The organism is Cognatilysobacter bugurensis, from assembly GCF_014652095.1.
Lineage (GTDB): Bacteria > Pseudomonadota > Gammaproteobacteria > Xanthomonadales > Xanthomonadaceae > Cognatilysobacter > Cognatilysobacter bugurensis.
Genome location: NZ_BMYD01000001.1, coordinates 635,639 through 693,309, shown reverse-complemented (window position 1 = coordinate 693,309; position 57,671 = coordinate 635,639). Strand labels below are relative to the sequence as shown.

General features: G+C 68.1%; 49 protein-coding genes and 1 pseudogene (2 of these 50 running past the window's edge). 27 read left to right on the top strand and 23 right to left on the bottom strand.

Annotated features, from left to right (window positions below; translation table 11 throughout):
• The 5 genes from IE075_RS03270 to IE075_RS03250 form a co-directional block, all read left to right on the top strand.
• Positions 1-89 carry the 3' end of a DUF4331 family protein gene (locus IE075_RS03270; protein ID WP_189453252.1) on the top strand. 1,318 nt of this gene lie to the left of the window's left edge, so only the last 89 of its 1,407 coding nucleotides appear in the window; the start codon falls outside the window, past its left edge; the stop codon is at positions 87-89.
• Positions 90-292: 203 nt separating this feature from the next.
• Entirely contained in the window at positions 293-1,354 is a 1,062-nt protein-coding gene (locus IE075_RS03265; RefSeq protein ID WP_189453250.1) for a tetratricopeptide repeat protein, read from the top strand.
• Positions 1,354-2,460, top strand: coding sequence for a HupE/UreJ family protein (locus tag IE075_RS03260; protein ID WP_189453248.1), 1,107 nt, complete (start codon positions 1,354-1,356; stop codon positions 2,458-2,460). The genes IE075_RS03265 and IE075_RS03260 overlap by 1 nt, the downstream gene beginning before the upstream one ends.
• A 172-nt stretch (positions 2,461-2,632) precedes the next feature.
• Complete coding sequence (locus tag IE075_RS03255; RefSeq protein WP_189453246.1) at positions 2,633-3,787, top strand: serine hydrolase domain-containing protein; 1,155 nt, start codon at positions 2,633-2,635, stop codon at positions 3,785-3,787.
• Between the two features lie 439 nt (positions 3,788-4,226).
• On the top strand, positions 4,227-4,463 hold the full coding sequence (locus IE075_RS03250) for a hypothetical protein (protein ID WP_189453243.1): 237 nt from the start codon (positions 4,227-4,229) through the stop codon (positions 4,461-4,463).
• Positions 4,464-4,623: 160 nt separating this feature from the next.
• Here IE075_RS03250 and IE075_RS03245 read toward each other — a convergent pair whose 3' ends face one another.
• Entirely contained in the window at positions 4,624-5,031 is a 408-nt protein-coding gene (locus IE075_RS03245) for a hypothetical protein (RefSeq protein ID WP_189453241.1), read from the bottom strand.
• Positions 5,032-5,723: 692 nt separating this feature from the next.
• On the opposite strand from IE075_RS03245, the gene IE075_RS03240 reads away from it, so the two are divergent.
• Entirely contained in the window at positions 5,724-6,416 is a 693-nt protein-coding gene (locus IE075_RS03240; RefSeq protein WP_189453239.1) for an alpha/beta hydrolase, read from the top strand.
• Positions 6,417-6,434: 18 nt separating this feature from the next.
• Here IE075_RS03240 and IE075_RS03235 read toward each other — a convergent pair whose 3' ends face one another.
• Positions 6,435-7,028 carry a glutathione S-transferase family protein gene (locus tag IE075_RS03235; RefSeq protein WP_189453237.1) on the bottom strand — a complete coding sequence of 198 codons (594 nt, stop codon included), beginning with the start codon at positions 7,026-7,028 and terminating at the stop codon, positions 6,435-6,437.
• A 95-nt stretch (positions 7,029-7,123) separates the two neighbouring features.
• Here IE075_RS03235 and IE075_RS03230 point away from each other — a divergent pair, with 95 nt between their 5' ends.
• Positions 7,124-7,321 (top strand): hypothetical protein, encoded by a 198-nt coding sequence (locus IE075_RS03230; protein WP_189453236.1) that lies wholly within the window; start codon positions 7,124-7,126, stop codon positions 7,319-7,321.
• Between the two features lie 20 nt (positions 7,322-7,341).
• On the opposite strand, the gene IE075_RS03225 is transcribed toward IE075_RS03230, so the two are convergent.
• The 3 genes from IE075_RS03225 to IE075_RS03215 are packed head-to-tail and all read right to left on the bottom strand — an operon-like array spanning position 7,342 to position 10,666.
• Positions 7,342-8,259: a 2-hydroxyacid dehydrogenase gene (locus tag IE075_RS03225; protein WP_189453234.1), complete on the bottom strand. Its 918-nt coding sequence runs from the start codon at positions 8,257-8,259 to the stop codon at positions 7,342-7,344.
• 18 nt (positions 8,260-8,277) lie between these two features.
• Complete coding sequence (locus IE075_RS03220) at positions 8,278-9,171, bottom strand: universal stress protein (protein ID WP_229792288.1); 894 nt, start codon at positions 9,169-9,171, stop codon at positions 8,278-8,280.
• Between the two features lie 10 nt (positions 9,172-9,181).
• Positions 9,182-10,666, bottom strand: a complete 1,485-nt coding sequence (locus tag IE075_RS03215) for a SulP family inorganic anion transporter (protein ID WP_189453232.1) — start codon at positions 10,664-10,666, stop codon at positions 9,182-9,184.
• A 328-nt stretch (positions 10,667-10,994) separates the two neighbouring features.
• Between IE075_RS03215 and IE075_RS03210 the strand changes: the two genes are divergently transcribed.
• Positions 10,995-11,183, top strand: coding sequence for a CsbD family protein (locus IE075_RS03210; RefSeq protein WP_189453230.1), 189 nt, complete (start codon positions 10,995-10,997; stop codon positions 11,181-11,183).
• 162 nt (positions 11,184-11,345) lie between these two features.
• Here the strand turns inward: IE075_RS03210 and IE075_RS03205 are convergent, their stop codons facing one another.
• From IE075_RS03205 to IE075_RS03180, 6 genes are all read right to left on the bottom strand, one after another.
• On the bottom strand, positions 11,346-11,690 hold the full coding sequence (locus tag IE075_RS03205) for a hypothetical protein (protein WP_189453227.1): 345 nt from the start codon (positions 11,688-11,690) through the stop codon (positions 11,346-11,348).
• A 152-nt stretch (positions 11,691-11,842) separates the two neighbouring features.
• The gene (locus IE075_RS03200; RefSeq protein WP_229792287.1) at positions 11,843-13,285 is read right to left on the bottom strand and encodes a tyrosinase family protein; all 1,443 of its coding nucleotides are present in this window, start codon (positions 13,283-13,285) and stop codon (positions 11,843-11,845) included.
• A gap of 790 nt (positions 13,286-14,075) precedes the next feature.
• On the bottom strand, positions 14,076-14,861 hold the full coding sequence (locus IE075_RS03195) for a hypothetical protein (protein WP_189453223.1): 786 nt from the start codon (positions 14,859-14,861) through the stop codon (positions 14,076-14,078).
• A 199-nt stretch (positions 14,862-15,060) separates the two neighbouring features.
• Positions 15,061-15,984, bottom strand: a complete 924-nt coding sequence (locus IE075_RS03190) for a M14 family metallopeptidase (RefSeq protein ID WP_189453221.1) — start codon at positions 15,982-15,984, stop codon at positions 15,061-15,063.
• Between the two features lie 165 nt (positions 15,985-16,149).
• Positions 16,150-16,494: a hypothetical protein gene (locus tag IE075_RS03185; protein ID WP_189454887.1), complete on the bottom strand. Its 345-nt coding sequence runs from the start codon at positions 16,492-16,494 to the stop codon at positions 16,150-16,152.
• Positions 16,495-16,710: 216 nt separating this feature from the next.
• Positions 16,711-17,952 (bottom strand): tyrosinase family protein, encoded by a 1,242-nt coding sequence (locus tag IE075_RS03180; protein WP_229792286.1) that lies wholly within the window; start codon positions 17,950-17,952, stop codon positions 16,711-16,713.
• Positions 17,953-18,544: 592 nt separating this feature from the next.
• Here IE075_RS03180 and IE075_RS03175 point away from each other — a divergent pair.
• From IE075_RS03175 to IE075_RS03165, 3 genes are all read left to right on the top strand, one after another.
• A complete protein-coding gene (locus IE075_RS03175) occupies positions 18,545-19,387 on the top strand; it encodes a class I SAM-dependent methyltransferase (RefSeq protein WP_189453217.1) in 843 nt (280 codons plus the stop codon).
• Between the two features lie 134 nt (positions 19,388-19,521).
• On the top strand, positions 19,522-20,622 hold the full coding sequence (locus tag IE075_RS03170; protein WP_189453216.1) for an NAD(P)/FAD-dependent oxidoreductase: 1,101 nt from the start codon (positions 19,522-19,524) through the stop codon (positions 20,620-20,622).
• Between the two features lie 58 nt (positions 20,623-20,680).
• Positions 20,681-21,226: a DUF6630 family protein gene (locus tag IE075_RS03165; RefSeq protein WP_229792285.1), complete on the top strand. Its 546-nt coding sequence runs from the start codon at positions 20,681-20,683 to the stop codon at positions 21,224-21,226.
• Positions 21,227-21,336: 110 nt separating this feature from the next.
• Here IE075_RS03165 and IE075_RS03160 read toward each other — a convergent pair whose 3' ends face one another.
• On the bottom strand, positions 21,337-21,702 hold the full coding sequence (locus IE075_RS03160) for a hypothetical protein (RefSeq protein WP_229792284.1): 366 nt from the start codon (positions 21,700-21,702) through the stop codon (positions 21,337-21,339).
• A 226-nt stretch (positions 21,703-21,928) separates the two neighbouring features.
• Positions 21,929-24,046 carry an ATP-dependent DNA helicase DinG gene (dinG, locus tag IE075_RS03155; RefSeq protein ID WP_189453212.1) on the bottom strand — a complete coding sequence of 706 codons (2,118 nt, stop codon included), beginning with the start codon at positions 24,044-24,046 and terminating at the stop codon, positions 21,929-21,931.
• 184 nt (positions 24,047-24,230) lie between these two features.
• Here dinG and IE075_RS03150 point away from each other — a divergent pair, with 184 nt between their 5' ends.
• Positions 24,231-24,986 carry a hypothetical protein gene (locus IE075_RS03150; RefSeq protein ID WP_189453210.1) on the top strand — a complete coding sequence of 252 codons (756 nt, stop codon included), beginning with the start codon at positions 24,231-24,233 and terminating at the stop codon, positions 24,984-24,986.
• Between the two features lie 114 nt (positions 24,987-25,100).
• On the opposite strand, the gene IE075_RS03145 is transcribed toward IE075_RS03150, so the two are convergent.
• Positions 25,101-28,175, bottom strand: coding sequence for a putative bifunctional diguanylate cyclase/phosphodiesterase (locus IE075_RS03145; protein WP_189453208.1), 3,075 nt, complete (start codon positions 28,173-28,175; stop codon positions 25,101-25,103).
• 273 nt (positions 28,176-28,448) lie between these two features.
• Here IE075_RS03145 and IE075_RS03140 point away from each other — a divergent pair, with 273 nt between their 5' ends.
• On the top strand, positions 28,449-30,290 hold the full coding sequence (locus tag IE075_RS03140) for a DUF885 domain-containing protein (RefSeq protein WP_189453205.1): 1,842 nt from the start codon (positions 28,449-28,451) through the stop codon (positions 30,288-30,290).
• Positions 30,291-30,619: 329 nt separating this feature from the next.
• The gene (locus IE075_RS03135) at positions 30,620-31,498 is read left to right on the top strand and encodes a DUF4142 domain-containing protein (protein ID WP_189453203.1); all 879 of its coding nucleotides are present in this window, start codon (positions 30,620-30,622) and stop codon (positions 31,496-31,498) included.
• Positions 31,499-31,751: 253 nt separating this feature from the next.
• On the opposite strand, the gene IE075_RS03130 is transcribed toward IE075_RS03135, so the two are convergent.
• Together IE075_RS03130 and IE075_RS03125 are read right to left on the bottom strand one after the other, a co-directional pair.
• Entirely contained in the window at positions 31,752-32,309 is a 558-nt protein-coding gene (locus IE075_RS03130; RefSeq protein ID WP_189453201.1) for a DUF3228 family protein, read from the bottom strand.
• Positions 32,310-32,507: 198 nt separating this feature from the next.
• Positions 32,508-33,410 carry a TolB-like translocation protein gene (locus IE075_RS03125; RefSeq protein WP_189453199.1) on the bottom strand — a complete coding sequence of 301 codons (903 nt, stop codon included), beginning with the start codon at positions 33,408-33,410 and terminating at the stop codon, positions 32,508-32,510.
• Between the two features lie 160 nt (positions 33,411-33,570).
• Here IE075_RS03125 and IE075_RS03120 point away from each other — a divergent pair, with 160 nt between their 5' ends.
• Together IE075_RS03120 and IE075_RS03115 are read left to right on the top strand one after the other, a co-directional pair.
• Positions 33,571-34,617: a sensor histidine kinase gene (locus IE075_RS03120; RefSeq protein ID WP_189453196.1), complete on the top strand. Its 1,047-nt coding sequence runs from the start codon at positions 33,571-33,573 to the stop codon at positions 34,615-34,617.
• Positions 34,617-35,357, top strand: coding sequence for a LytR/AlgR family response regulator transcription factor (locus IE075_RS03115; RefSeq protein ID WP_189453194.1), 741 nt, complete (start codon positions 34,617-34,619; stop codon positions 35,355-35,357). Before IE075_RS03120 ends, IE075_RS03115 begins: the two co-directional genes overlap by 1 nt.
• A gap of 141 nt (positions 35,358-35,498) precedes the next feature.
• On the opposite strand, the gene IE075_RS03110 is transcribed toward IE075_RS03115, so the two are convergent.
• Complete coding sequence (locus IE075_RS03110) at positions 35,499-35,876, bottom strand: response regulator (RefSeq protein WP_189453192.1); 378 nt, start codon at positions 35,874-35,876, stop codon at positions 35,499-35,501.
• A gap of 47 nt (positions 35,877-35,923) precedes the next feature.
• Here IE075_RS03110 and IE075_RS03105 point away from each other — a divergent pair, with 47 nt between their 5' ends.
• Complete coding sequence (locus IE075_RS03105; RefSeq protein WP_189453189.1) at positions 35,924-36,076, top strand: hypothetical protein; 153 nt, start codon at positions 35,924-35,926, stop codon at positions 36,074-36,076.
• 66 nt (positions 36,077-36,142) lie between these two features.
• Here the strand turns inward: IE075_RS03105 and IE075_RS03100 are convergent, their stop codons facing one another.
• Positions 36,143-37,501: a Gfo/Idh/MocA family protein gene (locus IE075_RS03100; protein WP_229792283.1), complete on the bottom strand. Its 1,359-nt coding sequence runs from the start codon at positions 37,499-37,501 to the stop codon at positions 36,143-36,145.
• Positions 37,502-37,593: 92 nt separating this feature from the next.
• On the opposite strand from IE075_RS03100, the gene IE075_RS03095 reads away from it, so the two are divergent.
• On the top strand, positions 37,594-38,235 hold the full coding sequence (locus IE075_RS03095) for an outer membrane beta-barrel protein (protein WP_189453187.1): 642 nt from the start codon (positions 37,594-37,596) through the stop codon (positions 38,233-38,235).
• A 111-nt stretch (positions 38,236-38,346) separates the two neighbouring features.
• Here IE075_RS03095 and IE075_RS03090 read toward each other — a convergent pair whose 3' ends face one another.
• Complete coding sequence (locus IE075_RS03090) at positions 38,347-39,243, bottom strand: hypothetical protein (RefSeq protein WP_189453185.1); 897 nt, start codon at positions 39,241-39,243, stop codon at positions 38,347-38,349.
• Between the two features lie 312 nt (positions 39,244-39,555).
• On the opposite strand from IE075_RS03090, the gene IE075_RS03085 reads away from it, so the two are divergent.
• Complete coding sequence (locus IE075_RS03085) at positions 39,556-40,701, top strand: PQQ-dependent sugar dehydrogenase (RefSeq protein WP_189453183.1); 1,146 nt, start codon at positions 39,556-39,558, stop codon at positions 40,699-40,701.
• A gap of 81 nt (positions 40,702-40,782) precedes the next feature.
• Here IE075_RS03085 and IE075_RS03080 read toward each other — a convergent pair whose 3' ends face one another.
• Complete coding sequence (locus tag IE075_RS03080) at positions 40,783-41,637, bottom strand: PA4780 family RIO1-like protein kinase (protein ID WP_189453181.1); 855 nt, start codon at positions 41,635-41,637, stop codon at positions 40,783-40,785.
• A gap of 121 nt (positions 41,638-41,758) precedes the next feature.
• Here IE075_RS03080 and IE075_RS03075 point away from each other — a divergent pair, with 121 nt between their 5' ends.
• From IE075_RS03075 to IE075_RS03045, 7 genes are all read left to right on the top strand, one after another.
• Positions 41,759-42,496 carry an rRNA pseudouridine synthase gene (locus IE075_RS03075; RefSeq protein ID WP_189453179.1) on the top strand — a complete coding sequence of 246 codons (738 nt, stop codon included), beginning with the start codon at positions 41,759-41,761 and terminating at the stop codon, positions 42,494-42,496.
• A gap of 110 nt (positions 42,497-42,606) precedes the next feature.
• Positions 42,607-44,667: a TonB-dependent receptor plug domain-containing protein gene (locus tag IE075_RS03070; protein WP_229792282.1), complete on the top strand. Its 2,061-nt coding sequence runs from the start codon at positions 42,607-42,609 to the stop codon at positions 44,665-44,667.
• 115 nt (positions 44,668-44,782) lie between these two features.
• A complete protein-coding gene (locus IE075_RS03065) occupies positions 44,783-45,676 on the top strand; it encodes an ABC transporter ATP-binding protein (protein ID WP_189453177.1) in 894 nt (297 codons plus the stop codon).
• Between the two features lie 12 nt (positions 45,677-45,688).
• On the top strand, positions 45,689-49,276 hold the full coding sequence (locus tag IE075_RS03060; RefSeq protein WP_189453176.1) for an ABC transporter permease/M1 family aminopeptidase: 3,588 nt from the start codon (positions 45,689-45,691) through the stop codon (positions 49,274-49,276).
• Between the two features lie 202 nt (positions 49,277-49,478).
• Positions 49,479-50,186 carry a GAF domain-containing protein gene (locus IE075_RS03055; RefSeq protein WP_189453174.1) on the top strand — a complete coding sequence of 236 codons (708 nt, stop codon included), beginning with the start codon at positions 49,479-49,481 and terminating at the stop codon, positions 50,184-50,186.
• Positions 50,187-51,470: 1,284 nt separating this feature from the next.
• Positions 51,471-52,583 carry an extracellular catalytic domain type 1 short-chain-length polyhydroxyalkanoate depolymerase gene (locus IE075_RS03050; protein WP_189453172.1) on the top strand — a complete coding sequence of 371 codons (1,113 nt, stop codon included), beginning with the start codon at positions 51,471-51,473 and terminating at the stop codon, positions 52,581-52,583.
• 243 nt (positions 52,584-52,826) lie between these two features.
• Entirely contained in the window at positions 52,827-54,161 is a 1,335-nt protein-coding gene (locus IE075_RS03045; protein ID WP_189453170.1) for an NAD(P)/FAD-dependent oxidoreductase, read from the top strand.
• 18 nt (positions 54,162-54,179) lie between these two features.
• Here the strand turns inward: IE075_RS03045 and IE075_RS03040 are convergent, their stop codons facing one another.
• From IE075_RS03040 to IE075_RS03030, 3 genes are all read right to left on the bottom strand, one after another.
• On the bottom strand, positions 54,180-54,545 hold the full coding sequence (locus IE075_RS03040; RefSeq protein ID WP_189453168.1) for a DUF6164 family protein: 366 nt from the start codon (positions 54,543-54,545) through the stop codon (positions 54,180-54,182).
• 199 nt (positions 54,546-54,744) lie between these two features.
• Positions 54,745-55,755 carry a hypothetical protein gene (locus IE075_RS03035; RefSeq protein WP_189453166.1) on the bottom strand — a complete coding sequence of 337 codons (1,011 nt, stop codon included), beginning with the start codon at positions 55,753-55,755 and terminating at the stop codon, positions 54,745-54,747.
• 658 nt (positions 55,756-56,413) lie between these two features.
• Complete coding sequence (locus IE075_RS03030; protein WP_189453164.1) at positions 56,414-57,292, bottom strand: acyltransferase; 879 nt, start codon at positions 57,290-57,292, stop codon at positions 56,414-56,416.
• A gap of 220 nt (positions 57,293-57,512) precedes the next feature.
• On the opposite strand from IE075_RS03030, the pseudogene IE075_RS15910 reads away from it, so the two are divergent.
• Positions 57,513-57,671: pseudogene (locus tag IE075_RS15910) on the top strand (ATP-binding protein); its annotated part runs 1,920 nt beyond the window's last position; the annotation flags it as partial.

The following is a 57,671-nucleotide window of genomic DNA, read 5'->3' as shown; positions in this document are numbered from 1 at the left end:
GCTTCAAGACATCGTTCCCGTACCTCAACACGCCGTTGCCGGGTTCGCCGTTTGGAGTTGCTCCGCCGGATGACGGCGGCGCCCCGTAATCCATCAAGTGCGAGACCACGCCGTGCGCCTTCGGGCGCACGGCTTTCGCGTGGCCGTTGGCCGTGCAGCACGTGACAATTCGTTCGATTACAACCTGCTCGCCAACTGCACTCTGCCGGAGGCACCGATGCATGCCGTAGGGCGATTCCTCTTCTTTCTCATGCTCTTAGGCCCTGCCTGTGCGTGGGCACAACGCCCGCCCGTGAGCGAGCCGCTGCGACGCGATGCCGTCATCGACGTGCTCCCCAGCGGATATGCCGACGTGATGCCCCGCGCGCAGGCCAACGCCAAGGCGGCGGTGGGTACGGTGGCCGACGCGAATGCGCTTATCGCGATTGCCGCCCGCTCCGGCGACGCCCGGCTGATCGCTCGCGCCGAAAAGATCCTCGAACGCTACCGTGGCCGGCGCGAGACGCCGGACTCACTGCGCGCACAAGCGTACGTGGCGCAATACCGGCACGATTTCGACACCGCGCTCAAGCTCTTGGACCGCGCGATCGAGCGCGACCCGCGCGACGCCGACGCGAGATTGTCGCGCGCGCAGATTCTCCTCGTAGGCGGCGATGTCGAACGCGCACGCAGCGAGTGCGCGAGCCTCGCCGTCGGCCTCGACGCGGACCGCGGGCTCCTGTGCATCGCCGCGGTCGAACTGCGCCGCGGTCGCTATGATGAAACGAAGAAACTTCTCGATCACTGGATCGGACGTGCGTCGCCCAAAGGCGAGAGCGCACGCCACGCCCTGCTGATGCGCGCGGAAACCGCGTCGCGCAGCGGCGATGCCGACGCGGATGCATGGTTCCGCAAGGCCCTGGCCGTGGGTCCGCGCGATGTCCGCACGCTCGCGGCGTTCTCACGCCACCTGCGGGAGACCGGGCGGCCCGCCGACGCGCTGCAGGCGCTCGCCGACGCGCCTGCCAGCGACCACATCCTGCTCGAGCGCGCGCTCGCCGCGCACCAGGCTGGACGCACGGACGCACGCGACCTCGGTCAGATGCTCGCAAGCCGCTTCGAGTTGGCCCGCCAACTGGGCCTCGAGCCTGACCTTCGCGACGAGGCAGAGTATTGGCTGACGCTGCGCAACGATCCGAAGCGCGCGCTGCCGCTCGCGCAGCGCAACTTCGAGCACCAGCGTGATCGCGAAGATGTGGACCTGCTGCGCCGCGCCTCCACGGCGGCTGAGTCGCCGCAGGCCTGGGCGCCCGTGGCTGCGTGGGCGGCGTCGCAAAATGTCGAGCTGCCGTCGCCGCAGCGGGGAGCGCGCTGATGCGAATGTCGCTCCGCGTGCTTACGTGCGTGCTGCTCGCGGCATCGGGCTTCGCCAACGCGCACACCGTGTCGATGTCCCACGTCGACATCGCGGTTGAAGGTGAAGACGCGCCGGTTCGGATGGAACTCGATGTCGCGGTCCGCGACCTCGCGCTCAGCATTCCGCTCGACGCCGACCGCGACGAGCGCGTGACCTGGGGTGAATTGCAGGACGCGCAGCCTGCGATCCAGCGTCTCGTCGAACAAGGCGTCGTCGTGTCCTCCGGCGGCAGGGCCTGCACGCTGGAGCCGTCCGGCCTCGGGGTGCGGCGCTACGAGGATGGGGTCTACGCGCACCTGCCCTACACCGCTGATTGCCCGGGCGGCGGCGCGCTGCAGCTCGACTACAGCCTCATGCGCGAACGCGACCCACAGCACCGTGCACTCGTAAACCTTCGACGCGGCGGCAAAACGAGCGTCGCGATCGCGCGGGACGAACCGCTGGTGTTCGATGTGGCGCTCGCACGTCGCTCGGGCTGGGTCGACTATCTGCGCGAAGGCGTGCACCACATCCTGATCGGCTACGACCACCTCGCGTTCCTGTTGTCGCTCCTGCTGCCCGCGGCATTGCTGCGCGAGCGCGGTGCATGGCGGCCGGTTGCGGGGTGGCGCGAGAGCATTGGCCCGGTGGTCGGCATCGTTACCGCCTTCACCGTTGCGCATTCGATCACGCTGACCTTGGCAGCACTCGGCTGGGTGACGCCCTCATCGCGCTGGGTCGAAGCGGCCATCGCGGGCAGCGTGCTGCTGGCCGCGCTGAACAACGTGCGGCCGATCGTGACGCGACGGCTCTGGGTGGTCGGTTTCATGTTCGGGCTGATCCACGGCTTCGGGTTTGCCGGCGCGCTCGGCGAGCTCGGCCTGCCCACGCGGGAGCGCTTGGCGGCGCTGGTGAGCTTCAACGTCGGCGTGGAGCTCGGACAGATCGCAGTGGTGGCCGCGGCATTGCCGTTGCTCATCGCGGTGCGCGACCGACGCTGGTACGCACGATGGGCAATGCCTGCGCTTTCGATCGCGATCGCGGCGCTGGCCGGGTATTGGCTCTGGGAGCGGCTGGCCGGCTGAGCGAGGTCAGATCGAGGCGGGGTCTTCGTGACCTGGACGACGCGTTCAGACCGAAGCGCGGTGCAAGTGCCGCGTCGGCGCGGACGCTTCCCCACTGAGCTGACAGCAGCCGCAAGGCGCGACCTTGTCGCCCAGGCCTATGCTGCACCGTCCTCCCGCACGGGCCGCTGCCATGCGCCGATTCATCCGCTCTGTCCTGCTCACCGCTGCGCTGCTGGTCGGCGCCGCACATGCATCGGACTACGTCCCCCCGCGCCACGAATGGGAGCGAAGATCCCCCACGGCCGCCGGCTTTGACCCCGCGCGGCTCGAAGCGGCCGTGTCCTACGCAAAGCAAAAGGCCGAAGTAGAGCCAGCCGACCTGCGCCCTGTGCTGATGGCCGCGTACGGCGCCAAGGAACCGAACTACCGCATCCTCGGCCCACTCACGCCGCGAAGCGAGGCAAGCGGCCTCATCGTGCGCGGCGGCCGCATCGTGGCCGAATGGGGTGACATCCACCGCGTCGACATGACCTTCAGCGTGGTGAAGAGCTACCTGTCGACGGTCGCCGGACTTGCCGTCGACGACGGCCTCATCGCATCGGTTGATGACCGCGTCGCATCCTACGTTCCGGGCCCGTGGTACGACCGGCCGCATAACGGGGCGATCACCTGGCGGCACCTGCTCCATCAAACGTCTGACTGGAGCGGCGCCCTGTGGGACGTACACGACTGGGCCGACCGCCCCGTCGGCGACGATCCATCGAAACGGGCGCTGCATGCGCCCGGAACGCACTACAAGTACAACGACGTGCGGATCAACCTGCTTGCGCTGTCCTTGCTGCACGTCATGCGGGAGCCGCTGCCGCGCGTGCTGAAAGCCCGGATCATGGACCCGATCGGCGCCAGCCCCACGTGGCGGTGGCACGGTTACGAGAACTCCTGGATCGAGCTCGACGGTCTGCGCATGCAGTCGGTGTCGGGCGGCGGCCACTTCGGCGGCGGCATGTTCGTGAGCGCGGCGGACCATGCGCGCTTCGGGCTCCTGATGCTGCGCCACGGACAGTGGGGCGGGCGCCAGCTGGTGTCGCGCAACTGGATCGACCGGGCGACCCGGCCCTCCCCTGTGAAGCTGGACTACGGCTTCCTGTGGTGGCTCAACACAGGGCGCGAGGCGATTCCGGCAGCGCCCGAATCGGCGTTCTGGGGCGCCGGCTTCGGTGGCCACTACGTTTACGTCGACCGCGAGCACGACCTCGTCGTCGTGTTGCGTTGGACCCCTGACCTCCCCGGGGTCGTCACGCGGGTGCTCGCAGCACTGGAGCCGCCCGGCGGCTCCGCGCGCTGACGGAGGTTTGGCCCGGCGCCGTCGGCACGACCTCGTCGCGACGAGCTTCTGCCGTACCGCATGCGCGCCAGCCGGCGTATGCCGGGTTTCGACGGCAGTGCGCTCCGCGTGTCGCTGCACCGACGCAGCCGACAGACGCACTGCTCACCGACCTCCTCGACGGCGAAGCCTGCTACCGCATGTACTAGACCGCGCCCTCGGCGCCAGATTGCTGCGACGCACCCGCACCCGGCTTCGCTCGGGTGTCCGGCGCGAACGCATCCAGCAGCACCTACCGCCGCGAGGGCTTTACGGAACGCCGGCCGAACCCGGCCTCCTTGGACGCCGCAAGCTCTCGCGTCTGCCCATAGCTCTTTAGCGCGTACTGCAGCAACTGCTGCCACGCGACGTTCGCCTCAATCGCCGCGCAAGCTCGTGGCCTGACAGGTCGGGGAGACCGATGTCGAGCACGGAAGCGGAGGCGGCGTCCGGCAACGGAACCGACTCGGTCGCGGTGAGTAGCGTGGGCGCGGTGCCCCTCGAGCTCCAGCAGAGCCGCCAACGTCGTCGCGGCATCGGCGTTTTCGTTGACGATCACGATGTCGAGCAAGCCGTATCCGCGCGGCGCCGTGAGGCGCGCATCGAGTTCGAATGGAAGACCAGGCATGGCACCTTCAGCGGCGCTGATCGGGCCTAGAGGTCTTGCCTCGTCTGTATGCGCTGCAGAGACATGCTCGGCTTCTGGTGCGCGCGCGCCGACCAACACCGCCGTTCAGTCAGAACGAAACCGAGCCGGCATGCGCGGATGCCGACTCGTTCCCGGCTGCCATCAAACCTCAATGGGCCGCACAGCAGGCTCAGTCGAACCAGCCCTCGCCTGCTGCGAACTCGCTGTCGTCGAGCATGCTGTCGCGGTTGCGGTCCCAGGTCGAAAACGCGCCCGTACCGAACTCGCCGTCATCCAGCACGCCGTCGCGGTTCGTATCCCAGGTGGCAAACGCGTTGCCGTCTAGACCCCAGCCGGTCGACGCCATCCCGAATTCTTCGTTCGTTACCCGGCCATCGCGATCACGGTCGAGCTCATTGAACCAGCCGTTCTGCGTAAAACCCGCGCGGAATTCGGCATCCGCGATCATGCCATTGCGGTCCGCATCCCAGTCCGCGAAGCCCACGTCGGCCGAGGTGTCTTCCGCGTACTGCGTACTTGCACAGCCCGTCGCGAGCAGGATCGAAAGCCCAAGCGTTGTAAACAGTGTCCGTTTCATGTCGGTTCTCCTAACGATGAAGGGAGCGTGGCTGCCCATCGTTCCAGGCCGCGCACATTTCCCATCATCCACATGCACCTGTACAGCGAACGTAGAAATTTATAATCCAAGCCAAACACAAGCGGCCGATAGCGCGGACACTGGGTTGTCTCGACCGCGTCGATGCGTGGCCGTCGCGTTGATGACGGCGGCAATCTCCAAGCGACGATTCCCATTAAATGGCGCAGCTAGGCAGCTGCATTGTTTTGCTATTCGCGGATACCGCCCCAAATTTTCGGAGCCGACGCGCGCATCGCGGAAGAAACTACGTATCCACTGTTTAGTGTTTGCACAATTTGATAAGTGATCACCAACGCACTCGGCGCGCCTGTTCTCGGAGTGAGCTTGATAAAACTCATCCTTGGCCAGGGTCCTCGCCCATTAGAGGTCCCGCGCTAACGCGGCCGCTCGCGCGCAGCCGGAGCTAGCGGCATCGGATGGGCGCGGTGGTGCCATCTACCCGCATATCCGCCCCTCGCCACGCCCACGTCGGCTCGCACCGTAGACACTCGGTGTCTCAGGTTGACTGCGGCGAACGCCTACCGGGACGCAGTGTCGACCGCACGCCGGCCCGGCTGTCGACATTGCGCGCACCGTTCGACCCGCAGCATGGCGACAACGCGACCGCTCGCTTACTCCCGTACTCACACCTGATGAAGACGCCCGGCGACCTGCTCCACGACGCGCACTATGCGTTCGCGTTCCGCACGCTCGAGCCTGTGCCTGAAACACCCAGCGCCTTGCTCGTGCTCCTGCACGGAGTCGGTGGCGATGAGCTTCAGCTGGCGGATGCCGGCGCGCGCGTGGGTCACGACGTCCTCGTCGTCCTCCCGCGCGGTCAACAGACCATCAGCGGCGAGCGCCTCGGCTGGTTCCGCGAATCGCTCGGCGAGGACGAACCGCGCGTCGTCGAGGACGAGGCAGAGGATGCGCGCCTCAAGCTGATCGAGTTCGTGGCCCAGCTGCAAGGCCGGCACGACATCGCGCCTGCTAGGACTGTGTTCGCGGGCTTCAGCCAAGGGGGCATGCTCGCGGCGGCGGCGGCGCTTACATCGCCCGCATCGGTTGCCGGCTTCGCAATGCTGTGCGGCCGTGTCATGCCCGAGCTCGAGCCCTTCCTCGCCGACGGGGAGAATGCAAGACATCTGCACGCACTGATCGTCCACGGTCGAGAGGACGACGTGCTGCCCGCTGAGTGGGCCACGCGGGCCGCCGCACAGCTGGAGACGCTCGGCGTGGCGCACGAGTTGAGGCTGCACGACGCGGGCCATACGCTCGAGCCGGCGATGCAGAGCGACTTTCTGAGTTGGTTCGCAGCGTCCGCGCGCCCGTGGCGCACGGGTTGAGACGCCGGCTGCTGGCCGTCACACCGGTTTCGAGCTCTCGGTAAACGGCAACCGGGCAATGCCGTCGGCACACGCCTGCAGACGCGGATAGTCCAGCGGCACCAGGTCGTACAGGGCCACGTGATCCCGCATCGAAAGCACATGGAAGCCGAGGTACGACACGGGCCCCTCGAACACCGAGGCGTTCGACTCGAGCCAAGCCAGGCTGCGTTCGATCGCCTCGCGCATCTTTGCGAAGCGCGGTTGCGCGGTATCGAGCCCGCTGCGTGCGCCGAGGATGAGCTCGACCTCGAGCGCCATGACGCCGTTGAGCACTGCCCGGGCGTTCAGCACGTCGACGTCAGCGGTGAGCACGTCAAAGCGATCATCGGGGTCGCGTGTGCGCACGAGGTGCATCGCGATGTGGTCCGACTCGAAGACCGGTCGACCGTGATCGATCAGTGTCGGCACCTTGAGCAGCGGATTCGGGCCAAAGCGTGCGGGATCGGGGTCCGCGGCGTTGACCGCATCGATCAGTTCGGCCTCGATTCCAAGTCCATCGAGGAGCAGTCGCACCTTGCGCGCGAAGTGGGATCGAGGCGTGTGGATGAGTTGCAGAGCGGGGTCGGTCATCGTGGCGGCATCCGTCGGGTTTGATCGGCGCTTAATCATGGCTGCGGTTTGATCGGGATGCGCGCCGTCGTGGCGCGCACCACCAAGGAGTTGAAATGAGCAACCAGAAAGACAAATCGCAGAACCAGGAACAGCCCCGCGGCATGAACAACACGGACCCGCAGGCCAAGCACAAGCAGACGTTCAACGATTGGGTCGACGCCAAGCAGTCGCAGGATCCGGACGCGCCCGGCGGGAAGCGCCGTTTCATGCATGGCGAGGAAGACGTCAACAACAGCAACAACAACGATTGACGTAAGCCGTATCGCCGTCGTCAGTAGCCGCGGTCGCGCTCGACTACGCCGCTGATCGGCAGGCCGGCTTCGAGGCAGCGGATCTTGTCGGCGACCTGATCGCAGGCCGCATGCACGTCGGTCAGTGCCGCGATGTGTGGCGTGACGATCACGCGCGGGTGGCGCCAGTACGGGTGCGACGGCGGCAAAGGCTCGTCGCGGAACACATCGAGGTAGGCCGCCCCGATGTGCCCCGCGTCGAGCGCGGTGAGCAGTGCCGCGTCGTCGATCAGTTCACCGCGCGCGATGTTCACGATGGCGGCGCCCGCCGGCAGACGCGCAAGGCGCGTCGCGTCGAGGAGTGTGTCAGTGTCTGGCGTCAGCGGCAGGCACATCACGAGCAGGCGGCTGCGCCCCAGTACCGCGTCGAGACCGTCGTTGCCGTGCAGGCAGTCGACGCCTTCGAGCGTGCGTGGCGTCCGGCTCCAGCCGACGACGTCGAATCCGAAATCTGCGAGCGCGCATGCCACCGCGCCGCCGAGCACGCCGAGGCCGAGCACGCCTACAGTCAGGTCGCGCCGCGCGCGTGCGTGGCCGGGGTTCCAGCAGGCGGCCGCTTGGGCGTCCGCATACCCACCGAATCCGCGCAGCTCCCGAAGGGCCGCGTGCAGCGCGTACTCGACCATCTGCGGCCCCATGCCCGCCCCTTCCATGCGCACGAGCGGCACGTCACGCGGGAGCTCCTGCATCGCCAGCAGCCCGTTCACGCCTGCCCCCAGCGAGAACATCGCCTTGAGCCGCGGCTGGTGGGCAAAGAGATCGCCGGGCGGCTTCCACAGGACGGCGTAGTCGCAGGGCGGCGCGTCCGGGCCGGCGTGCACGCGAGCCGCGGGTAAACGCGCGGCGAGAGCGTCACGCCACGCGGTCTGGTCCTTCGATGTGCAGACGAGGACGTCCATCACACGCATTCGCCGCGGTCAGCGCAGCAACAGCACCGGCACGCGACACTGCCGAAGCAGCTGCGTGGTGGTGCTGCCGACGATGAACTGCCGGATGCGCGAATGCCCGTACGCGCCGGCGACGAGCAGGTCCGCCTGCAGCGACTCGACGTGCCGAGCCACCACCTCGTCGGCGTCGCCAACCGCGAGGTGCAGCTGCACCGCAAAACCCGCGGTCTCGAGCTCGCCGCGCGCCCAGTCCTGCTGCGCCTGTGTCGAGTCGGACGGCTGCGCCGCAGTGACGACATGGCACGCGAGGCCCTTCAGCAGCGGGCTCGCACACACCATCTCAACGCACCGTCGCGTCGTTGCGCTGCCGTCGAACGCGATGACGAACCGACTAGGCGCCGTGAACCCACGCGCGGCAACGAGCACGGGCCGATGGACGGCGCGCACCACGCGCTCGAGGTTGCTGCCGAGGTGTCCCTCCAACGTCACGGCATGCTCACCCCGCTTGCCAATCACGAACAGCCGCACGGCGGGCTCGAGGTCGATCAGGGAGTCGGGCAGCGCACCGTGGCGCAAGTGGGTTTTCGTTTCTATGCCCGAGCGGACGCCCAGACGGGCCTGCAGTCCGTCGAGCAGCGAGCGCCCGCGTGCCTGCTCGAGCGTCATGCCGCGCGCATCGAGATCGGCCAACTGCTCGAGCAGCGCCTCCTGCGCACCGAGCGCGATGGCGCCGCTGAGGTCGGTGGACGATGCCGCGGCGCGTCGGTCCAAGGTGTGCAGCAGTTCCAGCGGGGCATCCATGCGTGCAGCGGCCCAGCCGGCTAGGTCGGCCACGCTCAGCGCGTAGGCCGACGGATCGACCGCGGCCAGGACGCAGCCACTGGCGTGAATCAGCGGCTGCGGACCGGAACGTTGGTTGTCCATGTGGGCCTCCTCAATGTCCGCCCATCAGCCGTTCGGCATCCGGCTTGTCGTGCACGCCGAGTCGATCGACGATCGTCGCGCTCGCGTCGTTGAGCCCCACGATATCGACTCGCGCACCCTCGCGCCGAAACTTCAACACGACCTTGTCGAGTGCGCCCACGGCGCTCAGGTCCCAGAAATGCGCGCCGCGGACGTCGATAGTGACGTGCTCCAGCGCCTCCTTGAAGTCGAATGCCGACACGAATGCATCGGCCGACGCGAAAAACACCTGTCCCGTGACCACGTACTCGCGCGACCGACCGCCCTCGCCCGGCGTCGAACCCACGTGCAGCACGCGCCCGACCTTGCGCGCAAAGAACAGCGCCGACAACAGGACGCCCGTCAGCACGCCCTTGGCGAGGTCGTGCGTGACGACGGTGACTGCCACAGTGCCGATCATCACGATGCTCGATGTGCGCGGATGCGTATGCAGGTTTCGGATCGAGCTCCAACTGAAGGTGCCAATGGACACCATGATCATCACGGCCACGAGCGCCGCCATCGGGATCTGCTTGACCCACGGGCCCGCGAACACGACCAGGATCAACAGAACGACACCTGCAACGAGCGTCGACAGCCGCCCTCGCCCGCCCGACTTCACGTTGATCACCGACTGCCCAATCATCGCGCAGCCCGCCATGCCGCCAATAAAGCCGGTCGCGATGTTCGCGATGCCCTGCCCGGCCGATTCGCGATGCTTGTTGCTCGGCGTGTCGGTGAGGTCGTCGACGATCTGCGCCGTCAGCAGCGACTCGAGCAGGCCGACGATCGCCAGCGTGATCGACACGGGAAGAACGATGCGCAGCGTCTCCAGGTTGAGCGGCACGTCCGGCAGCAGGAAGACCGGCAGGCTGTCGGGCAGCTCGCCCATGTCGCCCACGGTGCGCACATCGATGTCGAAGCCGACCGCAACGGCCGTGAGGACGACGATGGCCACGAGCGGTGACGGGATCGAGCGCGTCAGGTAGGGAAACAGGTAGATGATCGCCAGCCCTGCCGCCGTCATGACGTAGACCATCGACGACACGCCGATGAGCTCGGGAAGCTGCGCCATGAAGATCAGGATCGCGAGCGCATTCACGAAGCCCGTAATCACCGACCGCGACACGAACCGCATCAGCGTGCCGAGTTTGAGCACGCCGGCCATGATCTGAAGCACGCCCGTGAGGATCGTCGCAGCGAGCAGGTACTGCAGGCCGTGGTCCCGCACGAGGTCGACCATCACCAGCGCCATTGCCCCGGTTGCAGCGGAGATCATGCCCGGTCGACCACCGGCGAACGCGATGACGGTCGCGATCGAGAACGACGCGTACAGACCCACCTTCGGGTCGACGCCCGCAATGATGGAAAACGCGATTGCCTCAGGGATGAGTGCGAGTGCCACGACAAGACCGGCCAGCAGATCGCCGCGGACGTTGCCGAACCATTCCTGGCCCGGTCGGTAAGCAGAATTCAAGACAAAGCCCTCGGCCGGCGACGATGCCGGCGCGTTGATCGAAAGAAGACGCGATGCCGCGACCCGCCTGTGCGGGCGCCCGTCGGTTGGGCTATTAGGGCGGCGTGGTCACGATGCGTCCGATCGGCTGTAAAACGGCGCGCATTGTACTCGACCGCGTCCCGGGGCCCGGGACACCGAGGGACATTCCGTGGCCCCCGACCGCAAACGCTGGGGGGCGAGCAGAGACTTGGTTAACGGAAACCAGCCCTGGCGGTCACGACAGCCGAATTCGCGCAGCGCTATACACGAAGCACGGCCGCGTGTTGCGGCCACCGGGAGGAACACCATGGACAAGCATCGCAAAGAAGGCGCCAAGACCGAGATCAAGGGCAAGGTCAACGAGATCGTCGGTGACATGACCGACGACCATTCGCAGGAAACGCGCGGCCGCGTGCAGCAGAAGCTCGGTGAAGCGCAGCGCGAATATGGCGAAGCGCGCGACGACGCGCGCGACATCGACGCGACGCGGCACTGATTCCGCAGCGTGTCCGCGCGGGCGGACACGCGATTGGAGTGGCACCGGCCGCATGCGTGGCCCGCTCGGGTAGCGCGGCGGCTGGTGCCTTCTGTCTTGGGCGTCTCAGGCGCCGGTCGACCCGAGGGGCTAGAAGCGAGTCGTAGGGGGCCGCAGAGGCGCTTAAAACGCTGCGAACAACAACAGCGCGAAAGCCACGATCGCGACGGCCCCGTGCGCAAGAACGGTGCGCTTCGACAGCGGGGTATCCGCCTCGTGGTACCGCAGGTTGAGCCAGACGCCGACCGCGGCCGCCAAGAGGAACAGCAACGCCGACAACAGCGCAGAGCCCGGCGCGCCCGCGACGAGCGAGGCGTACAACTGCAGCGTGAGACCGGCCGATGCGAGCAGGCCGTGCGCCATCGCGAGCCAGGATGGCGGGTTGCGATGGCGTACGAATCGAATGCCGGCCATCGCCAACCCGCCAAGCGCCGCCAGCGCGTACAGCGCGACTGCGACTTGCAACATCAGTATTGGATCCATCGTCTGACGTATCCCCGATCGGTGACTATCGCGGTAGCAGCGAAGCAGGCTTATACACGGCCGCTGTTGATTTGCTTAAGACCGGGTGCACTCCTTACCCGCGTGCGCGCCTTAGCGGCGGCACGCGGTGCGGATCATTACTGCCAGACCAGCTGTACGGTTCCGATCAGCGGCTTCGCGCCCGGCGTCGGGCGGCCACCGGCGGCCACGACGAGTTCGAGCGGCACGCCCGGCTTAATCGCTTTGCGGGCGACGAGGCGCTTCAGCACCTCCGTGATATCGAAGCTGTTGAAGTTTTCGCCGAGCGCTTCGTCGAGCGGGCTGCTGCCGTGGTCGTGGAACTCCGCATCGAAGAAGTGGATATCGCCCACGTGGTAATCGCGCACCGGGCCGCCTCCGCGCGCCGTGACGTAGAGGTGGAACAACGCCTCCGGCTGCTGCCATGTGTGCAGGTCCTTGACCACGAGGTAGGTCCGCTTCTGCCCCGTCGGGTCCAGCGCAGTCTCGGGACGGCCGTCGTCGATCGTGAGCGTCGTGCGTGCCGGCTGTGCCCCGAGCTCCATCGGCTTGCCCGAGCCGATCCGCTCCGGGTTCCGCCCTACGCTGTTACGACGCGCTGACGACGCCGCTGCGAACGTGCTCACGCCATCCTCGCTGCCGTCTGGACCGATGAGCCGGTCGTACGAATAGCCCAGCGACGAGGCATCGAGAAAGTCACGCAGACGGCCCGAGACTCGCTGGCCGCCTCCGTCGACGAATACGAACTCGCGATCGAGCCACGTGCCCGAGGTCGGATTGACCCCGCCGTTCGCGTTCCAGCTTGCCCACATGCGGTCAATGTTCGCGTGATGCACCCAGAACAGTGGGTCCAGCGCCGCGTACGAGATCTTGCCCATGTTGGTGCTGTTGCCCGTCAACACGTGAATTCGACCGTGGATGCTCGAGTCGACCCCACGGCAGAAGCCGTTGACGCTTCCGATGTTGCTGTAGCTCTCGCTGGCCATGAGCCCGCGGACGTCCATGACATCGGTCGGCTCGTTCTGGTGAATCGGCTGGCCCGAGTTCGCCAGCGTCGAGCGGTTGGAGCGGTACAGCGGCGCCCAGGTCGAGTCGTAGCGCAAGCGGAACTGCGCGGGCACGACGCCACGCTTGGCCGGGTCGGCGGACGTGTAGTTCCAGTACGGCAGCGTGAAGTCAGCCCTGCCCGTGACTTCGCGCACGATCTGCTCGAAATAGAGCACATACATGCGATGCCACGGCAGGAAATGATTGTAGTTCTGCCCCGCATGGGACTGGCAGGTGTTCCACATTTCCTCAGCGAGTACACGCCGCCAGCTGGTTGCGCTGAACAGGCGGTCGATTTCGGCCTGCTTCGTGGTCGATCCGCTTACGAAATGCGTGTACCACTGCCAACGCCAGCTGCGGGGATTTGCGTCGCTCAGCGATTTCATCTGCTTCACCGCGGTCGAGAGCGTGGCAAGCATGCTCTGCCCTTCAGGCGACGCAATGTCGTAACGGATAAACGGTGTGTTCGCGTGAGCTTTGCTCGCCAGCCACAGGCCAATCGGGACCGTGGACATTCCGCGGAGAAAACTGCGACGGGAGATGGGCGGCATGATGGTGTCTCGCTGGCTATGGCGTCCGGCCTGGCTGCGGGGCCCGCGTAGGTCCTTGGCACTGCACTGAACGCTTTGGCGGTTGACGGACGGACATGCGTGCCTGAACGGCTATAACGTGTCTCATCCGCTGGGTTACTGCGAGATCGATACTGTCGCGCTCGCCGTGACAACCGGGTTTAAATCCGGCTAATTTTTGTGGCGATGTTTTGATTGCACGACGTTGCGGTCCGTAGGACGCCGATCAGCGGCATCAGGTAAAGCGCGTTTCCGGCGCGCTGGGTCAATTAATACGTCATAGACGCGTCGAACACGCGAACGAATGTACGCGCTCGAGATTCGAAATGTTTCGGAAATGGAGTGGCGTGCCTCTGCGCAGCGCGCAGGACCGGCTCGACCAATACGAGTGCCAAACGTGCCTTCGCTGCTGTGAATTGCGTTCGCGCTGCGGCTTGGCGGCGCGCATCACGTACGTGTGTCCGACCGAAGGCAGAGGTGCACAGCCGATTCGGTAAACCGGAGCCAACCGGCGCGAGTGGCAGCGGATCGGTTGAGCCGCTGCAGCCCAATCGCCGATCGACAACACACTCAATCTCGCGGACTGTTCCGTGAGGCGAGGCATGCGAAACGCCACGCGAATTCGCACCGACATACGCGGTCCGCGGTGCGAACCACCCGGCGGTCCCATTGCGGGCCCGTCAGATCTATCAGTGTATCGACCGAAATGCGGCAGCTCGAGGCTGCCGCAGTGGAGTCAGGAGCTGCGCAGGCGCTGCACGAGCGGCCGCGCGACGGACTTCAGCGAGCCGATGGTCAGCCGGTGCATCGCACCCAGCACGCGCCGGTCGCGCGGAATGCGCCAGCCTAGACCCGCCGAAATCACGTTGAGGCACGGGTGGCAGCGCGAGCACGGGCGGCCGCGGACCGGCCGATGGCAAAACCATGTCTCAAGCATGAGCGGCCGCCAGCGCCGGTCATCCACTTCGCGCGCCATCTGCTGCTTGGTGACGTCGAACAGCGGAAACACGTAGGACCCGAAGACCGTATCGACGTCGTCATCGCCGTGGCCGGGGGGCAGCCGATGCACGCGATATCCACCTCCCTCGGAAACGCCGGGAACGGTGAGGTCGAGTAACAGACCGCCGGCGCCGTAGCGCTCGCGTTCGAAGCCGATCTCGACGTCGCTGAGCCCGCGCTGGCGGCAGAAGCGCGCCAACCATTCGTACTGCGTTCCGATACGACAGCGCGCATCGAGACGTGCGTAAGCCGCCGACACCTCGGGATCCGGGGCAATGTCCGCCACCGGCGCGAAGTCGGTCGGCCGCATGAGCTCGCGGGTGTGAGGATGCAGTTCCGCGAGGCGCTCGCGGATGCGCGTCATCGTGCGCTGCTCGATCTTAAGCGAGGGCCGGCGTTCGTCGACGAGGTAGATCGGGACTACCGGGCGGCGGTGTACGAGCAGGAGGCGCAGCAGCTGGAACGTGGAGTCCCATCCGCCGGTCCAGAGGAGGTGCGCAGGGCTGACGTTATGAGAGTCCACGTTCGGCGCTTTGGTTGGCTGATGGACAACACGTAGCAACCCGGAGCATGCGGCCGCGAACGGCCAAATTCGGATATACCTCGTTCAGCGATGTGCGCGGCGCCGCCTACGGGCGCTGGGCTTCGGCACCTCAACCCCAGCCCGACCTCTTTGCCCCTGTCGGCCGACAGGCTGACGGCCCGCCCTTCCCCCGCTGCCCTCAGCCGTGAGGGATCGCGTAGTCGAGCGCAGCGCACACAGCGGCCGCCTGCGCCGCGTTGCACTGCTCGGACGATGCGCGCGGGCTGTCGGGGTACACCTCGGTCGTCGTCGTGTAGCGCGCACCGGTGATCCCGGCGCAAAGGCTGAGTTCGCGCACGGGATAGCGGATGACGCCCGGGGCGACAACCGCCGAGCCGATGATCTCGCCGCGCTCGTCGGCCGGCGCAATGTGGGTCACGCGCGCGACTGCGTCGATGATCGCCTGCTGGAACGCGGGCTGCGGATTCTCGCTGTCGTCGACCAGGTAAAAGCCATCGGGGACGTGCCCGGGCTCGAATGCCTCGCCGTCCCGCGCCGCTTTTGCCGGACGGAACTCGCTCTCGTCGCTGTCGGTGGTTTCGTGCAGGTCAATGTGTACGAGCACGCGGGACCGAAGCGGTTGGACGAGCCGCAGCAGTGCCTCGGCTTCGCCGCAGCCGCTCCCCTCGCGGAACGACCGGTTTGGGTCAAGCGCGTCGAAATTCCACCGATGGATGCGCTCGTAACCCCACGGACTTACGCACGGCACGACGAGCAGGTTGACTCGGCCGACGTACTGCGTCGCGTAGCGCTCGAGAAACTCGAGCGCCCCGTGCACGCCGCTGGTTTCGTAGCCGTGCACACCGCCCGTCACGAGACCGACCGGCCGAGCGTCGTCCCAGTCGCGGCTTCGAACAGCCAGCAGCGGAAAACGCACGCCCTCATAGGTGACATCGCCGTATTCCCGGACGTCAAAGCCGCGCCGCAGCTGCTCGATCCGCGCCATCACGTCGTCAGCGTAGCTGCGGTGCCGAGTCTGGCCCGTGCGCCATTGCAGGCGCTCCGCGTCAGTCCAGGCGATGCCTGGGGTCCCAATCGGATAGAAAGGCGCTGGGCTGTGCATACGTCGATTACCGCGCTGGCGAAGGGCCGGGACTGTAGCACCGGCGCTGGGACGGCCCGGGTGGGGCTGCGCCTGCATTGCACAAAAACGCCGACCCGCTTCCGCGGGCCGGCGATGGAACAACCAGCACTGGCCAGCCCCTGCCAGGGGCCGCAACCAACGCGCTTACTCAACCGGTAACTCGGCCTCTGCGTCAACCTCGGCGTTGCCTTCGAGGACGGGCTCAGTGGTCATCGGATCCGCGACCGTGGGGGCGTTCGGATCGACGACAGGCTCACCAAGTGCGCCCGCATCGGCAGTCGTCGCGCCGACATTGGCATCAGTGCCGATCACGTTCTCTTCGGGCGAACCCGTAACGATCCCTTCTGCACCCGCCTGCGGGATTTCACCGGCAGCCGGCGCCTCGATGGCCGCAGGGGCTTCCACGGCCGCCGTTTCAGCCTGCTCACCTGCGCAAGCTGCGAGAACAAGGCCGAGCGAGGCGGCAAGGAACAACTTATTCATGGTCATCGTGAGCTTCCGCTTGGGCATGACGCTGAGTGCGTCGGGCGCAGGATGCGACCCCCGGCGCCGGGAAGTGCAAGCAAGTCGTTAAGTGTTGCGGGCGATTCATTGCTGTCGGCAACGTGTGTACAAGCTCATCCTTTGAACGAAGTGCGGCGTAGGCGACGGCGTCGGCTCTCACTGCTGTCTTCCATCACTGCCAGACCAGCTGGATCGTCCCGATCATAGGCCGCGCGTCACGGGTGGGCCTGCCACCGGGGACGACGACGAGTTCGATCGGCCGGTCCGTCCGGACAGCGCCCGAGCGTGGAGGTTCTTGACGACGAGGTGGCTTGCGCGTTGCCCGCCCGGGTCGAGTCCGGTGAGCGGATAACCCTCCTTCATGCGAAGGCCGGCCCGTGTACCCCCGCCGGCCAGCTCGAGCGGCCTCGCAGAGGCAACATGCTCCGGTACACGTGACGTCGCGTCGCCACGCGCTGCCAGGTTGCTCAGCGTGGAGCCCGTTTCAGCGGCAAGTGACGTCGACGCGGCGCGCTCGCGGCCGTCCACTCCGACATATCGGTCGTACGCATAACCGAGTGCCCGGGCATCGAACACGTCGCGCAGGCGCGCCGTCACGCGCATTCCCAGGCGGTCGGCAAACACGAATCTGCGGTCGCGCCAGCTGCCGGAGGTCGGATTGATGCGGCCGTTCTCGTTCCAACTCGCCCACAGGCGATCGATGTTCGCGTGATGCACCCAGAACAGCGGGTCCTGGGCCGCGTAGGAGATCTGCCCCATGTTCATTCGCGTGCCCACTAACACGTGGATGCGCCCGTGGATGCCGGCGTCCACTTCCCTGCAGAAGCCGTTGACGGATCCGACGGTCACGTAACTCTGCCGGCTCATGGCCGTGCGCACATCCATGGGATCGCCGGGCTGATCTCGATGGATCGGCAGTCCCGCGTTTGCGAGGCCGGTGCGGTCGGCACGGTGCAGTGACGACAGCAGGGAATCGTTCGGGAGCCGGAACTCGCGCGGGACGACGCCACGCTTGGCGGGATCGAGCGAGGTGTAGTTCCAGTACGGGAGAGCGAAATCCGGCCGACCGCTCACCTCCCTGACGATGTGCTCGAAATGGTGAACGTAGATCCGATGCCACGGAAGAAAATGGTTGGGGTTCTGTCCGGCATGGGACTGGCAGGTGTTCCACACCTCATTTGCGAAGGCGCGCTGCGCGCTCCATGCCGTGCCGAAAATGCGGCTCAGCTCGGATGCCTTTGTCGTCGATCCACTGACGAAGTGCGTGTACCACTGCCATCGCCAGCTTCGTGCATCGCGATCACTGCGCGAGCGCATCCGGCGCACGGCATCGGCGAGAATGCGCACCATCTCCCGCCCGCGTGTGCTCGCGATATCCGGCCTGACGTACGTCGCGACCGGCTGCGCGTGCGTCACGCGCGCGGCCCACAAACCTATTGGCACGGTCGCGATTCCGTGGACAAATGCGCGACGAGACATCGTAGCCATTGTGCTTGCCCCCGCAAGGCGCCGCGTCCGCAGCTGCGGCATCACGCCAGAACATCCGTGGCATTGCGTGACAACGCCCGTACCCCGCGCGGACGGACAGACCTTTATAAGATTTGTTCTTGATTAATTTCGTCCTCATCCATATCGCAGGCACGGCCTTTGTTGGATTGATGGATGCCTTTACCAGCGGCGCCCACCCAGCGGCGCAAGCTTTATAAGAGAGCGTGGATGGGCGTCTTTACGGACCGCGCGCGCCTACTACAAGCGCATCTGACTTGCCGCACGACACCAAGCTGGCCTGTGACTTGCACGCCGTGTCGGACATACGACTAACAGCGAGATACGAAGCCGCTGCAGTCATGTCGTTCGACCCTGTTTAAGCGCGGGTTGCGCTCGCAGGTGCGCGCGTAGGATCCCGACCGTATAGTTCGCGCCCTGTCATCCTTGGCTGGCGGCTCGGATGCTTGCCAAACGGCTCAACACTGCGCGGTCGACGCGCTTGGCGGCACACACCTTGGGTCCCCAGCCCCTGATCGGAGTTCGTTACTTGCCGCACTACACCGGTCCCTTACTGACCCGCGAAACGCTCGACGCGATCCTCGCTGCGCGCGGCGCCGGGCACGGCCGGTGGCCCGGCACGCTCGACCTCGGTCGCACGCAGGAGGAAGTGCTGCTGGACGCGACGCAATGGCGGTGGCGGGACGGGTCCTACCCCTATCCCGCCAAGCTCAAGGACCGCACGATCTACTTCTGGGATGGCGAGGAGTTTGCGCCCGTATCGCGATTCTCAGGCTCGTTGATCAAGCTGGTGCCCACGGAATGGCAGGTGCCTACCTTCGAGATCGACGGCATCAAGATGCTGCCGACATCGAAAGAGTCTCCGCTCGACGATGCCCAACGAAAGGTCGCGCTGGTCGAGCCGCGCGGCAAGCCCGTGCTCGACACCTGCGGCGGGCTGGGCTATTTCGCGCGCCGTTGCCTGGAGGCGGGGGCGGCGAGCATTCGCTCGTTCGAGAAAAATGCCGACGTCCTGTGGCTGCGCACACTCAACCCCTGGTCGCCTGACCCCGATGCGGCGGCGGCCGGAGGCCGGCTTCAGCTGTCGCATGCGGACGTGTCGCAGGCCATCACGACCCTGCCCGACGCCGCGTTCGACGCCTTGTTGCATGACCCGCCGCGGTTCGGCATCGCAGGCGAGCTGTACTCGCAGGCGTTCTATGGGGAGCTCGCACGCGTGGCCCGGCGCGGCGCGCGGCTGTTCCACTACACCGGCAGTCCGAACAAGCTGACCAGCGGGCGGGACGTACCGCGCGAGGTGGCAAAGCGCCTCGAGGCCGCGGGATTCAAGACTCGACTCGCGCTCGACGGCGTGCTGGGCGTCCGCAGGTAGTGCCCCACTCCAAAGGCGACGCAGGCCGGTAAGCAGAGGCCGCGACCGCCGGACTTCAGATTCGCCTCACACCCGCGCCATTCCGGCTTCTCCGCGCATCGCCATCGTGTCCGCACCTTTCCGGAAGCGGCTCCATGGCGAACTCCCCATCCTCCTTCACGGCCGACGTCGTGATCGTCGGCGCCAGCTTTGCCGGCGCCGCGTGCGCGATCGCTGCCGCGGAGCGCGGTCTGCGCGTGGTCGTGCTCGAGCGCAAAAGCGATCCCGGCGACAAGCTGCACACGACCGGCATCATCGTCAAGGAAGCCGCCGAACAGACGTTGCTGGGGCAAGTGCCGGCGGCATTCACGCGTCGTATCGACGAGGTGCGCCTGTACGCGCCGAACCTGCGGCAGGTCGCGTTGGCCGCGCCCGGCTACTACTTCCTGTCCACCGACACGCCCGAGCTGATGCGATGGCTCGCCGCTCGCATGCGCGCGTCCGGTGTCGACCTGAGGTTGCGCTGCTCGTTCAAGCATGCGCGGCGCATCGATGGCGGCTGGGATGTGGACGGGGTCGGTCGCGTCCAATACCTCGTAGGCGCCGACGGGGCGCGTTCGCGGGTCGCCGAGCGGTGCGGCCTCGGTGGCGTGCGCGAGTTCCTCTACGGCATCGAATACGAGTTTCCAGGCGCGATGCTCGCCGAGCCGGGTGCACTGCACTGCTTCATCAGCAAACGCTATGCGCCCGGTTACATCGGCTGGATCGCGCAGAACCCGACCGGGGTCCAGGCGGGCCTCGCGTTGCGGCACGACCCGCACCGCGCGCGGGTACCCGACATCGACGGCTTCCTGCTGCGCGTGGGGCAAGCGGGCGGACTGCCGCGACACCTGCGGCCGGGTCACACGCGGGCGGGACTGATCCCCTGCAGCGGACCCGTCTTCGATATGGCGCGCGACCGCGCCATCCTGATCGGCGACGCGGCCGGCATCGTGTCACCGGTGACCGCAGGAGGCATTCACTCGGCATGGGAGCACGGCTGGGCCGTGGGGCGGGCGATCGCCGCGCACCGCCTCGACGATGGCCCACGGCCCGAGGACGTCGCCGTGCGGGCGGCTCCGCGCTTTCGCAGGAAGCGCGCGCTGCGCTGGGCGTACGACCGCCTGCAGTTCGACTGGCCGTTCGACCTGCTGCTGCATTCGCCGCCGCTGCGCTGGGCCGCGGAGCAGGTGTATTTTCACAAAGGGCGCAGCTAGCAGGATGACGCGCCCACGCACGGTGTCGCATGCTGTGCGCCCGCCGCCATCGACGTGCATGCGCATGCATTCGGAATTCGACCCCGACGACAATTTCGCGCAGAGCTTTCGCACCGAGCACGACCTCGACGACGAGGCCGCGCTCGAGCAGGTGGTCTGGCAGCTGCTGCTGCTGATCAACCCGGGCGACGAAGAGGCCGCGCGCGAGCAGTTCGAGCGCTGGCAGACTGCGATGGTCGTGCAAGGCGGAGACGACCCGATCGAGCCGCTGGCGGACGTGATCGACTGGAAGTCGGGCTTCCGTGTGGAGGTGGCGGATACCCGGGCGTTGGTGGAGAGCCTGGAAGAGCTCGCGTCGCGGTGGAATCTCCACATCGACTGGGGCGTCGAAGACCCGACGGACGATGAATTCCTCGACGCGGCGGATGCCGAGTCGTTGATCGGCACCGCGTATGACCGGTTGCGCGAGCATCACTACACGCTGTGGGTGCGCGACGCCGGGCATGACCTGCACGCGGGCTGGATCACGCGGAGCGAGGACAACGAGGCGATGCGCCTCGTTGCGTCCGCGCTGGGCATCGACGTTCGACCCGGCGCGGCATAAACACGCAGACCCGCAGCCGACGTGACTTGAGCGCGTCCGCGGCGGCGCACACGCCCGGCGCTGAGGCCGGGCGCTCGCCTGCTGCCGTCTCTTGCGGCAGCGGAATGCCGTTACTGCGTCGGCGGGGTCTGGGCGGGAGCGGTGTCGGTGGCGGTGTCCATTTCCTGCCCCTGCATCTGCCCGGCGTCGCCGGTCGTGTCCGACGCAGCGGTGCCTGCATTGGTTCCGTCGGCGGCCACCGTGCTGCCGTCGGTTGCGATCGGCTGGGTCGCCGCGGAGGTCGCTGAGAGGTCCGGCGCGGTATTGGCGTCGCCCAAGCCGGATGCAGGCGCGGCGCCCGGCGGCGGGCCGGCATTACCGAGCGGCGTGGACGACTCGATGGCGGGGCTCTGTGCCTGCGCTTGCTCGTCGTTGCTGCCGCATCCCATCAAGGCGAAGGACAGCGATGCGGCCAGCAGGATGCGATACGTCGTCATGACTTGTCCTTCGAAGTGCACGGCGCTGATTGCGCCGTCGTGGAGCATGGGCGGCGACGGGAAACGAGGTGCAAGCGTTACGTGAAGCGTTGCGTGCAGTTCAGGCCAGCTCCTCCGCGACGGGCGCCACGGCGGGCCTGCGCTCACCACCGACAACGTGCACAGCCGCGGCGATACGCAGCGGGGCGGCAGCTGTGACAGCGGCTATCCCGCACCCGAGCGCGCGTCAGCGGTGAATCTCGCGCCGGAACGGCGGCAATGCGTCAAGAATGTCGCGCCCGTAGCGCTTCTCGACCACGCGGCGATCGAGCAGCACGATGCGCCCGGTGTCGTCCTGCGTGCGGATGAGCCGGCCGGCGTACTGCGTCAGCACGCGGATCGCTTCGGGCACGGTGACGAGCAGGAACGGGTTCTGCCCGCGCGACTCCAGCCATTCGGACTTTGTCGCGAGCACGGGCTCGGTGGGAACGGCGAACGGCAGCTGCGTGATGACGACGGTCGAGCAGTAATCGCGCGGCAGGTCGAGGCCTTCGCCCATCGACGCAAGCCCGAACAGCACGCTGCCGTCCCCTGCGTCCACGGCCGCGCAGTGCGCGTCGACCAGCGCCTGCTTGCCGAGCGCGCCCTGCATGCGGATCTGCAGCTGACGCGAGGCCGGCATCAGCGCGTGCACCTGCTCCATCTTGCGGCGCGAGGTGAACAGCACGAGCGAGCCGGCCTTCCAGTCGAGCTCGCGCGACAGCCAGTCGGCCAGCGCCTGCGGGTGCCGTTCGTTGTCCGGCAACACCGGAAACGCCGGCACCTGCAGCACGGCCTGTTTTTCGAGGTCGAACGGCGATGGCAGCGAAGCGCATTCGGCCTCGGCGGGCAGCCCGACCGACGCCGCGAAGGATTTGAAGTTGCCGCCCGCGCTCAGCGTCGCGGACGTCACGAGCACGGAATCGGCCTTGGACCACAGCCGCTGGCGCAGCAGCTTTGCGGCGGACACCGGGGACGCGTGGCAGATCAGGCCCTTGTCGAAGCCGACCGTCATCCACCGCGCATGCGGCGGCTCGCCGTCGCGGTCCTGGCGCCCCCACGCGGCAAACAGCTCGTCGGCCTCGCGCAGTTGCTCGACCGCCTGCCCCATTGCGCGCGTGACGGTCTCGTGGCTCTTCGGGCCGTCCTTCTTGAGCACGCGGCGGCGCGCGCCGTCGAGCCATTCAAGCAGGCTCGCGGTGTCCGCGGCGAGCGACTGGGCCGTGACGCGCCACTCGTCCGGGATGCGGCCGAGCGGCGCACGCCACATCGGGTCGCGCTCGTTGAAGTCGGGCGTCCAGCTGGTCTGCAGACGCAGGTCGAACGCCTTGACCGCATCAGTGAGGCGCTTGAGGTCGGCGTGCGCGTCGGCCAGTTCGCGGCTGCCGATCTTGTCCTTCTCGAGCAGTCGAAACGGGGCGGCAAACACGGGCCCCATTTTCGTGAGCCGGCGTCCGAGGGCGCCCATGTGCAGGCGCGCCGCGCCCGACTCGATCGCAACGGAGGCCAGGTGATGCCCCTCGTCGAACACGAACGTGCACGAGGCCGGGTCACCGATGAGGAAATTTTCGGCCGGCGCTTCCGCGTCAGCGTCGCCATCCAGCTCGAGCGCAGCGATCACCATCGCGTGATTCGCCACGACGATGTCGGCGTCCCGCACGTCCTTGCGCGCCGCGAGCACCGGGCAGCGCAGTGCATGCGCGCAACGACTGTTCGAACACGCGCCCGACGTGGTGCTGAGCAGCGGGCGGACGGTGTCGGGGATCGCGGCCGGGGCCTCGTCCAGGTCGCCGTTCCAGCGGCCCTGGTCGAATGCGCTCACGAGCGCCTGCACGGCCTTGATCTCCGCGAGCTGCGGCGGGTGCGGCCAACCGGCCAGCGGAATCTCCAGCCCGAGGTCCATCTGCGCGGTCTGCCCGCCGGCGAGGTCCATCGCGTCGCGCACGCAGAGGTAGCGCTGCCGCCCCTTTGCGAGCGCGACCTTCATCTCGAGGCCGGTGGCTTCGAGGAAGGCAGGCAGGTCTCGTCCCATCAGCTGGCTCTGGAGTGCGACGGTAGCGGTAGACAGCACAAGCTTGCGCTTGCCGAGCTTCGCCGTCGGGATGCCCGCGATCAGGTAGCCGAGCGATTTGCCGGTGCCGGTCGGCGCCTCAGCCACCGCGAATCCGCCCGACGCCCCGAGCGCGCGCGACGAGGTCGCGATGAGGCTGCGCTGGGAGCGTCGCGGCACGAAGCCGGGCAAGCGACTCGTGACTTTCTCGTAGGCCTCGCGGACGGCCGATTTGGCCGCTTCGTCGAGGACGCGCGGACGGCTGGGCTGGTTCATGAGGCGATGCCGCGCGGGCACGAGAAGACGAACGGCCGGCATTGTCGCGTCTCGCTGTCTCAGCCGGGGGGATCCGGGACACCGTCCGCGCATGCCCGCGCCCGCCGTGACGGCTCGCGCGTTCCCGGCGCCCGGCACTCAAGGCTCCGCCCGACCGGCCGATGACGTGGCCGCGACCATGAGCATGACCCCCACCCCCTCCGACGATCCCGTCCTTGCCCGCATGGGCAAGCTGCTCGGCTTGCCCCTGGCCAGCGAGCTCGACGTGTTCGAACTCACGCGCTCCGGCCTCGCCGCCGAGTCGTGGGCGCAGCTGTCGGACGCGGTGCCGCTTCCGCGAGACGTGTTCGTACGCGCCGATCACGCGCGCCTGACGCTCATGCTCGGGCGCCGCTTCACGCCGGCCGAGACGGATCGGATCGTGCGGGCCATACGGCTGTTCGCGCAGGCCCACGAAGCACTGGGCTCGCACGACGCGGCGACTGCATGGCTGTGCGAGCCCCGAGCCCTGCGCCCGGGCCAGCCGCCCGTCGCGCCCTGGACGCTCGCCACGACCGAGGCCGGCGCCCGCCTGTGCGAGCGGCTGCTCGGCGTGGGCAGCGCCCTGCCCTCGTCGCCACCGGTGACGCAGGCGACCCATATCGATGTCGACGCGGTCATCCGCGAAGACGCGAACATGAGCGAAGCGGAGTTGGCCTGGGCCGCCGCGCTCGAAGAACAACGGGCCGCCGGCCTACCGGCAGCGGAGGTCGATGCACCGCTCGGCGCGGACGTCGACATCGATGCGGTGCTGGGCCAGGTCGCGGTCGACGCGCACGAACTCGACTGGGCCGCCGCCCTCGAGGAGCAGGCGGCAGCGACCCAGGGCGGCGCCGAAGTCGCGTCATCAGACGATGCGGACGCCATCCTCGCCGCCGCAGCGGCGCACGCGAACGCCTGAAGCGCGCCTTCAGCCAGGAGCGTTTCGGCATCTTCCGCTGCGCCAGGCGCCTCACAAGCTGTTGTTTTCCGACGGTCCCATCGCGACCTCCGCCCCGCGGCGGAGACGCCCGCGTCAGGCGGGCTCGTCCACGCGATTCAACGACAGCAGCAAAGCGGTGGCGTCGACGGCGAAGCACGGCCGCGCAAATCGATAGCCCTGCATGCGCGTGCACCCCATCGCCCGCAGGCACGCCTCCTGGGCCTCGTCCTCGACGCCTTCTGCGACCGTGCCCAGGTGCATCTGCTCGCTGAGCGCCAGGATCATGCGGATGATCGCCGCGTCGTTCTCACTGTCGACCACGTTCCGGACGAAGCTGCGGTCGATCTTGAGAACGTCGAGCGGCAGGCGCTGCAGGTACGCGAGGCTCGAATAGCCGGTGCCGAAATCGTCGAGCGCCAGCCGAACGCCGAGTCGCTTGAGGTCTTCGAGCAGCGCCGCCGTGGCCAGCACGTCCTCGATCAGCATGCTTTCCGTCACTTCCAACGTGAGCGTGCGCGGGTCTAGCCCGTTTACCTGCAGGTGGCCGCTGACGACGGCCGGCAGCGTGCCCTGCCCGAGCTGGCTCGGCGACACGTTGATCGACATCGACAGGTCAGGGAACCCCAACGCCTGCCAGTTCCCCAGCTGTCGACACGCCGCGCGCATCACCGACTCGCCGAGACGCTCCATGAGTCCGCTGGTTTCAGCGAGCGGAATGAACTGCACCGGGGACACGTCACCCCACTGCGGGTGGTGCCAGCGCGCGAGCGCTTCGAATGAGGTGATGCGTCCGCTGTCGACGTCGACGATGGGCTGGTAGGCCACCTGGATCTCGTCGCATTCGATCGCATCCCGCAACGCCGCCGTCATCGCCAGTCGGTCGCGCTGTTCGCCGACGTCGACCACGCGCGCGATCTGCGTCTGGTTGCGACCGGCACGTTTCGCCGCCAGGCGCGCGAGATCGGCGCTTCGCAGGAGCGCCTTCAGCCGCGTGCCGTGCTCGGGCATGCGCGCGACGCCAACGCTGGCGGTGACCTTGACCTGGTGCGCAGGCGCGGCCAGCGTCACCGGCTCGGCAATCGCGTGTCGCAGCCTCTCAGCGATCTGGCGCAGCGTGTCGACGTCCAGATCGTCCGTGCCGAACAGCGCAAAGCCCTCGCCCCCGAAGCGCAGCAGTTCGCCGGTGCCGCGTCCCTCGATCGCAATGCGTCGCGCGAGCGCGCGCAGGATCTCGTCGCCGGCCTCGTGGCCGAGCGCGTCATTGAGCGAACCGAATGCGTCCAGGTCGATCAGGATGAGCCAGCCCGTCGGGGCGGCGCGGTCGAGCAGCCCCGCCAGCGAAGACGCGCGCGCGGAGAAACGCGCAAGCCCCGTAACACCGTCGATCCCTGCCGCGCGGGCGAGTTCTTCAGACGCTTCGAGTCGGCGTTGGCTCTCGAGCACGAGCGCATGCGCGCGCGACCGAGCAAGTTCGTAAAGGAACAGCACGAACGACACCAGCAGTCCGGCACTCAAGGAGCCGACGACCGCGGTGCGCGAGAGGACGAAGCCGCGCAGGCTCGGATCCGGGAGCACGTCGACGGTGACCGGGTGGCCGTCGAAATCGAACGTGCGGGACGCCACGGCGCGGGCGCGCGGCAGCGGACTCGGGGTCGTGGCCCCGTCGGCGCCCATGCGCATCGGCGCGCCGTCGTGGGACGCGAGGCGGTGCTCGACGAGACGCACGAGGTCGACGAATGCCGCGGTGCCGGTTTCGCCTGGCACGGTGATCCACCAGCCGCCCGGCGCGGCTTCGATCTGCGGCACGCCGGGGCGCCCCTGGATGATGATCGGCGCACGCGCCGGAGCCGCGCCCCACTCCAGCGACGTGCCATCGCGCGTGTAGGCGCGCACGAACGCCACGTCCTCGGTCTGTCCCGCCAGGTCGCGCGCCTGCCTTGCAAAGCGGGGCGCCGCGGTCTCGCCAGCGAGTGCGTCCACGAGATAGCTCAGGCGGCCGACCGACGCCGCACGGTGCTTGAGGTCCTGGTGGAGCAAGGCCTCGATCTGCACCAGTTCCGCAGCGGCGGAGCGGCGCTCGAAAACGTCGCGGTCGCTCATCGTGCCCCACCAGAACAGGCCGCCCAACGTCAGCGTCGCGACCAGTGGTGAGGCGTCCAGCAGACTGTCCCGCAGCCCGCCGCCGCGTTCCACGGCGAGCGCGGCACCGAGCATGAAGAGCATCACGCTCGCGCTCAGCGAGAAATTCGCGCGGGCAACCTCGGGCGCGGCTGAGTCGATCGTGGCGAGGAGACCGACGACCGTCATGCCGCTCACCGAGGCGATCGCGACGCCGAGTCCACGCGACAGTGCCGTCGCCCGCCCCTGATCGCGCCGCGGGTCGCGGAGCCGCAGCGCGACCGCGACCAGCCCGGCGGTGAGCACGATGTCGGAATAGTTGCCGACGACCGGGGCGTCGGCCTGCGGGAGCAGGCCGTGCGACCACAGCCAAGTGGACGGCGTCGGCACGCCAAGCTTGCCGAGGAACGTCAGGCCGATCGGCACGGCGGCCGTGGCGAGCAGCAGCCAACCGAATCGACGGAAGCGGTGGTGCGAGGCCCAGAGCGCGGCGCCGATCGCGAGCGCGACCCATGCCGTCACTGGGCGCGCGGCCGGGTACTCCGTGCCGAGGTGCGCGAGCCCGTTGCCGGGATCGCCCCAGGCAACGAGCGACGTCAGCGCAACGGCGGCGCCGAGGCACAGGAAGGTGTCCGACAGACGCCACGCTGCCGGCCGCCGCAGTTGCCACAGGGCGCCCGCCGCGACGACACACGAGGTTGCGACCCAGGTCGTGGGCGCCGTGGCGTTCTGCGCGAGTGCCGCGAGCGCGGCCGCAGCGCCGGTCACGAAGCCAAGCGCGCACGCGACCCGCAGCGCGAAGTCACCGGCCGGGCGGCCGCGGAGCCGCAGCCCCGCAAGCACCAGCGTGGCGGCAAGTACCAGCAGCAAGTCGTCGCCCACGCCGGGGCGCGACTGCGCGATCGCGGCCGAGACGAACATGACCAGGAGGGACACTGCGACCGTCCCCGCCGCGTACGCCGCCGCGCGGTCCCACGCCTCGCGCGCGCGGTCCTCCGTCGACGCGGCGCCGTTTGCCAACACGAACCGGGGATCGGCGGTTGCAACCACGAAGAAGGCTCGAAGGTATCAGGGCGTACACGCGCATCCCGCCCACAACGGAATGCTGTCCAATGGGTTAACGACCAACGCTTGCGCTTATTGAGTCCGATATCGATGACGGAAGTCACCCCGGCGTTCGCGCGTCGTGAGACCGCGCACACCCCGCGCGGACGGTCTTCACGGATCAAGGCCCGTTTGGCGATGGCCGCCCGCCAAGTCGGGCAACAGGGGCGCCCGCGGCGGCTGCCTACAATCGGTTCACCGCCCTCGACGAGACATGCCGTGGCCACGCGCCCCCGATTCCATCCGCTTTCACTGCATCTCTCCGCGGCGCTCGCCGTGGCCCTGCTCGGCGCATGCGCCTCCACCCCGACCGCTCCCGCAGCGAGCACGCAGGCGGTCGACCGCGGGGCCCCAGCGGCGCAGTCCGTGTCGGCGTTCTTCACCGAGTTCACCGATCGTTGGATGCGTCGCAATCCGAACGCCGCAACCGCCAGCCGTTACTTCGAAGGCGATCTGCAGAACCGGCTCGACCGCGAGATCACGCCCCAGACCGACGCATACGAGCGCGAGACGGTCGCCGTCGCCCGCGAAGGGCTCGCGCGGCTGGCCACGTTCGACCGCAGCGCGATGAGCGACACCGAGCGTGTCTCGGCCGACCTCATGCGCTGGCAGCTGCAGACGATCGTCGACGGCGAGCGCTACAGCGACACGCAGTACCCGCTCAACCAGTTCGGCGGCGCGAACGTCGGGCTGCCGAACCTCATGACCGTGATCCACCCCGTGTCGAGCGCGCAGGACGCCGACAACTACTTGGCCCGCCTGGAACTCTTCGACGAGCGCATGGGCGAAGCGGTCGCCGAGTCGCGGGCGCAGGCCGCGAAGGGCGTGTTGCCGCCGCGCTTCATCCTGCAGGCGACGATCGACCAGATGCGCACGTTCATCGCGCCTGCACCGGCGAAAAACCCGCTTGTTACGACGCTGGCGGACAAACTCGCCAGCGTCGAAGGCGTCGATGCCGCTGCGCGGCAGCAGCGTGTGGAGCAGGCGAAGCGCATCGTCGAGCAGACGGTGTACCCCGCCTGGCGTGCGGCAATTGCCGAGCTGGAATCGCAGCTGCCGAAGTCCACCGACGACGCCGGCCTTTGGCGCTTTGCGAACGGCGCGGAGACCTACGAGCATCGTCTGCGCCAGTTCACGTCGACGCAGCTGACGGCCGACGAGATCCACGAGCTGGGCCTGCGCGAGGTGGCGCGCATCGAGAACGAGATGGACGCGATCCTGCGCAAGCTCGGTCGCACCCAGGGCTCGGTCAAGGACCGCGCGGACCAGCTCGAACGGGATCTCGCATATCCGGATAACGACGCGGGCCGCAAGCAGCTCATGGCCGACATCGACACCATGATCCGCGACGCGGAAACGCGTGCAGACGCCTTGTTCGATCTGCGCCCGAAGACGCCCGTCATCGCGCGCCCCTACCCGGAGTACCGCTGGGCGAGCGCGGCTGCGAGTTACACGGCGCCACCGCTGGACGGCTCCCGCCCCGGCGTCTACCAGATGCCGCTGCGCAAAGACCGGCTCACGCGCTTTGGCCTGCGCACGCTCGTCTACCACGAGACGGTGCCCGGCCATCACTTCCAGGGTGCGCTCGCGGTCGAGAACGAGGCGCTGCCGAAGTTCCGACAGGTCCGTGCGCTCGGCGGCATCTCGGCCTTCAGCGAAGGCTGGGCGCTGTATGCCGAGCGGCTCGCCGCGGAGAACGGCTGGTACGAGGGCGATCTCGAAGGTCGCCTGGGCCAGCTCGATGCCGAGCTGTTCCGCGCGCGCCGGCTCGTCGTCGACACCGGCCTGCACGCGAAGCGCTGGACGCGCCAGCAGGCGATCGACTACGGCATTCCGCCGTCCGAAGTCGACCGCTACGTCGTGATGCCCGGCCAGGCGACGAGCTACAAGATCGGACAGATCGAGATCATCCGCTTGCGCGACAAGGCACGCGCCGCGCTCGGCGAGCGCTTCAATCCGCGCGAGTTCCACAACCTGCTGTTGCTCACGGGCACGGTGCCGCTGACGCTCCTCGAAAGCGAAGTCGATGCCTGGATTGCGAAGCAGCGCGCGCAAGGCTGACCGCGGTTCTCGTTCCGATCCGTCACTTAAAAGCCCCTGCAGCGCAGGGGCTTTTTCTTTTCGTCCGCGTCGATCGCGTCTGCACGCCCCCAATGCGGTGCCGACCGATCACACGGACCGCGCGCAGGGCCACAGCCCGTGCGCCGACACTCCGACGCCAACGGTCCGTCGTCATCAGGTACGCCAGCCTCGCCTCCGGGGAGTCACACCTCCGCGTATGAACAGCCAGCCAAGCGCTACCGCCGGCTTCACAGGGCCGCCGACAGCGCACGCGTAGCGTCGCCGGCGCGGCCCCATCCGGGCTGACGTTCCCCCAATTGGAGACACCCATGAATAACAAGACTCGCCTTGCAGTGGCCACCGCGGCGCTGATGACGCTCGCCCTTGGCGGCTGCGCTTCCACCGGTATGGACGCCGGCGTCGCCGCGCCCGAGGCATCGGCGGACACCGCGATCTCCGGCTCGGCCGGCTCGGTTGCCGCAACCGGCACGGCCGGCGCGATGTCCGGCGCTACGGGCTCGACGGGCGCCGCAACGGATTCGGGCGCTGCCCTGTCGAGCAGCGCGATGACCGGCAACACGGCGATCTCCGGCTCGACCGCCGGCACGGCCGCAGCCGGCACCGCCAGCAGCGGCATGGTGGCCTCGGGCGGCGCGATGGCCGGCGGCACGATGGCCGGTGACACGCAGGCAGGCGCCTCGGCCGCGCATTCGAAGCACGGCGGCGCAATGGCGGGTGCGGGTGCTCCGCTGCCGAAGGCGTCGACCCCGGCTGAGGCGCTCACGCTCGTTGCACTCGTCGACCAGCACGAGCTCAAGCTCGCGCAGCTCACGCAGTCCAAGCAGGTGAGCGAGCCGGTCATGGCGTACGCCAAGATGATGGTGGCCGAGCACACCCCGCACCTTGCGAAGACCCGCACGCTCGTTGATGCGGCCGGCGGCATGCAGCAGAAGAGCGAAGGCGCGCATCACTTGATGATGCTCGATCAGCAGACGCAGCAGCGCCTCAACGGCCTGCAGGGCGATGCGTACGCGCGTGCCTACATCGAGCACATGGTGCAGAGCCACCAGATGGGCATCGCGATGCTCGACGCGTCGATGAGCGTCGCGACCGACGCCTCGCAGCGCGAGTTCATGCAGATGACCAAGCAGGTCATGCAGAAGCATCTGGAGCACGCACAGAAGGTGCAGGCCCAGCTCCGCGGCTGAGGTATGGCGCTCGCTGCGATCGGGTGCTGGATGCCCGATCGCGGCCACGCGGCTTGATACGAGGCGCGGTCCTTTCGAGGGCCGCGCTTTTTTGTTGGCGCCGGCGGCCCATGCTGCTGCGCGCAGCGCCCGTGACGGCGGCTTCCGCGCGCCCGTAACGGGCCGCGGCCCCTGGCGAGCCACGTCGCCGCTGCGCGCTGATCAGCGTCCGTCTGCGCCGGCCGCTGCGCGAGGCGAGTTCGGCGCGATTCGCCTATCCCCGCCAGTTCGCGTGCGAACGCCAGAATTCGACGCTGCGCCGATAGGCGTCGCGGTCGAGCCCCACGCCCGAGCCACCCTCCTCCACCCCGAGCGCATTGCGCATCATCGTGATCGGCGCCATCGGCGTCTCCTCGGCCTCCATCGTGTACATGCAGCCCACCACGCCCCAATCGGCGTCGATGTGCGTGCCTTCGCGAGCAAGCTGCTCGCGGCTGTAGAGAATGGGGATCAGAAAGTTCGCCACGGGCGGTTCGATGCCTTCGAACCACCGCACCAGCACGGGCAACTCGTCCTTCGTCCGAGCTTCGTAATCGGAGCGCAGCAGGTGTCGGTTGTCGTCGGTGATCGGGACCGCGAGGCACCGGGTCGACGTCCAGTTGCGGTGCACATGCAGCTTGCAGAACGGCGCATAGCCGTCGAGCACCTGCACCGGCGGCGTCTCGTTGAGATGCTGCACGAATGCATCGGCCGTGATGTCCTGAATGGTGTTGCGGCGTGGCTCGCGCGGAAAGAGGCGCGGCCTCGCGAAATCGGTGAGTGCGATGGGCATGGGATCGGCGCAGATGGGCGGCGCCCATTGTCGCGCGAGGTGCTGCCTGCGTCGGGAACGCGTTGGCGACGCTGACGCCCGTCGGCGCCCGTCGGCGCGGGTCGGCGCCCCGGCCGTGCTCGCGCACGCATATCCCCGTAAAGCAGGCGCCGCCGTGCCGGACCTCGCCGGCACGGCGGCTCCGCGTCTCAAGAGCGCTTACTTCGCCCAGGGCAGGACGAGCGGCGCGACGTAGAAGTCGCTTGGGCGGCCGAGGTCCTTCGCAAAGAACAGCAGCTTGCGCTCCCACAGTACGGTCGGGTGGAACTCGTCCCCTGCGGTGTTGATGCATGGCCCGAGGTTCACCGGCTCCTCGAACCCGGCATCAGCGAGCCGGCTGGCATAGATGTCGCCGAAGCCGTAGCCCTGGTCCGGAAGCGCATCGGGCAGGTCGAGGCGCACGAACAGCAGCGTGCGGCCGTCGGGCGAGATCTCCGGATTGAACTCCCAGCGCAGGCGGCTGTTGACGAGGCCGGGGACCTTCTCGGCGACCGCGTACTGGCCGTTGCGCTCGCGGCGGCTGCGGTAGATATCGAACTCGCCGTCGCGATTGCTGGCCCAGTACAGGGTGCCATGTCGGTCCACGCTCGCGTACAGCTCGTCGCCCGTGCTGTTGACCGCATCGCCCAGGTGCACCGGTTCGCCCCAGTCGCGCCCGTGTCGCTCGACCATCCACAGGTCCATGCGCGCGGCGCGGCCGTCCGGGCGCGGACGCTCCGACGAGAAGAACAGCGTGCGTCCGTTCGGCGACACCGCCGGGTCCATGTCGCTGTGGACGCCGGAGAACGACGCGACTTCCGGCGCGCTCCAACCATCGGTCGTCTTACGCGACGTGAGGATCGTCGCCCGTTCGCGCGTTGCGGGCCACCAGCCCTGGGTGTGCGCCCAGTACATCGTGCGACGCGACGGTTCGAACGTCAGCCGCCAATCCCAGCGCGGCGACGACGCCACGCCTTCCGCAAATTTTTCGGGTGCAGCGCACTCGTCCGCGGCGGCGGTCGGCAACGCGAGCATGAGGGAAACAGCGAGCACGGCAGGGGCATTCGCAATCAGACGTCGCATGGCGCAGTCCTCCGGTTGGGTGCGCGAACGCTGCGCCCGCACGACCGGCCGGCGGCTTTGCTGGGACGAATGGCCCGCAACCCGGGACGAAAACCCTGTCCTGCGTTGCGACGATGCCTGCCCGCGGCTAGCGTGGAGCCGAATGCGCAAACGTCTCGCCATGATCGCCGCCGCTGTCGTCGCCTGGTGGGGGCTCAACGCCGTCGTCTGGGCCTGTCAGGTGCTGACGATGCGCGCCAACCTCGGCCAGCCGGCCGCCACCGGCCACGTGCTGCGCACCGAGTTCGCGAGCGCGGCGCTGTGGATCCCCGCCACGTTCGCGCTGCTGTGGTGCGTCTCGCGCGTGCCGATCGAACGCGGTCGCTGGAAACGCGCGGTGCCAGTGCTGCTCGCGGCATCGCTCGCCGTGGTCGTCTACCGAGCGGTCGTCGTCGTGGCACTCAACGGATGGATCGGCTGGTACGACGCGGTGCCGGGCTGGCAGCAGGTGCTGCTTACGAGCGTGCTCAACAACCTCGTGATGTGTTGGCTCATCGTCGGCGTCGGGCACGCGCTCGTATACGCCGAACGCTCACGAATCCGCGATCTGCAGGCCGAGGTCTTGCAGACGCGGCTCATGCAGGCGCGGCTCGATGCGTTGTCGGCGCAGCTCAACCCGCACTTTCTGTTCAACGCGCTCAATTCGATCGCGGAAATGGTGCACCACGACGCCGATGCGGCCGACCGCATGATCGTCGAGCTGGGCGCCCTGCTCCGCCACAGCCTCGAGTCGAGCCGGCGGCAGCACACCTCGCTGCGCGACGAGCTCGATGCGCTGCAGTGTTACATCGGCATCGAGCAGGTCCGCTTGGGCGACCGGCTGCGGTTTCGCTGCGACGTGGAGCCCGGTGCGCTCGAGGCGCAGGTCCCGCGGCTGATGCTGCAGCCCCTGGTCGAAAACGCCGTGTCGCACGCGGTCGCGCAGCGAGCGTCCCCCGGCACCGTCGAGGTGCACGCGGTTCGCGACGCGGCGCGCCTCGTGCTCGAAGTCCGTGACGACGGCGGCGACCGCCCCTCTGCCGGCGGCTTCGGGGTGGGCCTTGCGAACACCCGAGCGCGGCTTCAGTGCCTGTACGCGGACGACCACCGGCTCGACATCGACACGCGTGGCGGGCACGGCACGCGCGTGCGCATCGACCTCCCCCTCGTCATTGCGGCGGCACTCTGATGCAGCCGCCGCTGCGGGTTGCGCTGGTCGATGACGAGCCGATGGCTCGGACGCGGTTGCGGCGCATGCTCGGCCACGAGCCGGGCATCGACGTCGTTGCCGAATGCAGCACGGGCGACGCCGCGATCGCGGCGCTGCGACGCCTGCGGCCGGACGTCGTGTTCCTCGACATCCACCTTCCCGACCTCACGGGCTTCGGAGTGCTGGCCGCAGCGGATGCCGCGTCGCGGCCGAACGTCGTATTCGTTACCGCGCACGCCGAACATGCAGTGCAGGCGTTCGACGCGGGCGCGGTCGACTACCTGCTCAAGCCCTACTCGCTCGAGCGCCTGCGCGCCGCGCTGGAGCGCGTTCGGGTGAGCCGGAGCGCAGTGTCGCAGTCGCGCGATGCACGCCTTCCCGACCGCTTCGCGGTGCCCGTCGGCGCGCGCCTGCGTCTGATCTCAGCGAGTGCGATCGATTGCGTGATCGCGCAGTCCAACTACGTCGAGTTGCACGTGGGCGCGGAGCGCCATGTCATGCGCGAAACGATGAGCAGCATGGAATCGCGGCTCGACCCTGAGCGTTTCATCCGTATCCACCGCTCGCGGATCGTCCGGCTCGACGCGGTCAGCGACATCGAGATGCTCGGCGCGGGACAGTACGTGTTGCGGCTTGCGTCAGGCCTGCGCCTGAGCAGCGGTCCGAGTTACCGCAGGCGCATCGTCTCCGCATTCGGACTTCGCGGGCATCCGGCGTGACCGCGGCGCCCAGCCAGGCGACATCGCGCGCCGGGGCTGCGGCCGGCCGATAGACGTGCTATCCGGCGTCCCGGGCCGGATAGCACCTGCTGCAGACGGGCGACCCACGACCGCGGGACGCACCGCAACGCCGTGGCACGCTCACGCGACCATGCGGCTGCGCGTCGCCTGCGCCATGCGGATCAGCGCGTCGATGTCGAACGGCTTTCCCGTCGTCCGGCATCCGTAGGTCTTGCGGATCAGCGCCAGCTCACTTGATCCAGCAAGCGAGCTCGCCACCACGATGCGCTGCAGCCGCTCGGGGCGCGCGCGGCACGCCTCGAGGAACGCCCATCCGTCCATGACCGGCATCATCAAGTCGAGCAGGATGAGCCCAGGCTCCGGTCCGCGTGCAAGCAAATCGAGTGCGGCGCGTCCATGTTCCGCCACCGCCACTTCAAGTCCCTGGTGCCGCAGGATCGCGCCAACGGTTTCGCGCAGGTCGCGGCAGTCGTCCACCATCAGTACGTCGAGTTTCATGAAGCCCCCTTCGGCCGGCATCTGGATGAGCCTCCCTGGAGCCAGTGATGAGCCCGATTAAGCGAAAACGGCGTGAAATAAAGTGGTCCTTCGGGAAGCTCATTCCGCAGGTCGTCGAGGCTGTGACACGCGGCACATTCCGTGAGGCGACGGCGCCGACGCGGACCAAACGGCAAGGTGGCGCGACCGGCATGCGGTGAACAGCCGGTCGCTGCTTCGAAGTCCTGCGCCCACTTCGGGACGCATCACGGCGTGCGGTCGTTACCTCAACAGGCACCGAGGATCCGATCCATCACCCGGCTCGTCTTCGCGGCTTCCACGCCGAGCGCGGGATGCCGTGCGTCGCCGCGTAAGTGACGGATCATGTTCGCCACGTGGTGAAGCTGGATGTTGGTCGGATGCTCGATCGACTCGGAGATTTCAACGCCGTCGACCCACAGGTGCAGCGGCACATCGTCGAACACCGAGAAGCGGATCGAGCCCCGCGCACCGATGATCTCCACATCGTCCCGGCGCTCGCTGCCGCCGAAGTTCCAGCTGCCGGAGCCGAGTGCCCCGCTCGCGAACCGCCAGCTTGCGACCACGGCATCTTCGGCGCGGTACAGGCCCTGCTGATTGACCGCCCAACCGCAGACGGCCTCGATGTCGCCCAGCAGGTGTTGCAGCAGATCGAGGCCGTGGCTCGCGAGATCGGAGAAGTAGCCGCCCGGCGACGCGTCGGGGTCTGTTCTCCAGTTTGGCTCGCCCGCGAGGTCTCGAGGCGACGGCGGCTTGACCAGGTGCCAGCGCACGTCGCGCACCTCGCCGATGCGGCCCTCATCGAGCCAGTGCTTCACGCGGCTAAAGCGCGGCAGCGACCGGCGGTAGTACGACACGAACAACGGAAGCCCTCGCGCCTCGAAGGCCTCCACCATCTCAACGCATTGCGCATGGTTCAACGCCATCGGTTTTTCGACGCAGCAGGGCTTGCCGGCGCGTGCGACTTTCAAGGCGAGTTCGAGGTGGCTCGCAGGCGGTGTGGCGATGTACACCGCATCGACGTCATCGGACGCGATCAGAGCATCAATGGATTCGAATGCAGCCGGCACGCCGTGCCGATGCGCGTAATCGCGTGCTGCCTCCGCACGCCTGGTCGCGACCGCCACGAGTGCGGACCCCTCCGCGAGCTGAAAGGCCGGCCCGCTCTTGACCTCGGTCACCGCACCGCACCCGATCATGCCCCACCGGACCGGGCGCGTCGGAGGACGCTGGCGCGCCGTGTCGTCGGGCGACGCAGAGGCTCCCGAGGTCATGCCCAGCCCCAGGTGCGCGCAAGCTTCAGCAAAGAACGACCCGCGCCGATCGCCATCAGGATGAATACGAACCCGTAGGCCCACTTGAGCCATCCGTCGCCGCTGCCCTGCCCTTGCTTGCTCATCGCATTGTCCTTTCGGTGCTCGGCGCCGGCCTTGTCTCAATTGAGACTCCGGCGAATGGGCATGGCCCGCGCGGCTGTCGGCAGAGTCGCGCCGAGGCGCGACGGCGCTGCAATCCGCGCGGATGGTAATGCCGACCGCGTGAGCTTCGGGACCTTCGTGCAGCAGGCTTGCGGCTCGTGGGGCGGGCCGGCCGATCGCACGCGTCACGTGCCGGGATCGGTTCAAGAATGCCCCATTACCCTGTGCGGCCTCGCAACGGCCCGTCGCCGATGCACGTCACCCTCAGAGACCGAATCCCCATGCGCAACCTCGTTCGCGCGGCGCTGTTCGCCGCAAGCCTCGCCTCGGCGCCCGCGGCGTTCGCCGGCGACTTCTTCATCAACGGCCAGGGCGGCGTCATCGAGCTCGACAGCGGGCTCGACGATGATCGCAGCACGCTGGTGCAGGCGAGCGGCGGCTACCGCTGGGGCATCGGTTACGCGCAGGTCGGCCTCGAAGCCGGCGTAGGCCATCTCGGCGAGATGGATGGGCAAACGCGGTTCGACTACACGGGCGGCACGATCGATCGCACGTACACGCTGTCGTCCCGCTACGGCTTTGCCGGCGTGAATGCGCGCATCAAGCCGCCGCTGCTCCCGGTGTTCTTCATCGGTCGTGCCGGCGTGCTCGGCATGCAGCGCGAACTCGACGAGACCGCGATCGACACCGCCGTGAACACCGCGCCGGTGACCTCGCGCCGCGCGTTCGACGAACACGACGGAGGCACGTACGCCGGCCTCGGCGTCGGCACCACGATCCTCCCGCTGCTCGACGTCGGGCTGATGGTCAATCAGTACCGGACGTCCCAGGTGCAGTACGACGCGGTGGCCGACGAGTACCGCTTGTCCGACGACAAGCGCGACGCACGCAGCGTGAGCCTGACGGTCGAATACCGGTTCTGATTGCCCGCGCTGTGCACATCTCCGGTGCACAGCGCGGGCTTTGAGCGGACGAGGCAGCTTCTCCGCCGATACCGGCGCGAGGGCGTTTGCGCGCCCTCGCGGGGCTGCCTGTCAGCGTCCTGCCGCGCTCACACGCGGCGTCGGCCGCGCGTGACTCGGCTGCCGTCGGGCATGCGGCAGGGCGACCGTTCCCTGCACCGTTGCCCGCAGCACGCGCCCCGCTTCCTCGTAATGCGGGTCGTGGACAAACGACTCGACTTCCACCTGCACGGGGCCGGGTCGCCACGTGGCGGTGCCGTCCGCAATGAGGTCCAGCCGAACCCGCTGCGGTTCCGGGCCGCAGCCGAACGTCCGGTCGGAGACGGCCGTGACCGTTCCGCCCCCGCGTACGCGCTGCGACGCCCTCAGCCGCAGTTCGCCGTACGTCGGCGCTCCGGCGCATTGCACGGTCAGATAGGCGATCGCGTGGTTGGGGTCATAGAGACCGACAGGCTCAAGCGACGCGGAGTACGCGGTCAAGCCGGCGTCGAGCGCGAGATCACCCCAGAGCGACCCCGACGCCCCGACGCAGCGCTGCTCGAAATTCGCGCGAAGCCGGGTGACCTTGCCGGCATCGTCGTACGCGATGTCGTCAATCTGGAACCGCCCCCGCGAGCCTTCGCACACCTCGTTCGACCTGAACTCCAGGACCGGGTGACCCGCGGTCGTCTCGGTTCCGCCGCGCGCGTCCTCATACGAACCGCGCTGCAGCCGCTGTCCGGCGGGTGGCACCAGCACGAGTTCGTAGTTCACCTCGCCGTCCCACGCGGCGACAAAAACGCCGTCGGGCTTGGCATAGAGAAAACGCGGCAGCGCGGTGCCCGATCGGCCCTGTCCGATCGGGTCACCGGGCTCTGACACGTAGGCGAGCGAGCGCTGGGGTGGCTGTGCGTGAGCGAAGGTCGTCAGGGCGGCGGCTGCAGTGGCCAGCAGCGCCGTAGTGACAAGGCGGGGGTGAGCGGTGGACATGACGGTACTCCTTGGAAGCGGGAGCCTGGTCGAACTGCGCGTCGATCAGGCGCCGCATGCGCCTGCGGCCGTCGAATCATGCGCGCGGGGTCGCCGGGACCCCGAGTAACTTTTTTGCATGCACGCGCCAGCGCTCGCGCACGTGCGCACGAGCTTCCACACGAAGGCGATGGCTAACCGCGGCGTAACCAAGCGCGCCGCCATCTGCCGCGCCGCCCAGTTCTCTCTCGCGCCACAGGTCGCAAAGGGTCGCGACGCGCCTGCAGGTATGGTTGGGACGATCTGCCGACCTTCTCGCCACAAGGACTCTCGATGCCCCGGATCTCAGTGCTGTCTGCCCTCACCGCTGCGCTCGGTGTGTGCACGGCGTGCGCCACCGCCCACGCTGCGGATGCCGCAAAGTCGCCGTCCGCCTCGTTCGAAACCGCCGAGTTCGCGACCTTCGATCATCCCTGGGCGATGACGTTCCTGCCCGGCGGTCGACTGCTCGTCACGGAGATGGGCGGCACGCTGCGGTTATTCGACCCGGCCACGAAGAAGACCGGCACCGTCACGGGGACACCGAAGGCGGCGAAGGTATCCCAGGGCGGGCTCGGCGACGTGGTGCTGCACCCGGATTTCGCGACAAACCAGCTCGTGTATCTCAGCTACGTCGAGCCTGGCGAGGCCGACACCTACGGCGGCGCCGTCGCCCGTGGCCGCCTCGTGGTCGATGACCAGGGCGGCGGCCGCATCGAAGGCCTCGAGACGATCTGGCGGCAGGTGCCGAAGCAGACCGGCGAAGGGCACTTCGGCAATCGCATCGCGTTCGGCCCGGACGGAAAGCTGTGGGTGACGTCCGGGGAACGGCAGAAGTTCGACCCGGCCCAGGACATGACGTCGAACCTCGGCAAGACGCTTCGCCTCAACGACGACGGCAGCGTCCCCGCCGACAACCCGTTTGCGGAGCGTCGTGGCGTGGCGGCCCAGGTGTGGTCGCTCGGTCACCGCAATATCCTCGGGCTCGCCTTCGACGCCGAAGGCCGGCTCTGGGAACACGAGATGGGCCCGAAGGGCGGCGACGAGCTGAACCTCATCACGAAAGGCGCGAACTACGGCTACCCGATCGTCTCGAATGGCGATCACTACGACGGCAAGCGCATCCCGGACCACCCGACGCGACCGGACTTCCCGGCGCCGGTCATCACCTGGAATCCGGTGATCTCGCCAGCGGGCTTCGTCATCTATGACGGCACCCTATTCCCGTCATGGAAAGGCAGCGGCCTCATCGGCGGGCTCTCATCGAAGTCGCTAGTGCGTGTCTCGTTCGACGGCGCGAGCGCGCGCGAGGCCGAGCGCTGGGACATGGGCACGCGCATCCGCGAGGTCGAACAGGGGCCCGATGGCGCGGTCTGGCTGCTCGAGGACGGCAAGCGCGGCGGGAACGGCCGGCTGCTGAAGCTGACTCCGAAGTCGTGACGCAAGCGGCACGCCTGCGCGGCCAGCCGCCGGAGTGCGGGTCGGCCCGACAGGCGCATGCCCCGCGACCAGGCCTCGGCCTCAGTCCTCGTCCTGGGCTTCGCGCCCTTGTTGGCGGATCAGCGCGAGCTCGCGCGCGTCGTTGATCGCGTCGCGGACGCTGTCGAGGTCGACCCGGCGCAGGTCCGGAGTGAATCTGCCTGTGAGCTGGGTGTCCGGCTGCAGGTCACCCGCCTCGAACAGCGCCCACATCTCCTCTCCGTACCACGTGTCGAGCAGTTCGGGCGCCCAGCGCCCGAGGCTCGCGGTGAGGTTGTTGACGTCGCGCAGCAGCATCGCGCGCGCGGCGTTGTTGCCGCCGGCGCTCACGACCTGCGGGAAATCGATGATGACGGGGCCGTCGGGCCCGACCAGCACGTTGTATTCCGACAGGTCGCCGTGGATCAGGCCGCAGCACAGCATGCGCACCACGTCGCGCACGAGCGTGGCGTGGAACGCCCGCGCCTGCTCGGCGGCAAGCTCCACTTCGCCCAGCCGCGGCGCGGAGAATCCCTCCGAATCGGTGACCAGCTCCATCAGCAGCACGCCGTGGAAGTACCCGTGCGGCTCGGGCACGCGCACGCCGGCCTCGCGCAGGCGGTACAGCGCGTCGACCTCGGTGTTCTTCCACTCGGCTTCCTGCTGCCGGCGCCCGTACTTGCTGCCCGTCGCCACCGCGCGGGCCTCGCGGCTGCCGCGGGACTTGCGCCCTTCCTGGTACTGGACGCGCTGCTTGAAGCTGCGCTGGGCCATGTCCTTGTAAACCTTTGCGCAGCGCACGTCGTCGCCGGAGCGCACCACGTACACCGCCGCTTCCTTGCCGCTCTTGAGCGGTCGAAGCACTTCGTCGATGACGCCGTCGTCGATCAGCGTCTGCAGGCTTGCAGGTGTCTTCACAGGATCCCGGGGAAAGGTCTCGCGATCGCGCCGCGGGACGGGCGCACAGTGTTGCAGATCGGCGCGCCGGGGTCGCGGCGGCGGCCCGGTACACTGCGCGCCCTCCCCCGCGGCCTCCCCGATGACTGAACCGGTCCGCCTTGCCCAACGCGTCTCCGAGCTCATGCATTGCTCGCGCACCGACGCCGAGCAATACATCCGCAACGGCTGGGTGTCCGTCGACGGCGCCGTCGTCGAGGCGCCGCAGCACCGCGTCGCCGAGGAGGTCGTGACGGTCGACCCGCAGGCGCGTCTCGACGACGTCGAGCCCGCCACAGTGCTGCTGAACAAGCCGCCCGGCGTGGACGCGATCCAGGGACCGAACCCGGCGACCTCGCTCATCACGCCGGCGACGCGCTGGGCCGACGACCCGTCCGACATCCGGGTGCTGGAGCGTCATTTCCACCGGCTTACCCCGCTCGCGCCGCTGGACCGCGACGCGACCGGGCTCATGGTGCTGACGCAGGACGGCCGCGTCTGGCGGCGCCTGACCGAGGACGCGGACGAGATCGAGCACGAGTACCTGGTCGAGGTGGAAGGCGATCTGGGCCCGTACGGGCTGGGGCGCCTCAACCACGGCATGGACTACGCCGGCCGCCGGCTTGCGCCCTGCAAGGTCAGTTGGCAGAGCGAGCAGCGGCTGCGGTTTGCGATCAAGGGCGTCCGCGAAGGCCAGCTGCAATACATGTGCGCGCAGGTCGGGCTTCGGGTGAAGTCGATCCGTCGCCTGCGCATCGGCCGCATCGGGGTCGGCAAGGGCCCGAACGGCGCCATGCCCCCGGGCGCGTGGCGCTACCTGCCGGTCGGCGAGAAGTTCTGACCCGCGGACGCCCGCGCCGCGCAGGGGCCCGCCTGACCGGCCCGATAAAATTTGACCGACGCGCCGCAGCCGGAATTCGGCCCGCGCCTTCTCGTTTCAGGAGTTCGCAGTTGCATTACCCCCGCACGTTCCGCCGCCAGCCGCTGGCGATTGCCCTGTGCCTGGTGTGCCTGGGCGCCGCGCCCCTCACGTCTGCGCAGGAAGCCCACGCCGATGCCCCGGCCCAAGCGGCCGACGAACACGAGGCCGACGAGCACCGCGCTGACGAAGCCCATGCCGGCGAGCACGGCCATGACGAGGACGCTACGGAACTCGACGCGGTCCTCGTCGAGTCGACCCGGTCGCGCCGCCGCGTGTCCGAGGAGCCGATCCGCGTCGAAGTCATCGTGCGCGAGGAGATCGAAGAGAAGCTGCTGATGACGCCCGGCAACATCGCGATGCTCGTGGCCGAGACCGGTGGCATCCGGGTGCAGGCCACGTCGCCGGCGCTCGGCGCGTCGAACATCCGCATCCAGGGCATGCGCGGGCGCTACACGCAGTTGCTGGCCGACGGCCTGCCGCTGTACGGCGGTCAGGCCTCGTCGATCGGGCTGCTGCAGATCCCACCGACCGACCTCGGCCGAGTCGAAATCGTGAAGGGCGCTGCCTCGGCGCTGTACGGCCCGTCGGCGCTCGGCGGCGTCATCAATCTGATTTCGCGGCGGCCCGGCGAGGAGCCCGAGACGGAGTTGCTCGTGAACGTGACGAGCCGCAACGGGCAAGACGTTACCGCGTACACCGCAGCGCCGCTCGATGAGCACTGGGGCTATTCGGTGACCGGCGGTTACCACACGCAGGACCGCCATGATCTCGACGACGACGGTTGGATCGACATGCCCGCGTTCGACCGCTGGACGTTACGGCCGCGCCTCTTCTGGACCGGGGACAACGGCGCGCGCGCACTGCTGACGTTCGGGGCGATGTCCGAGGATCGCGCGGGTGGAACGTTGCCGGGCTCGGTGCTCGCCGACGGCCAGCCGTTCGCGCTCACGCAGGACACCACGCGTTACGACGCCGGCGCCGTCGTCGAGGTGCCCGTGCGCGATACCGACACGCTGCACCTGCGCGCGTCGGCGATGACGACCGACCACCGACACCGCTTCGGCCCGCTGGTCGAGAACGATCGTCACCGAACCGCGTTCGCCGAGGCCTCGTACGCGTCCGGCTTCGGTGACACGACGTGGCTCGCCGGCGCGGCGTTGCAGTCCGATGCCTACGATTCGCGCACGTTCCCCGCATTCGACTACCGCTACACCGTGCCGGGCGTGTTCGCGCAGGCCGAACATGCGCTGCGCGAAAACCTCACCCTCGCCGGCAGCGCGCGCTGGGACGATCACAGCGAGTACGGTGCGCACTTCAGCCCCCGCGTCTCCCTGCTCTACCGGCCGCGCAACTGGTCGGTGCGTACGTCGATCGGCCAAGGCTTCTACGCGCCGACCCCGTTTGTCGAAGAAATCGAGGCGGCGGGCCTTGCGCGTCTGGAACCGCTGCGTGACCTCGAAGCCGAGACCGCGACGACTGCTTCGCTCGACGTCGGCTACGCGACTGGCCCGATCGAAACCAGCCTCACGCTGTTTGCATCCGACATCGATGACGCCGTGCGGCTTGACCTCGCGCCGCCGTCGCCCGACGGCACGCCCCGCGTGCAGCTGGTCAATGTCGAGGGTGTGACCCGCACGCGCGGCAGCGAGCTGCTGCTGCGTTACCGGTGGCAGGATTTCGTCGTCACGGGCAGCTACGTGTTCACTGACTCGACGGAACCTGATCCCGACGGTCCCGGCCGGCGTCAGGTGCCGCTGACGCCTCGCCACACCGGCGGCGTCGTAGCGATGTGGGAGCAGCACGGCCGCGGCCGCGTCGGCATCGAGGCGTACTACACCGGCACGCAGCCGCTGGACGACAACCCTTACCGGCGCACGGGCCGCCCGTATGTCGAACTCGGGATGCTCGGCGAGATCACCCTCGGGCGCGTGAGCCTGTTCCTCAACCTCGAGAACATCCTCAACGTCCGCCAGACGGGCTATCACCCGATGACGCTGCCGCAGCGCGCCGCCGACGGCGGGTGGACGGTCGACGCATGGGCGCCGACCGACGGCTTCGTGGTCAACGGCGGCATTCGCCTGAAGTTCTAGCGGCCGACGCGCGAGCGGGGCGCCATGTGCCGGTCGTCACCGTGCACTCCGTGCCTTGGTCACGGGCGGCCCAACGTCGAGCATGGGGGCGCCACCGACTGCGCCAGGGGACCCCATGCTCACGATCCGCGACCTCAGCAAGACCTATGCGAACGGCGTCCGCGCCCTGGACGGCGTGAGCCTCGACATCCCACGCGGCATGTTCGGCCTGCTCGGGCCGAACGGCGCCGGCAAGTCGTCGCTGATGCGCACGCTGGCGACGCTGCAGGAGGCCGATCGCGGCACCGCGACACTTGAAGGCGCGGACGGCCGTGCGATCGACGTGCTCCGCGACAAGGATGCCGTGCGCCGGCAGCTGGGTTACCTGCCCCAGGATTTCGGCGTCTACCCAAAGGTCAGCGCCGAAGATCTGCTCGAGCACTTCGCGACCCTCAAGGGGCTGACCCATCGCCGCCAGCGTCGCGAGGTCGTCGATGGGCTCCTTCGACAGGTCAATCTGTGGGACGCGCGCAAGCGCAAGCTCGGTACGTTCTCGGGCGGCATGCGCCAGCGCTTCGGCATCGCACAGGCGCTGCTCGGCAGCCCGCGCCTGGTGATCGTCGACGAGCCGACGGCGGGGCTCGACCCCGAAGAGCGCAATCGTTTTCTGAACCTGCTCGCGGAGATCGGCGAGCAGGTCGCGGTGATCCTGTCGACCCACATCGTCGAGGACGTCACCGACCTCTGTCCGCGCATGGCGATCATGAATCGCGGTCAGGTGCTGTTGACGGGCCGGCCCACCGACGCGATCGACGCTCTCGAATCGCAGGTGTGGCGCAAGCAGGTCACCAAAGCGGCATTGCCCGATTACGAAGCGCGCTGCACGGTGCTGTCGACGCGGCTCGTCGCCGGCCACCCGGTCATCCACGTCTTCAGCGCCGATCGCCCGGAGGTCGGCTTCGAGCCCGTGGCGCCGGATCTCGAGGACGTCTACTTCCAGCGCCTGCGCCTGCAAGCGCGGGCCGCCTGACGGAGCGCCGCCATGACGCTCGAATTCTTCCGCTTCGAACTGCGCGAGCAGCTCCGATCCCCGGTGATCTGGCTGCTCGCGCTGCTGTTCGCCGCCCTCGCCTTCAGTGCCGCGGGCAGCGAAACGATCCAAATCGGCGGCAGCATCGGCAACATCCACCGCAACGCACCGACGGTTGTCGCGACGTGGCTGGCGCTGTTCAGCTTCTTGGGCATGCTCATCGTCACGCTCGTGGTGAGCTCCGCACTGCTGCGCGACTTCGACCAGGGCACGGCTGAACTCGTGTTCTCGGCGCCGGTGCGCCGGCGCGACTACCTGGCGGGTCGGCTCGCGGCCGCCTTCGTCATCAGCCTGTCGATGTACGTGCTGGTCGGCATCGGGATGTTCGTGGCCCAGTTCATGCCCTGGGTCGAACCCGAGCGCCTCGGCCCCGTCTCGCTGACGCCGTATGTCTGGGGCTTCGGCGTGTTCGTCATCCCCAACCTGCTGTTCACCGGCGCGCTTCTGGCGCTGCTGGCGGCGCTGACGCGCAGCATCCTGTGGGTCTACATCGGCGTGATCGCGTTCTTCGTGCTGTACGGCGTCAGCGGCGTGATCCTGGCCGACCTCGATAACCGCGGCCTCGCGTCGATGCTCGAGCCGCTAGGCATCCGCGCAATGGCGAACGCGATCCGTTATTGGTCGGTGGACGAACGCAACGCGCGGCTGCCGGAGCTGTCGGGTTACCTCGTCGCCAATCGCGCGATCTGGCTCGGCGCTGCGTTTGCGTTGCTCGCTGCCACGTTTGCGTTGTTCAAAACTGCACGCACCGGCACGGCGCGCCGCCGCTGGGGCCGCGGCGCCGCGCCGTCCCCTGCGACGCTAGTGACGCCCGCTGCCACGCGTCCCCTTGCCGTGCCCCGGGTGCAGCCGCGTTTCGGCGCCTCGACGGCCTGGCACCAGTTCATGCGGCAGCTCCGCTTCGACACCCTGGGCGTGTTCCGCAGCGTGCCGTTCCTCGTGCTCCTCGCGTTCGCGATGGCGAACTTCCTGCCCAGCGCGCTCTACATGGAGAGCGCTTACGGCACCGGCATCTACCCGGTGACGTCGCAGATGGTGCGGGCCCTGCAGCAGAGCTACAGCTTCCTGCTCGTGATCATCGTGCTGTTCTATGCGGGCGAGCTGGTTTGGAAGGAGCGCGGCGCAAAGATCAACGAAGTCACCGACGCGATGCCCGTGCCGAACTGGGTGCCGCTGCTTGCGAAGTTCGGGGCGCTCGTGGCCGTCGTGATCGCATTCCAAGCGATCGGCGTGGTCACCGCCGTCGCGATCCAGCTCTCGAAGGGCTACACCGCGATCGAGCCGCTCGTGTATCTCCAGGCGCTTGCCGTGGATTCGGTGATCTTCGTACTCATGGGCGGCCTCGCGCTCGCACTGCAGGTCTTCAGCAACAACAAGTTCGTCGGCTACGCGCTGCTGATCCTGGTGATGTTGAGCCAGCTCGCGCTCGACGTACTCGATTTCACGCATCACCTGTACACGTTCGGCGGCTGGCCCGACGCCCCGTATTCGGACATGAACGGCTATGGCCACTTCCTGCGCGAGCAGCTGTGGTTCCAGTCGTACTGGGCGGCGTTCCTGCTGGCGCTGATGCTGCTGGCGAACGCGCTGTGGGTGCGAGGCGTCGCGATGGGGCGCAAGCAACGCTGGTCGCTCGCGCGCCAGCGGCTGCACGGAGGCCCCGGCCTTGCACTCGCAGCCAGCCTGGCGGCGTTCGCGGCGATCGGCGGCTTCCTGTTCTGGAACACGAACATCCGCAACGACTTCCGCTCGCCGGAGGAGCAGCTCGATCTCCAGGCGAACTACGAGAAGACCTACGGCAAGTACCGCTCGTTGCCGCAGCCGCGCATCGTGGCGGTCGATACGGACGTCGATCTCCGCCCCGAGACGCAGGAGCTGCGCGTCGCGGGCCGCTATCGTGTGCGCAACGTGCATGCCACGCCGATCCGCGACGTGCACGTGCTCATGCAGGACGACGAGTGGCTCGTCGACATCGACCTCGGCGGCGCCGAACTCGTCACCCACGACAAGGACATGGGCTACCGCATCTATCGCCTCGCCGAACCGCTGCAACCCGGCGACGAACGAGCGGTCAGCTTCAAGCTCGACTTCCGCGCTGACGGCATGACCGGCCACGGCGCGCCCACGCAGGTGGTCGAGAACGGGACCTTCTTCAACAACACCGTCTTTCCGTCGTTCGGCTACAGCGAGCGCCGTGAGCTCGCGGCGCGCAACGACCGGCGCGAGCGCGGGCTCGGTGAGCCGCGGCGCATGGCAAAGCTCGAGGACGAAGCGGCGCGTGCGAACACGTACCTGGGCACCGATTCGGACTGGATCGATTACACAACGACGATCTGCACGGCGCCCGACCAGGTCGCGCTGGCGCCCGGCTATCTCGTGCGCGAATTCAAGCGCGATGGCCGACGCTGCTTCAGTTACGAAATGGATCGGCCGATGCTGAACTTCTTCGCGTACCTGTCGGGGCGCTGGGAGGTGAAGCGCGACACCTATAACGGCATTCCGATCGAGATCTACCACGACGAGCGTCACGGCTATAACGTCGACCGCATGATCGACGCGGTCAAGAAGTCGCTTGCCTACTACGAAGCAAACTTCACCCCGTACCAGCATCGTCAAGTGCGCATCATCGAGTTCCCGGGATACGCGACGTTCGCGCAGAGTTTCGCGAACACGATCCCGTACTCGGAGGCAATCGGCTTCATTGCCGATCTGCGCGATCCCGACGACGTCGACTACGTGTTCTACGTAACCGCCCACGAGGTGGCGCACCAGTGGTGGGCGCACCAGGTGATCGGCGCAAACGTGCAGGGCGCGACGATGCTGTCGGAAACGCTGTCGCAGTACTCGGCGCTGATGGTGATGGAAAAGGAATACGGGCGCGCCCACATGCGCCAGTTCCTCAAGACCGAGCTTGACCGCTACCTCTCCGGACGCAGCGGGGAACTGGTGGACGAGCAACCGCTTTACCGCGTGGAGGACCAGCAGTACGTCCATTACCGCAAGGGATCGCTGGTGCTCTATCGCCTGCGCGAAGAGCTGGGCGAAGCGGCGCTCAACCGCGCACTCAAGAAGTTTCTCGAGGCCAAGGCCTACCAGAGCGCGCCCTTTCCCACCTCGGCCGAACTGCTGACCTTCATCCGCGCGGAAGCGCGGCCTGATCAGCAAGCGCTGATCACAGACCTGTTCGAGAAGATCAGCTTCTACGACAACCGCGTCGAAGCCGCGAGCGCCACTCGGCGACCCGATGGCCGGTATGACGTCAGGCTCGACCTGCACGCGGCCAAGCGCTACGCCGACGGCAAGGGCAAGGAAAGTGCGGGGACCCTGGACGACTGGATCGAGGTGGGCGTCTTCGCGAATGGCCCGTCCGGAGAGGAGCGCGACCAAAAAGTCCTTTACCTCAAGCGGCATCGCATCGACCGCGAGAGCCCCACGCTCACCGTCACGGTCGACGAGCGTCCGGACGAAGCGGGCTTTGATCCTTACAACAAGCTCATCGATCGCGTGTCCTCCGACAATCGCAAGAAGGTGACTTTGTAGACGGTGCAGGCCATGCCGTCCGCCGCAACCGCTTACACGGTGGTTGCGGCGGGTGCCGACCGCGGTTCTGCCGCAGCGCCGGTGCGGGGCGAAGCTGGACGGCGGCGCGCAGGCGAAGCAGCGCCGCTCTGGCGCGCCACCGACTCGCGCCCGTCGCAAGCAGGTGTTTAACTGGCGGACCCGAGCGTCACAGGAACCCGCTATGCAGAGCCGCAGCACGGTCGAGCGAGACGTCGCGGTCGTCCAGCGAATCGAAGCCGTGCCGCGCATTCTGTCGGCCGTCACCGAGATCACCGGCATGCGGTTTGCTGCGGTGGCGCGCGTGACGGAGACCCGCTGGACCGCCTGCTCCGTACGCGACGAGCTCGACTTCGGCCTGGCCCCGGGCGGCGACCTGGAGCTCGAAATGACGATTTGTAATGAGATCCGGCAGCACCGCGAACCGGTGATCTTCGGCGAGGCCAGCACGCACCCGGTGTACTCGACGCATCACACGCCGCGCCATTACGGCCTGCAGAGCTACGCGGCAGTCCCGATCCACCGCGCGAACGGCGACTTCTTCGGCACGCTGTGCGCGATCGACAGCCGCAGCGTCCCGCTCGACGCGCCAGCGCTGCTCAAGTCGCTCGAACTTTTCGCCGACCTGATCGGTACGCAACTCGAGATGATCGAGGACCTCGAGCGCGCCCGCTCCCACCTGCACGAAGCGCGTTCGCGCGAGCGGGTTCTGGCGACCGCCGAGCGCGAAATCCGCGACCTGCTGCAGCCCGTCGTGACCACGCTCTACCTGCTGCAGGGTTCGGCGTCGCTGTCGGCCGCCGATCGTCGCCTGGTCGAGGACATGGACGCGAGCTGCAAGGAAGTGACGCAGGTACTGCGTGACCGGCTCGATGCCGCGCTGACGGGCTGACACGCAAGGGCATCGGTGCCGAAGTGGCGCGGCTTCGGCACATGCTCAGGATGTTGGAAATATCCGGACGGCCTGGTTGAAGTTGAAGCGTCAGCCCTGCCGCCAGGGGATCTCGACACGCTGGTGAGAGGAGTGGCGCTCGGGCAGTGGCCTTGCTCGTGCGATAGCCCGCCAACGCTGCGAATCCGAGGAAAGACCGCTGCTGCCGCAAGACCGGTCCCCTTCAGCCAATGCGCTGCGAAGTGCAACGCGGGAGCTACGCAGCGGACCGCTTGCAGCAGTGCGCCGCTTACAGCAGTGCGGTGCTCGCCGTTGATGGGCCGTAGTCGACCGGCAGCGAAAAGCGGCGATTCACTTCGCCCGCGCCGCCCCTCAGCGTCGTCGCCCACCCAACGACTGCGGTCTTCGCCGTAGCTCACGGCGTGCACCTGCGTCGGCGCAAGGCCGGCCCATGCGATGTGGTATTTGCGCGCGGCTTCCACGTGGCGCTGGCCGGGCGCTTGTTGTAGCTCGCGCCGCTCAAAGGATCGGCGAAGCCTCCGACCGTCATCGGCGCGTCCGAATGGCCGATGCGGATCTTCTTCGCACAGTCCTTGAACGACGCGTTGTCCTCGTCCTTCAGCTAGGCGCGATGGGTCGCGAAGTGGGCCATCGCAGCTACGGGCACGCGTCGGGCGAGCTGCGTGACCAGCGCGTCGTGCGTCTGCGGCCGAGCCGCGATCCGCTCGTGCAGCAGCCTCTCGGTGCGATGCAGCTCCGGATGGTCCAGTTGAACTCGTCGCCCTTTGGACGCCTCGCGCAACCCGACAAAGCAAGCGTGCCGAGCGCCGCGCCACGCGCGGCGCGACCGAGCAAGACTGCGTTAGTTCAATTTTGCTGAGGTAGCGATCGACGCCCTCCACGCTGCAGCTGTGAGAGATGTTGCGATCGGCGGCGAGTCGATGACGGCTAAGGCTTGAGTTGGCGCGGTAGCTCAAGCACACGCGCCGCGGGGGCGTGCACCGGAGGCATCCGATTGCGGCCTCGCGTATCAGCGTTCCTCCAGGGAACGCGCCCGACCGGCAGCGCCAGAGTCGGCTGATCCACCCGGCGCGAGGCGGGTCTTCGGAGGCTTTCGCTTTACCCAACCCTTGCCGCGTCGTGGCTCGAGCTTCAATCGCGCTTGGTGTGGGCTGCCCGCGTCCAGAAGGTGAGCCCCACGTCCCGGGCTGTCGCGCGGCGTGACGGTCCGTTAATTACCGCGGCGTATGCTGCAGTGCAACAAACCCTTCTGACGGGAGTCCCATGAAGCCTTTTTCCAAGATTCTCGATCGCCTCAAGCAGGCCTCGCCCGCCCAAGCCGACACGAGCGGCGTCACCGACCATATCGCGCGGGCGCTCTCGGCAGCGGGTCTCGACCGGTCGGGCAGCAACGATGCGGTGCGCGCGACGATCGACCGCGCGCTGGCGAGCGCCGGCCTCGACGCACGCGGTGCGGCGCCGGTCGCCGACACGGGTGTCACACCGCGCGTCCGGGTCCGCCCCGAGCAGTCTGCGCCGGCACAGACGGTTCCAGGCCAAGGCCAGTTCCTGCGCGCAACGTTCTCGAACGCGCACGGACGTCGCGACTACCGGCTGTACCTGCCCGTGGGCTACGACGCCGCCGGCGCACCGCGCCCTCTGATCGTCATGCTGCACGGGTGCACGCAGACCGCCGAGGACTTCGCGATCGGCACCCGCATGAATGCCCTCGCCGACCGACACGGCTTCCTCGTTGCCTACCCGCAGCAGATCGGCAAGGCGAACCACGCGAAGTGCTGGAACTGGTTCCGGTCGGAAGACCAGCGCGGCGATGCCGGCGAGCCTTCGATCCTCGCGGGCATTGCGCGGCAGATCGCACAGGAGCATCGCGTCGACACGGGCCGCATTTTCGTCGCCGGGCTGTCCGCCGGCGCCGCGATGGCTGTGATCCTGGGCCAAACGCACCCAGACCTGTTCCAGGCCATCGGTGTGCACTCAGGCTTGCCGTATGCGAGCGCGCACGACATGCCGTCCGCGTTCGGCGCGATGCAAGGACACGGCGCGCAGGCAGTGCCGGCGCCGGGGGCAGCGGTGCCGATGATCGTGTTCCACGGCGACGAGGACCGCACGGTCGCGCCCAGCAATGCGGACGCATTGGCCAAGGCCGCGGCGCGACCTGGCCAGCGCACCCGCACCGAGAGCGGACGCGCAGCCGGCGGACAGGCGTTCACGCGGCAGGTCGTTGTCGATGACGCAGGCCGATCGCACTTCGAGCGGTGGACGCTGCACGGCGCCGGTCACGCGTGGAGCGGCGGCGACCCGGCCGGCTCGTACACCGACGCGACAGGCCCCGACGCGTCTGCGGCGATGGTGGCGTTCTTCCTGCAGCACGAGTAAGCCACTGCAGCGCGGTGATTTCGCTCGCCGCGCCCCTCGGGCGTTGCCTGCGGTTGCACCGTGCAGGCAGCGCAGCGGCTGTGCGTCCGGCCCGACGGTTTGGCAGTTCTCCGCGCCCGCGCCATGGTCCGTTCGCGCCGCGCGCAAAGCTTTTTCGGCGATGGGCTCCCGTCCGCGCGCACGTCATACATGCACGCGCGCCGCGTAAGGCGGACAATTGCGCAACTGCAGACGGGAGCGGATATGAGCCCTCACATCGTCGTGGTCGGCGGCGGTTTCGCTGGCCTGTGGGCTGTCCGCGCACTGGCGCGCTCGCCGGTGCGCATCACGCTGGTGGATCGACGCAATCACCACCTGTTCCAGCCCCTCCTCTATCAGGTCGCCACGGCAGGCCTGTCGTCGCCAGACATCGCGGCGCCGCTGCGCCACATCCTGCGTCGCCAACGCAACGTCGAGATCGTGCTCGCGGAGGTCGCAGAGATCGATGTCGAGGCCCGCGCAGTGCGAACGTCCAATGGACGCCGGCTCGACTACGACACGCTGGTACTCGCAACCGGCTCCACGCACGCGTATTTCGGCCATGAGGAGTGGGCGGAAGACGCGCCGGGCCTCAAGACCCTCGACGATGCATTGGAGATCCGGCGACGCGTCCTGCTCGCATTCGAGAACGCCGAGATGGCCGCCACGCCGGAGGAGCGCGACGCATGGCTGCATTTCGCGGTCGTCGGCGGCGGGCCCACGGGCGTTGAACTCGCCGGCACGCTCGCCGAGATCGCGCGACACACGTTGCGCGACGAGTTCCGCCACATCAACACCGCCACCGCGCGCGTCAGGCTGATCGAAGCCGGGCCGCGCGTGCTTTCGTCGTTCCCCGAGTCGCTCTCCCAGCGTGCGCGTGCGCAGCTCGAATCCCTCGGCGTCGAGGTGCTCACCGGCGCGCCGGTGGCCGACATCGACGCGCGTGGCTACCGCATAGGCGACAACCGCGTCGCGGCGCGCACGGTGCTGTGGGCGGCCGGCGTCGCCGCATCGCCGCTGGGCCGGATGTTGGGCGTCGAGACTGATCGCGTCGGACGCGTTCCGGTCGGGCCGGGCCTCAGCGTTCCCGGCCACCCTGAGATCTTCGTGGCCGGCGATCTCGCCGCCCTGCAACAAGACGGCCGCTCCGTTCCCGGTGTCGCCCCTGCAGCGAAACAAATGGGCAGCCATGTGGCGCGAGTGATCAGCGCCCGTCTCGCTGGCGAGGCCGCGCCGCCGTTCCGATACCGCGACTACGGCAACCTCGCGACGATCGGCCGCATGGCCGCGGTCGTCGACGTGCACGGGCTGCGACTGAGCGGCGCCCTCGCGTGGTGGTTCTGGCTCGTCGCCCACGTGTTCTTTCTGATCGGCTTCCGCAGCCGGCTCATCGTGCTGCTCAACTGGGGTTGGTCGTACTGGACCTACCAGCGGCACGCCCGGATCATTTTCCGGGATGGCACGCCAGAGCCGACCGACCCTGCGGACGACGCGCCGCCCGGGCCGGCGCCGTGCGCGTCCGAAGCGCCGGCTGAAGGCCGCGTCGACCACGCGACCTAGCGCCCGCGGTCCGCGTCCTCAGCCGCGCAGCAACACCGCCGGCAGCGCGACCAGGCCGAGCAGGAACGCGATCGCGATGATCGTCAGCACGACGCGCACCGGCTCGTTGCGCAACACAGTACCGAAGGTCTCGGCAGTGCCGTCGCGCATCGCCGCCTCTTGCTCGGCGCGCACGCGGGCCCGGCGCTGCGACTGGTATTGGGCCATCAACCGCTTGGCCTCGGGCACGTCCGAATTGTCTTTGACGTAGATGCCACCGGCCGAAATGCCCCAGATGCTGGGTGGCGTCTCGTAGTACTCGATGCGCGCCCGGTCGAGCATCGCGCGCACGTCGTCGGCTTCGTCTTCGAGCACGCCGCGCAGGTTGAGCAGGAGTTTGGCCATCGGCAGATCATAGCGGCCGGCGCGCTGGAGGCTTGTCGCGCAGCGGAACGTCAGTCAACGGACCTGCCGACCACTGCGTAAGTCTTTGACACGCGCGTGCAGACGTAAAAAGGCCCCGCAGTGCGGGGCCTCTTCCTTAGCACACGATCCGACGACGAGCGCCGAGCTGCGTGGCCCGGCGCCTGCCGCTCGAACTCGCTTAGCGGCGAACGTCCGTGCGCGTCGCCACGGCGAGACGATTCGCGCCGATGTTCGCGCCCATTGCAGCCGCAACCGCGCCGAGCACCAGCACGAACAGCGACCACCACGCGGCCGCAGCAACGGCCTCAGCCGACACCTGGCCCCACTGGCGTGCCTTCTGCTCGGCCTGCACCTTCGCCTGCTGCCAAGTCGACTGGGCCTGCTGGTACGCCTGGCTGTAGCTGCGGTCCCAGTTGTCGACGGTCTTTTGGGCCTCGTCGCGGCTCATGCCGGTGCGGGCCACGATGAGGTTGACCAGCGCCTCGCGGTCCGTGCCGTTGATCGTCTCGCGCGCCTCGCTCTGGATGCGGTCGAGGATCTGGTTCAGAGCCTCGTCGGCCTGCGCCGGATTCTGCGCGGCGCGCTGCAGCGCCTCGCCGGCGGCGTCGCCGACCTGCTCCGCATCGCGCTCGAGCTCGCCCGGCTTCAGCTGGCGGTTGCCCGTGTCGCGCAGAAGCGCCTCGGCTTCACGACGCAGCGCGCTGATGTCGACACTGCCCTGCTTCAGCTCGTCCTGTGCCTGGTTGACGATCGGGCCCGTCACGGCGGACGCGGCCTGCCCCGCCTTCTGCAGGCCTTCGCCGAGCAGATTGAGCGTGCCACCGATCAGGCGACCGATGCCGGTGGCGAGCAGCGCCATCGAGAGCAAGGTGATGATCGCCCACGTGGCAAGGCCATGAAGCGTGCGGTCGTGGTGCGTCTGCAGCGTCGCGAGGGCACCGGCCACATAGCCGCCCGCCAGCATCGATACGATCACGCTGATGACGAAGTAGATCCCCGAACCGATGCCGATGCCTTCGACGGGGTTCTGCTCCTGCATCGGGTCGATGACGCTTGCACCGATCGCGATGCCGAGCACGCCCATCAGCAGCATCACCGCAAGCCCGACGACGGCGCCGGCGAGGATTGCGCCCCAGGACACCCGCCGCGTCGCGGCTGTGGCGGTGGTCGTATGAGTTACTGCAGCCATGGTGCTCTCCTGTGGAGTAGTAAACGGATGCACACCTGCAGGACGCCGGGACAGGAACTCCAGGCCGGGCCGACCCTGATGCGCGTGGAGCGCGCGGTCGAGCGAACAGGCGTTGCGAGGCGAAACCCTAAGGGAAGCTGAATGAAATCCGGATGATCGGCGCTCACGCGCCGCGCGGTCTGCTCGCTCGCGGCCGCGCCGGAGCCGCTCGAGACAGTCGGTCAGGCCGTCTTACGGCCGCGCTTATCAACCGGAAACGGACCGGCGTGCGGGCGAGCGCCGCACGGTCAACCCAACGTCCGCGTCAACTTCTGGTCGGTCCCGCAGGGGCCGCGGATGACGACGCAGTCGCGGTGTTCCTCGCCAAGGCGCCAGGTCCACCCGCGTGGCTGCTGTTACGAACGCAGGTGTAAAAGATAAGGAGCGACCCGCGGCGAACGTCAAAGCGCGGTGGCCGTCGCGACGGCGAGAATCGCACCATGCGCGAGTTCCAAAAGCCGCGTGTCGGCGCGCGGCGGATCAGTGCCGGACCGAGCGTTCTCCCGCCCGGCGACGGCAGCTGCCCATGCCAACGGTCGAGGCGATATATCAGCGGGGCCCCGGGCAGGCTCGGCTGAGCCGTTCGGCGCTTGCCGCAGGCGGACGTGCCGGCGCTCGCTCAGCGCGCGAGCAGTCGCTCCACGTCCGGGTCCTTTTCGTGCCACAGACCGTTCATCCACCGCTGGAACCGGACACGGAACGCGCGGTCGTTCTGGTAGTCGCCACCGAGAAACTCCGCCGGAATCGGGCGGTGACGCACGTGTACGCGGACCTCCGGCACGCGGCCGGCCAGCAGGTCGGCAAGCGACGGGCGGCCGGCGGGATAGGCAATCGTCGCATCGAGAATCGCGTGCAGGCCTTCGCCCATCGCGTCGAGCACGAACGCCACGCCCCCTGCCTTGGGCTTCAGCAGATGCCGATAGCCGCTGCCCTGCCGCGCATGCTTGGCGGGGGTAAAACGCGTCCCCTCGACAAAGTTCACGATCGTCACTGGGATCTCGCGGAATTTTTCGCAGGCGCGGCGCGTGGTTTCGATATCGCGCCCCGCGAGTTCAGGCCGGCGGGCAATCTGCTTCGGCGTGTGGCGGCCCATGAACGGAAAGTCCAGCGCCCACCATGCCACCCCGAGCAGCGGCACCCAGATCAACTGGCGCTTGAGGAAAAAACGCATGAACGGAATGCGCCGATTGAACACCTTCTGCAGCACCACGATGTCCACCCAGCTCTGGTGGTTGGCCAGCATCAGGTAGTGGCCGTCCATGCGCAGGGACGCGTCCATCTCCACGTCCACGCGCGTGCCCGTGAACCGGTCGACCGCCCAGCTGTTCACCCCGATCCAGCTTTCCGCCAGGCCCGTCAGCACCGGATTGCTGGCCTTGCGAAGGCGATCCGACGGCAGCACCGCCTTCAGCATCGACACGATCAGCAGCGGCACCACGTGCAGCACCGTGTTGGCCGCGATCAGCAGGGAGATGAAGCAAAGACGAAGCAGGGCCATGGACGGACAGGCGGTTCGTGGAAGCGCCTATTGTGCCGGCAACACCGCAGGCACTGCCCGAAATCCGCATCCGAAATGAGGTTCGGGCGCGCCCTTGCGTTGCGAAGCTGGCCCCTTCGCTACGGGAGCATCGGCGCGGCGACTGCTCGCGGGGAACGAAACGCCGAGTCAGGCCCTGCCCGCCCATACGCACGGCGACCCCGATTTGTCAGAGGTGTTCATGCCTCCAATTGCCCACCTCTGCAATCATGGAGACCCGTTCGGAGCCCTCGTGCCCGCCTTGACGTCGATACCGGAACGCATCCCCGTCACCGCTGCGCTGGACGAGCGCCAGTCCACGCTGCCCGGCCTCGGCCACATCGGCACGTGGCCTGCGTCG

Bases quoted from the DNA above. Each gene is read 5' to 3' on its own strand.
- IE075_RS03185 (WP_189454887.1), bottom strand. From the start codon at position 16,494: ATGACCATGAATAAGTTGTTCCTTGCCGCCTCGCTCGGCCTTGTTCTC.
- IE075_RS03110 (WP_189453192.1), bottom strand. From the start codon at position 35,876: ATGAAACTCGACGTACTGATGGTGGACGACTGCCGCGACCTGCGCGAA.
- IE075_RS03205 (WP_189453227.1), bottom strand. From the start codon at position 11,690: ATGTTGCAAGTCGCAGTCGCGCTGTACGCGCTGGCGGCGCTTGGCGGG.
- IE075_RS03090 (WP_189453185.1), bottom strand. From the start codon at position 39,243: ATGTCCACCGCTCACCCCCGCCTTGTCACTACGGCGCTGCTGGCCACT.
- IE075_RS03120 (WP_189453196.1), top strand. From the start codon at position 33,571: ATGATCGCCGCCGCTGTCGTCGCCTGGTGGGGGCTCAACGCCGTCGTC.
- IE075_RS03085 (WP_189453183.1), top strand. From the start codon at position 39,556: ATGCCCCGGATCTCAGTGCTGTCTGCCCTCACCGCTGCGCTCGGTGTG.
- IE075_RS03235 (WP_189453237.1), bottom strand. From the start codon at position 7,028: ATGACCGACCCCGCTCTGCAACTCATCCACACGCCTCGATCCCACTTC.
- IE075_RS03030 (WP_189453164.1), bottom strand. From the start codon at position 57,292: ATGGCCCTGCTTCGTCTTTGCTTCATCTCCCTGCTGATCGCGGCCAAC.
- IE075_RS03065 (WP_189453177.1), top strand. From the start codon at position 44,783: ATGCTCACGATCCGCGACCTCAGCAAGACCTATGCGAACGGCGTCCGC.
- IE075_RS03210 (WP_189453230.1), top strand. From the start codon at position 10,995: ATGGACAAGCATCGCAAAGAAGGCGCCAAGACCGAGATCAAGGGCAAG.
- IE075_RS03250 (WP_189453243.1), top strand. From the start codon at position 4,227: ATGTCGAGCACGGAAGCGGAGGCGGCGTCCGGCAACGGAACCGACTCG.
- IE075_RS03125 (WP_189453199.1), bottom strand. From the start codon at position 33,410: ATGCGACGTCTGATTGCGAATGCCCCTGCCGTGCTCGCTGTTTCCCTC.
- IE075_RS03050 (WP_189453172.1), top strand. From the start codon at position 51,471: ATGAAGCCTTTTTCCAAGATTCTCGATCGCCTCAAGCAGGCCTCGCCC.
- IE075_RS03055 (WP_189453174.1), top strand. From the start codon at position 49,479: ATGCAGAGCCGCAGCACGGTCGAGCGAGACGTCGCGGTCGTCCAGCGA.
- IE075_RS03130 (WP_189453201.1), bottom strand. From the start codon at position 32,309: ATGCCCATCGCACTCACCGATTTCGCGAGGCCGCGCCTCTTTCCGCGC.
- IE075_RS03095 (WP_189453187.1), top strand. From the start codon at position 37,594: ATGCGCAACCTCGTTCGCGCGGCGCTGTTCGCCGCAAGCCTCGCCTCG.
- IE075_RS03160 (WP_229792284.1), bottom strand. From the start codon at position 21,702: ATGACGACGTATCGCATCCTGCTGGCCGCATCGCTGTCCTTCGCCTTG.
- IE075_RS03255 (WP_189453246.1), top strand. From the start codon at position 2,633: ATGCGCCGATTCATCCGCTCTGTCCTGCTCACCGCTGCGCTGCTGGTC.
- IE075_RS03075 (WP_189453179.1), top strand. From the start codon at position 41,759: ATGACTGAACCGGTCCGCCTTGCCCAACGCGTCTCCGAGCTCATGCAT.
- IE075_RS03105 (WP_189453189.1), top strand. From the start codon at position 35,924: ATGAGCCCGATTAAGCGAAAACGGCGTGAAATAAAGTGGTCCTTCGGG.
- IE075_RS03220 (WP_229792288.1), bottom strand. From the start codon at position 9,171: ATGGACAACCAACGTTCCGGTCCGCAGCCGCTGATTCACGCCAGTGGC.
- IE075_RS03225 (WP_189453234.1), bottom strand. From the start codon at position 8,259: ATGGACGTCCTCGTCTGCACATCGAAGGACCAGACCGCGTGGCGTGAC.
- IE075_RS03240 (WP_189453239.1), top strand. From the start codon at position 5,724: ATGAAGACGCCCGGCGACCTGCTCCACGACGCGCACTATGCGTTCGCG.
- IE075_RS03190 (WP_189453221.1), bottom strand. From the start codon at position 15,984: ATGCACAGCCCAGCGCCTTTCTATCCGATTGGGACCCCAGGCATCGCC.
- IE075_RS03200 (WP_229792287.1), bottom strand. From the start codon at position 13,285: ATGTCCACGGTCCCGATTGGCCTGTGGCTGGCGAGCAAAGCTCACGCG.
- IE075_RS03230 (WP_189453236.1), top strand. From the start codon at position 7,124: ATGAGCAACCAGAAAGACAAATCGCAGAACCAGGAACAGCCCCGCGGC.
- IE075_RS03165 (WP_229792285.1), top strand. From the start codon at position 20,681: ATGCGCATGCATTCGGAATTCGACCCCGACGACAATTTCGCGCAGAGC.
- IE075_RS03245 (WP_189453241.1), bottom strand. From the start codon at position 5,031: ATGAAACGGACACTGTTTACAACGCTTGGGCTTTCGATCCTGCTCGCG.
- IE075_RS03150 (WP_189453210.1), top strand. From the start codon at position 24,231: ATGACCCCCACCCCCTCCGACGATCCCGTCCTTGCCCGCATGGGCAAG.
- IE075_RS03060 (WP_189453176.1), top strand. From the start codon at position 45,689: ATGACGCTCGAATTCTTCCGCTTCGAACTGCGCGAGCAGCTCCGATCC.
- IE075_RS03035 (WP_189453166.1), bottom strand. From the start codon at position 55,755: ATGGCTGCAGTAACTCATACGACCACCGCCACAGCCGCGACGCGGCGG.
- IE075_RS03260 (WP_189453248.1), top strand. From the start codon at position 1,354: ATGCGAATGTCGCTCCGCGTGCTTACGTGCGTGCTGCTCGCGGCATCG.
- IE075_RS03135 (WP_189453203.1), top strand. From the start codon at position 30,620: ATGAATAACAAGACTCGCCTTGCAGTGGCCACCGCGGCGCTGATGACG.
- IE075_RS03170 (WP_189453216.1), top strand. From the start codon at position 19,522: ATGGCGAACTCCCCATCCTCCTTCACGGCCGACGTCGTGATCGTCGGC.
- dinG (WP_189453212.1), bottom strand. From the start codon at position 24,046: ATGAACCAGCCCAGCCGTCCGCGCGTCCTCGACGAAGCGGCCAAATCG.
- IE075_RS03040 (WP_189453168.1), bottom strand. From the start codon at position 54,545: ATGGCCAAACTCCTGCTCAACCTGCGCGGCGTGCTCGAAGACGAAGCC.
- IE075_RS03115 (WP_189453194.1), top strand. From the start codon at position 34,617: ATGCAGCCGCCGCTGCGGGTTGCGCTGGTCGATGACGAGCCGATGGCT.
- IE075_RS03045 (WP_189453170.1), top strand. From the start codon at position 52,827: ATGAGCCCTCACATCGTCGTGGTCGGCGGCGGTTTCGCTGGCCTGTGG.